General features: G+C 53.4%; 50 protein-coding genes, 1 tRNA gene and 1 other RNA gene (1 of these 52 running past the window's edge). 49 read left to right on the top strand and 3 right to left on the bottom strand.

The features are described from left to right. From EDC14_RS20785 to EDC14_RS20690, 20 genes are all read left to right on the top strand, one after another. Nucleotides 1-459, top strand: the 3' portion of a protein-coding gene (locus tag EDC14_RS20785; RefSeq protein ID WP_132016245.1) for an FtsK/SpoIIIE family DNA translocase. It extends 1,806 nt beyond the left edge of the window; 459 of the gene's 2,265 nt are visible here — the last part of the coding sequence; its start codon lies beyond the left edge, outside the window; the stop codon is at nt 457-459. Between the two features lie 66 nt (nt 460-525). After that, complete coding sequence (locus EDC14_RS20780; protein WP_132016244.1) at nt 526-1,347, top strand: helix-turn-helix domain-containing protein; 822 nt, start codon at nt 526-528, stop codon at nt 1,345-1,347. A 201-nt stretch (nt 1,348-1,548) separates the two neighbouring features. Continuing rightward, nucleotides 1,549-3,420 (top strand): DNA primase, encoded by a 1,872-nt coding sequence (dnaG, locus tag EDC14_RS20775; RefSeq protein WP_341540181.1) that lies wholly within the window; start codon nt 1,549-1,551, stop codon nt 3,418-3,420. A gap of 69 nt (nt 3,421-3,489) precedes the next feature. Beyond that, nucleotides 3,490-4,593 (top strand): RNA polymerase sigma factor RpoD, encoded by a 1,104-nt coding sequence (gene rpoD / locus EDC14_RS20770; RefSeq protein WP_207930766.1) that lies wholly within the window; start codon nt 3,490-3,492, stop codon nt 4,591-4,593. A 56-nt stretch (nt 4,594-4,649) separates the two neighbouring features. Further along, nucleotides 4,650-4,724, top strand: a tRNA-Ile gene (locus EDC14_RS20765). Between the two features lie 304 nt (nt 4,725-5,028). Next, complete coding sequence (locus EDC14_RS20760) at nt 5,029-6,141, top strand: Nif3-like dinuclear metal center hexameric protein (RefSeq protein ID WP_132016241.1); 1,113 nt, start codon at nt 5,029-5,031, stop codon at nt 6,139-6,141. An 80-nt stretch (nt 6,142-6,221) separates the two neighbouring features. Beyond that, nucleotides 6,222-6,935: a zinc ribbon domain-containing protein gene (locus EDC14_RS20755; protein WP_132016240.1), complete on the top strand. Its 714-nt coding sequence runs from the start codon at nt 6,222-6,224 to the stop codon at nt 6,933-6,935. 130 nt (nt 6,936-7,065) lie between these two features. Continuing rightward, nucleotides 7,066-7,420, top strand: an RNA gene (gene rnpB / locus EDC14_RS20750) — RNase P RNA component class A. Nucleotides 7,421-7,667: 247 nt separating this feature from the next. Beyond that, nucleotides 7,668-8,618 carry a D-2-hydroxyacid dehydrogenase gene (locus EDC14_RS20745; protein WP_207930765.1) on the top strand — a complete coding sequence of 317 codons (951 nt, stop codon included), beginning with the start codon at nt 7,668-7,670 and terminating at the stop codon, nt 8,616-8,618. Between the two features lie 130 nt (nt 8,619-8,748). Beyond that, complete coding sequence (locus EDC14_RS20740; RefSeq protein ID WP_132016238.1) at nt 8,749-10,173, top strand: M48 family metallopeptidase; 1,425 nt, start codon at nt 8,749-8,751, stop codon at nt 10,171-10,173. A 187-nt stretch (nt 10,174-10,360) separates the two neighbouring features. Continuing rightward, on the top strand, nt 10,361-11,101 hold the full coding sequence (locus EDC14_RS20735; protein WP_165908188.1) for a M48 family metallopeptidase: 741 nt from the start codon (nt 10,361-10,363) through the stop codon (nt 11,099-11,101). An 89-nt stretch (nt 11,102-11,190) separates the two neighbouring features. Continuing rightward, on the top strand, nt 11,191-11,994 hold the full coding sequence (locus EDC14_RS20730) for a TrmH family RNA methyltransferase (RefSeq protein WP_132016236.1): 804 nt from the start codon (nt 11,191-11,193) through the stop codon (nt 11,992-11,994). A gap of 79 nt (nt 11,995-12,073) precedes the next feature. Beyond that, nucleotides 12,074-12,175, top strand: coding sequence for a YqzL family protein (locus EDC14_RS20725; protein WP_132016235.1), 102 nt, complete (start codon nt 12,074-12,076; stop codon nt 12,173-12,175). 305 nt (nt 12,176-12,480) lie between these two features. Beyond that, on the top strand, nt 12,481-13,500 hold the full coding sequence (gene pheS, locus EDC14_RS20720) for a phenylalanine--tRNA ligase subunit alpha (RefSeq protein WP_132016234.1): 1,020 nt from the start codon (nt 12,481-12,483) through the stop codon (nt 13,498-13,500). Between the two features lie 82 nt (nt 13,501-13,582). Continuing rightward, nucleotides 13,583-15,985, top strand: coding sequence for a phenylalanine--tRNA ligase subunit beta (pheT, locus tag EDC14_RS20715; protein ID WP_132016233.1), 2,403 nt, complete (start codon nt 13,583-13,585; stop codon nt 15,983-15,985). Nucleotides 15,986-16,090: 105 nt separating this feature from the next. Continuing rightward, nucleotides 16,091-16,969 carry a hypothetical protein gene (locus EDC14_RS20710; protein WP_132016232.1) on the top strand — a complete coding sequence of 293 codons (879 nt, stop codon included), beginning with the start codon at nt 16,091-16,093 and terminating at the stop codon, nt 16,967-16,969. Nucleotides 16,970-16,998: 29 nt separating this feature from the next. Further along, complete coding sequence (locus EDC14_RS20705; RefSeq protein WP_132016231.1) at nt 16,999-17,346, top strand: cell division protein ZapA; 348 nt, start codon at nt 16,999-17,001, stop codon at nt 17,344-17,346. A 72-nt stretch (nt 17,347-17,418) separates the two neighbouring features. Next, nucleotides 17,419-18,231: a CvpA family protein gene (locus EDC14_RS20700; RefSeq protein ID WP_132016230.1), complete on the top strand. Its 813-nt coding sequence runs from the start codon at nt 17,419-17,421 to the stop codon at nt 18,229-18,231. A 56-nt stretch (nt 18,232-18,287) separates the two neighbouring features. Further along, entirely contained in the window at nt 18,288-18,845 is a 558-nt protein-coding gene (locus EDC14_RS20695; RefSeq protein WP_132016229.1) for a DUF421 domain-containing protein, read from the top strand. Further along, the gene (locus EDC14_RS20690) at nt 18,846-19,769 is read left to right on the top strand and encodes an alkaline phosphatase family protein (protein ID WP_132016228.1); all 924 of its coding nucleotides are present in this window, start codon (nt 18,846-18,848) and stop codon (nt 19,767-19,769) included. 163 nt (nt 19,770-19,932) lie between these two features. Here EDC14_RS20690 and EDC14_RS20685 read toward each other — a convergent pair whose 3' ends face one another. Further along, complete coding sequence (locus EDC14_RS20685) at nt 19,933-20,277, bottom strand: hypothetical protein (RefSeq protein WP_132016227.1); 345 nt, start codon at nt 20,275-20,277, stop codon at nt 19,933-19,935. A gap of 156 nt (nt 20,278-20,433) precedes the next feature. Here EDC14_RS20685 and EDC14_RS20680 point away from each other — a divergent pair, with 156 nt between their 5' ends. The 3 genes from EDC14_RS20680 (at nt 20,434) to pnp (ending at nt 25,742) form a co-directional block, all read left to right on the top strand. Then, complete coding sequence (locus EDC14_RS20680) at nt 20,434-22,962, top strand: U32 family peptidase (RefSeq protein WP_165908187.1); 2,529 nt, start codon at nt 20,434-20,436, stop codon at nt 22,960-22,962. A gap of 185 nt (nt 22,963-23,147) precedes the next feature. Beyond that, a complete protein-coding gene (gene rpsO / locus EDC14_RS20675; RefSeq protein ID WP_132016225.1) occupies nt 23,148-23,414 on the top strand; it encodes a 30S ribosomal protein S15 in 267 nt (88 codons plus the stop codon). A gap of 195 nt (nt 23,415-23,609) precedes the next feature. After that, nucleotides 23,610-25,742, top strand: a complete 2,133-nt coding sequence (gene pnp / locus EDC14_RS20670; RefSeq protein ID WP_132016224.1) for a polyribonucleotide nucleotidyltransferase — start codon at nt 23,610-23,612, stop codon at nt 25,740-25,742. Between the two features lie 102 nt (nt 25,743-25,844). On the opposite strand, the gene EDC14_RS20665 is transcribed toward pnp, so the two are convergent. Beyond that, on the bottom strand, nt 25,845-26,735 hold the full coding sequence (locus tag EDC14_RS20665) for an FUSC family protein (protein WP_132016223.1): 891 nt from the start codon (nt 26,733-26,735) through the stop codon (nt 25,845-25,847). A 421-nt stretch (nt 26,736-27,156) separates the two neighbouring features. Between EDC14_RS20665 and EDC14_RS20660 the strand changes: the two genes are divergently transcribed. The 24 genes from EDC14_RS20660 to EDC14_RS20545 all read left to right on the top strand — a co-directional run bounded on the left by EDC14_RS20660 (nt 27,157) and on the right by EDC14_RS20545 (nt 53,803). Next, nucleotides 27,157-28,656, top strand: a complete 1,500-nt coding sequence (locus EDC14_RS20660; RefSeq protein WP_132016222.1) for a rhamnulokinase — start codon at nt 27,157-27,159, stop codon at nt 28,654-28,656. Between the two features lie 32 nt (nt 28,657-28,688). Beyond that, entirely contained in the window at nt 28,689-29,561 is an 873-nt protein-coding gene (locus tag EDC14_RS20655) for a MurR/RpiR family transcriptional regulator (RefSeq protein ID WP_165908186.1), read from the top strand. A gap of 285 nt (nt 29,562-29,846) precedes the next feature. Then, nucleotides 29,847-30,626, top strand: coding sequence for a class II aldolase/adducin family protein (locus tag EDC14_RS20650; protein WP_132016220.1), 780 nt, complete (start codon nt 29,847-29,849; stop codon nt 30,624-30,626). 83 nt (nt 30,627-30,709) lie between these two features. Then, entirely contained in the window at nt 30,710-30,967 is a 258-nt protein-coding gene (locus EDC14_RS20645; protein ID WP_132016219.1) for a BMC domain-containing protein, read from the top strand. Between the two features lie 15 nt (nt 30,968-30,982). Beyond that, a complete protein-coding gene (locus EDC14_RS20640; protein ID WP_132016218.1) occupies nt 30,983-31,294 on the top strand; it encodes a BMC domain-containing protein in 312 nt (103 codons plus the stop codon). Between the two features lie 2 nt (nt 31,295-31,296). Continuing rightward, nucleotides 31,297-31,572, top strand: a complete 276-nt coding sequence (locus EDC14_RS20635) for a BMC domain-containing protein (protein WP_132016217.1) — start codon at nt 31,297-31,299, stop codon at nt 31,570-31,572. A 115-nt stretch (nt 31,573-31,687) separates the two neighbouring features. Further along, complete coding sequence (pduL, locus tag EDC14_RS20630) at nt 31,688-32,335, top strand: phosphate propanoyltransferase (RefSeq protein WP_132016253.1); 648 nt, start codon at nt 31,688-31,690, stop codon at nt 32,333-32,335. Between the two features lie 4 nt (nt 32,336-32,339). After that, nucleotides 32,340-32,606: a EutN/CcmL family microcompartment protein gene (locus tag EDC14_RS20625; protein ID WP_132016216.1), complete on the top strand. Its 267-nt coding sequence runs from the start codon at nt 32,340-32,342 to the stop codon at nt 32,604-32,606. A 6-nt stretch (nt 32,607-32,612) separates the two neighbouring features. Next, the gene (locus tag EDC14_RS20620; protein WP_165908185.1) at nt 32,613-34,007 is read left to right on the top strand and encodes an aldehyde dehydrogenase; all 1,395 of its coding nucleotides are present in this window, start codon (nt 32,613-32,615) and stop codon (nt 34,005-34,007) included. Nucleotides 34,008-34,010: 3 nt separating this feature from the next. After that, a complete protein-coding gene (locus EDC14_RS20615) occupies nt 34,011-35,327 on the top strand; it encodes a 4Fe-4S dicluster domain-containing protein (protein ID WP_132016214.1) in 1,317 nt (438 codons plus the stop codon). A gap of 9 nt (nt 35,328-35,336) precedes the next feature. Beyond that, nucleotides 35,337-35,894, top strand: coding sequence for a BMC domain-containing protein (locus tag EDC14_RS20610; protein ID WP_132016213.1), 558 nt, complete (start codon nt 35,337-35,339; stop codon nt 35,892-35,894). 135 nt (nt 35,895-36,029) lie between these two features. Beyond that, entirely contained in the window at nt 36,030-37,211 is a 1,182-nt protein-coding gene (locus EDC14_RS20605) for an acetate/propionate family kinase (protein ID WP_132016212.1), read from the top strand. A gap of 27 nt (nt 37,212-37,238) precedes the next feature. After that, entirely contained in the window at nt 37,239-38,525 is a 1,287-nt protein-coding gene (locus tag EDC14_RS20600) for a nickel-dependent lactate racemase family protein (protein WP_132016211.1), read from the top strand. A 610-nt stretch (nt 38,526-39,135) separates the two neighbouring features. Next, nucleotides 39,136-40,659: a sugar ABC transporter ATP-binding protein gene (locus EDC14_RS20595; RefSeq protein ID WP_132016210.1), complete on the top strand. Its 1,524-nt coding sequence runs from the start codon at nt 39,136-39,138 to the stop codon at nt 40,657-40,659. Between the two features lie 18 nt (nt 40,660-40,677). Then, nucleotides 40,678-41,691 (top strand): ABC transporter permease, encoded by a 1,014-nt coding sequence (locus tag EDC14_RS20590; protein WP_132016209.1) that lies wholly within the window; start codon nt 40,678-40,680, stop codon nt 41,689-41,691. 3 nt (nt 41,692-41,694) lie between these two features. Then, nucleotides 41,695-42,726 (top strand): ABC transporter permease, encoded by a 1,032-nt coding sequence (locus EDC14_RS20585; protein ID WP_132016208.1) that lies wholly within the window; start codon nt 41,695-41,697, stop codon nt 42,724-42,726. 71 nt (nt 42,727-42,797) lie between these two features. Further along, nucleotides 42,798-43,784: a rhamnose ABC transporter substrate-binding protein gene (gene rhaS, locus EDC14_RS20580; protein ID WP_424337424.1), complete on the top strand. Its 987-nt coding sequence runs from the start codon at nt 42,798-42,800 to the stop codon at nt 43,782-43,784. Nucleotides 43,785-44,256: 472 nt separating this feature from the next. Further along, entirely contained in the window at nt 44,257-45,270 is a 1,014-nt protein-coding gene (locus EDC14_RS20575; protein ID WP_132016206.1) for a LacI family DNA-binding transcriptional regulator, read from the top strand. A 57-nt stretch (nt 45,271-45,327) separates the two neighbouring features. Next, nucleotides 45,328-46,824: a sugar ABC transporter ATP-binding protein gene (locus tag EDC14_RS20570; RefSeq protein ID WP_132016205.1), complete on the top strand. Its 1,497-nt coding sequence runs from the start codon at nt 45,328-45,330 to the stop codon at nt 46,822-46,824. A gap of 73 nt (nt 46,825-46,897) precedes the next feature. After that, a complete protein-coding gene (locus EDC14_RS20565; RefSeq protein WP_132016204.1) occupies nt 46,898-47,890 on the top strand; it encodes an ABC transporter permease in 993 nt (330 codons plus the stop codon). 70 nt (nt 47,891-47,960) lie between these two features. Continuing rightward, nucleotides 47,961-48,917: an ABC transporter substrate-binding protein gene (locus EDC14_RS20560; RefSeq protein ID WP_132016203.1), complete on the top strand. Its 957-nt coding sequence runs from the start codon at nt 47,961-47,963 to the stop codon at nt 48,915-48,917. Nucleotides 48,918-49,120: 203 nt separating this feature from the next. Further along, nucleotides 49,121-50,875 carry a sensor histidine kinase gene (locus EDC14_RS20555; protein ID WP_207930764.1) on the top strand — a complete coding sequence of 585 codons (1,755 nt, stop codon included), beginning with the start codon at nt 49,121-49,123 and terminating at the stop codon, nt 50,873-50,875. 12 nt (nt 50,876-50,887) lie between these two features. Continuing rightward, the gene (locus EDC14_RS20550; RefSeq protein WP_132016201.1) at nt 50,888-52,492 is read left to right on the top strand and encodes a response regulator; all 1,605 of its coding nucleotides are present in this window, start codon (nt 50,888-50,890) and stop codon (nt 52,490-52,492) included. A 3-nt stretch (nt 52,493-52,495) separates the two neighbouring features. Then, the gene (locus EDC14_RS20545) at nt 52,496-53,803 is read left to right on the top strand and encodes an ABC transporter substrate-binding protein (RefSeq protein WP_132016200.1); all 1,308 of its coding nucleotides are present in this window, start codon (nt 52,496-52,498) and stop codon (nt 53,801-53,803) included. A gap of 117 nt (nt 53,804-53,920) precedes the next feature. On the opposite strand, the gene EDC14_RS20540 is transcribed toward EDC14_RS20545, so the two are convergent. Beyond that, complete coding sequence (locus tag EDC14_RS20540) at nt 53,921-55,012, bottom strand: glycoside hydrolase family 172 protein (protein WP_132016199.1); 1,092 nt, start codon at nt 55,010-55,012, stop codon at nt 53,921-53,923. A gap of 255 nt (nt 55,013-55,267) precedes the next feature. On the opposite strand from EDC14_RS20540, the gene EDC14_RS20535 reads away from it, so the two are divergent. Together EDC14_RS20535 and EDC14_RS20530 are read left to right on the top strand one after the other, a co-directional pair. Continuing rightward, the gene (locus tag EDC14_RS20535) at nt 55,268-56,524 is read left to right on the top strand and encodes an ABC transporter substrate-binding protein (protein WP_165908183.1); all 1,257 of its coding nucleotides are present in this window, start codon (nt 55,268-55,270) and stop codon (nt 56,522-56,524) included. A 106-nt stretch (nt 56,525-56,630) separates the two neighbouring features. After that, nucleotides 56,631-57,587, top strand: coding sequence for a carbohydrate ABC transporter permease (locus EDC14_RS20530; RefSeq protein WP_132016197.1), 957 nt, complete (start codon nt 56,631-56,633; stop codon nt 57,585-57,587). Nucleotides 57,588-57,671: the final 84 nt, after the last annotated feature.

Genomic DNA, 57,671 nt, shown 5'->3' with positions numbered 1-57,671 from the left:
ATCGATTCGCGGACCATCTTGGACACGGTGGGGGCGGAACGACTGTTAGGTCGGGGTGATATGTTATTTGCTCCGGTGGGGGCGATGAAACCCAATCGGATTCAAGGTGCCCTGGTCGTTGAGAAAGAGATTGAGCTCATCATCAAACACTGGAAAGAACAGGGCGAACCCAACTATCAGGAACAATACGTCAATGTGCCCGAATCTCAAGACGAGGTCATGAAGGATGAAGAGGACGATCTGTTTTGGGAAGCAGTTCGGGTCGTAATTGAGCATGGTCAAGCTTCGGCATCTGTTCTCCAGCGCAAGCTGCGGGTGGGATATACCCGGGCCGCCCGGTTAGTCGACATGATGGAAGCCAAGGGGATGATTGGCCCGTACGAAGGGAGCAAACCCAGGGAAGTCATGATTACCGGCAGGCAATTGGAAGAACTTCGCAAACGGGCATCCGGACCCTAACAAAAATTTTACAGCAGGAACCTGGAGAGTTAGCTCGAACCATATAGAATATTGGAGGTGGCTAAATTGAAAGAACTTGGAGATTACCTCCGACAGGCCAGGGAGAAAAAGAATATTTCCTTGCGGGATATTCAGGAATCGACCAAGATTCGATTGCGTTACCTGGAAGGGATCGAACAAGGCGATCTGGAGATGATCCCCGGTGAAGTGTACCGTAAAGGATTTTTGGCCAATTATGCCAATGCGGTTGGGCTCGATGCCGAAGCGGTTTTACGAAAATATAACGAATTAAAGAATCCCGGCTCGGAACGGGCCGCAACTCCCCAGACGATCTCTGAAAAGCCTGTAGTAAAACCGGTGGAGACGGTTGCCAAGACCCAGCCGAAACCGGTTGGATTGAAAGGGGTTTACTGGGGAGTAGGAATCGCTTTGGTCGGAGTCGCAGCTTTCATTCTTTTGATGCCGCTATTCCGGAGTAAACCGCCCGTCAAAATCGCGTCGTCGGTTCCTCAAAAAGCGGCGTCTGCTCCAAAGCAAGCTCCGGTCCAAGTTACACCGACGCCGACTCCGGGTGAGTCTCCCGCGCCGTCCGTTGCGGACCCTGCTACGACGGTGGATGCTCCCATTCGAATTGAGGCTGAATTTACCGATAAAGTTTGGGTCGGCATCGATGCTGATGGAACGCAGCCGCTCACGAAAAATGGGAAGACTTTCACTTCCGCCGATCCGAAACAGACTTGGACCGCCCAAAACACGATGGTCATCAAACTAGGAAATCCCGCAGGCGTACGCTTGACATTCAACGGCCAGGACGTAGGCCCAATCGGTAAATACGGAATCCCGATCACGATTACCTTCACTCCCGCCGGTATAAAAGAAGCGCCTTGAGGCGTTTTCTTTTTTTCTGATGAAATTGCAAATTCCAGTTCACGCCGGTAGACCGGTGAACGTGGCAAGAACGGGTTCGGGCTATTGAACTATGTATAAAAGAATTCCGATACTGATATTATTTACTGTTGATCCATAATGTCTGATTGAAAAAAGCAGGAACTGTTTACCCGGACGAAGAAAATATGTATATCATGGAATTTGACAGGTGATAACTTGGACCGTTTACGACAGCAGGAGCTGATTCAAGAGATTAAAGAGAAAAATGATATCGTCTCGGTCATCTCCGAGTATGTCAGTTTGAGAAAAGCCGGTCGTTCGTGGGTTGGCTTATGCCCGTTCCATTCCGAGAAAACCGGTTCGTTCAACGTAAACCCCGAGAAACAGTTCTTTTATTGTTTCGGCTGCAGTGCCGGTGGCGACGTTTTCAGCTTCATTATGAAACGTGAGAATCTGGAATTTATGGAAGCGGCACGCAAGTTGGCGGAACGGGCGGGAATCGCCTGGCCCGAGTCCAACGACCACCAGGCGGACCAAAATAAGAATGAGTTATTAAAAATAAATCAACTGGCAGCATCTTACTTTCATTATTGTTTATCCAGGACGGAACAGGGGAAACGGGGCAGGGAGTATTTGGAGAGGCGCGGTATTGACCCGGAGATTTGGCGGAAGTTTTCACTAGGCTATGCCCCCCCGGGCTGGCACCACCTCACGGAGACGCTGCGCAAAAAAAACGTACCGCTGGAGAAGGCCTCGACATTGGGTTTGGTCAGCTTCGGTGAAAACGGTTATTACGACCGTTTTCGGGACCGAATCATTTTCCCTATCTGTGATCCCCAGGGCAACGTCGTCGGTTTCGGCGGCCGCGTACTGGATCAGGGCGAACCGAAATACTTGAATTCGCCGGAGACCGCTCTCTTTCATAAAGGGCGTTTCCTGTATGGACTACAACTTGCCAAGGAAACGATCCGCCGCCAAAACCAGGCGATTATCATGGAAGGGTATATGGATGTCGTTCAGGCGCATCAGGGTGGTTTTCAACAGGCCATCGCTTCATTGGGAACCGCGCTTACCCAGGATCAGGTCAAATTGATCAAACGTTACGGTTCTGAGGTGATCTTGGCATATGATGCCGACACCGCGGGACAAAACGCCACGTTGCGCGGAATGGGATTGCTGCGGGAAGCGGGGTTGACAGTCAAAATACTACGGTTGCCTGCCGGCGAGGATCCGGATTCCTTTCTGAAGAAAGCCGGCGAAAAGGCCTTTCGGGAACAATTGGCTCAGGCCCCCGGGTTAATCGAATTTAAGATTGAGCAAGCGTTGCGAAAATACGATCTTAATTCTTCCGAAGGGAAGCTTGGAGCAGTTCAAGCGGTCCTGCCGGAATTGGGCGAGATCGAAAGTTCCGTGGCGCGGGAGTTTTATATCCGTCAGTTGGCCCGGGAAATCGGAGTTTCCGAAAATGCGGTATTCGCGGAGGTTGACGACTGGCTTGCAAAAAACAGGAAAAAATCTCCGGTACTGGATAATAAATTGATTCCTAGTTATACTAAAATGACAACTGAAAAAAATGGCCTAAGTGTTGGCATAATAAGGAATGCCGAATTATCCCCTATCCAAGCGGCTATTTTTGAGGCGGAAAAGGAACTTTTGCAAATCGCTTTGCAGGAATATGATAAATTTGCGCGAATTAAAGAAGAATTGAAAGCGGAAGATTTCCAATTTGCGGTTTGGCGGGACTTTTTCGGAGCGCTGCAAGATACTGAGCCGGCGCCGGAGAATCATCAAATATTGGATGAACTTACCGGTCCCATACGCGAATTGGCTTCGACGCTGCTGGCGGAACAACAATTTAAATCAGGCACCGGTGATTTGGCAGGAATATTGAATCGCTTGGATATGTTGCGCCTTAAAGCAAGGATTCAAAAGTTGACCGAACAGATCGCCACGGGAAAAGATGATTCGGGGCTTCAGTTATCCGAAGCCGATCTAAAGGCAAAACTGTTGGAGTTCACCGAATTAAACCGGAAACTGAAGAAGGAATATCCAAGTTTCTCTGCAGAATTATAATTAAGAGCAAATATTCGTATACCTCGAAAAATCGAGCGTCTACCCCCCGGGAAGGATGGTAAAAACACGTTGGGTAAAGAAAAAACCTTGCCAAATATCGAAGGCATAAAAGAGTTGATTGCAAAAGGCAAGCGAAAAGGGGCCCTCTCGTATCATGAAATCATGGATGCCTTGGAGCAGGTAGAGCTGAATTCGGATCAGATCGACGAAATTTATGAAGCCTTGGCTACCCACGGCATTGAGATCATACCCGACACCAGTGAAGAGCCGATCGAAGATCCGGACGGTTTCCAACCGGATAGCGAGGAAGAGGTCGAGATCGACTTAACGATTCCGGAAGGAATCGCGCTCGATGATCCGGTGCGGATGTATCTGAAAGAGATTGGCCGTGTTCCTTTACTCAACGCCAACGAAGAGATCGAGTTAGCCCGCAAAGTGGAATCGGGCGACGAAAACGCCAAACGGCGATTGGCTGAGGCCAATCTGCGCTTGGTGGTCAGCATTGCCAAACGTTATGTCGGTCGGGGGATGCTCTTTTTAGACTTGATTCAGGAAGGCAATCTCGGTTTAATCAAAGCCGTCGAGAAATTTGACTATCGAAAAGGCTATAAATTCAGCACCTACGCCACATGGTGGATCCGCCAGGCGATCACCCGGGCCATCGCCGATCAGGCCCGTACCATCCGGATTCCCGTGCACATGGTGGAGACGATCAATAAATTGATCCGGGTCTCCCGGCAGTTGTTGCAAGCGCTCGGCCGCGAGCCCAGCGCGGAGGAGATCGCCGAAGAGATGGAGATGAGCCCGGAACGGGTCCGTGAGATTATCAAGATCGCCCAGGAACCGGTCTCCCTGGAAACACCCATTGGCGAAGAGGAAGACAGCCATCTCGGCGACTTCATCGAGGATCAGGATGCTCCCGCTCCGGCGGAGGCTGCTTCCTTTCGCCTGCTGAAAGAACAGCTGGAAGATGTCTTAAATACGCTGACGCCCCGGGAAGAAAAAGTACTGCGGCTGCGGTTCGGTCTGGATGACGGACGGGCCAGGACCTTAGAGGAAGTCGGCCAGATCTTCAATGTCACCCGGGAACGGATTCGTCAGATTGAGGCCAAGGCTTTGCGCAAATTGCGTCACCCCAGCCGTAGCAAAAAGCTGAAAGATTTCTTGGATTGAAATCAGATCTTGATGTTTCTGCCGATTCGGTGTATAATATTTTTTGCTACATTTGCGGGCCCATAGCTCAGCGGCAGAGCAGTCGGCTCATAACCGATCGGTCCTTGGTTCGAACCCAAGTGGGCCCACCATATTTATCACGAAACAAAGTGGGGAGACCCACTTTTTCTGTTTTCTGAAGCCAATCTTAAGCCGTAGAAAAGCTCGTTTAAAAGCGTTGTGATACGAAGGTCGGGGTGTTCACAAAAGCTCGGAAAAGCAAGTGATAAAGTCATTTTTAATCCTTATGAAAGAGTGATTTCCGAATTTGAGGACTTTATCACATGGCTTTTAAAAGGACTCATCCGCCGAATTTGTTGCTCCTCAAATAGGAGGAAATCAACCCCGGGACCCGAATATTATGGATCAACGAGTTGCGGAAAAGGAGGTTGTTCGATGCTTACGGTGAAGCAGATCCTGGAAGCCGTGAACCGGGTCGCGCCTTGGGATTTGGCCGAATCTTGGGATCAGGTGGGCTTGCAGGTGGGCCGGACTCAGCAACCGGCGCGCCGGATCCTCGTGGCGCTGGATTTGCGGCCGGAGGTCATCGAAGAGGGCATCTCCTTACAGGTGGATGGCTTTATTACTCATCATCCGCTGATCTTTAAACCCCTGGCCCGTCTCGACCTGGACACGCCGCTCGGCGCAAGCCTGGAACGTTTGTTGAAGGCAAATCTCTTTTTTATTGCGGTTCATACCAATGCCGATAAAGCGGAAGATGGCTTAAACCAGTATCTGGCGGAACGGTTGGGTCTAGAATCCCTCGTCCCGCTGGTGGGCGCCGGTTCCGATAGTACTTGCAAAGTCACGGTTTTCGTCCCCGCCGAGCACGCGCGGGCAATCCGCCGGGCCATGGCGGAGGCCGGGGCCGGCCGGATGGGCGATTATCAGGAGTGCGCCTTCCAGGTGCAGGGCAGCGGGTCGTTCAGGCCCGGGGCTTCGGCGCATCCCTGGATCGGCCAGCCGGAGCAGCAGACCGATGTCCCGGAGATCCGCCTGGAGATGGTCGCGGCCCGGGCGGATCTGCCCCGGATTTTGGCGGCGATTCGCAGCCACCATCCCTATGAGGAACCGGCCATTGATGTCGTCCCTCTAGTGACGCAGCCGAAGGCCGGCTTGGGACGGATCGGCCGGCTGCCGGAACCGTTGACGCTGGGAGATTTCAGCCGGAAAGTCCAGGAACAGCTGCAACCTACCGGAATGAGAATATGCGGCGATCCTGAACGAAAAATTCGACGGGTAGCCCTCTGCACCGGCAGCGGCGGCAGTTTACTCAAGATGGCGCTGCAGAGCCGGGCCGATCTCTATTTGAGCGGAGATTTGGGTTATCACGACTTTCTTACCGCGCAGGAACACGGGTTGGCATTATTGGACGCCGGCCACTGGGCAACCGAACGGATCTTCGGCGATTGGTTGCTGGGTCATTTCAGCAAGCTCTGGAGTGAAGCGGACGGTCCCCAATTACTCCTCAGCCGCGCGATCCGGGAAGAACCTTATCACACGCTCTGAATGCGCGAAAATCATGTTTGATCTGGAGTTTGAAGTGGGAAGACCGTACCGCTAAATTATGAGCAGCGATAGGAGTTAAAATGGTTAATTTACCCCATTTATACCGGCTGCAAGAGATCGAGGGCCGGTTGCTGGCCCTTCAGAAACTGCGGCTGCGCATTGCCGAGGATCCGGAATTGAAGGAACGCCAGAAGGCTTGGCAGAACAGCGACCAATTGCTGAAGGAGTCCGAGGCCGAAAGACAGCGACTACAGACCAACCAGCGCCGCCTGGAACTGGAACTCAAGACTTGCCAGGAGCATCTGGCGGCCGAAGAACGGAAGCTGTATGGAGGCGGCGTATCCAGCGCCCGGGAACTGGAGCAGCTGCAGCAAAAAGCGGCCGAGTATGCCAAGAAACGGGCGGCCTTGGAGGATGACCTCCTGCAACTGATGGAAGGGGAAGAACAACTCTCCGCCAAATTGAGTCAATTGACAGCGATCCGCGATGAAACCGTAGGCGTTTTGGAGCAGCTCAAGCAGGAACATGCCCGACAGCTCCTGGAAGTGACCATCGAGGAGCAGGACCTGACCGAAGAGGCTGAACAGGTCGCGGCGAAGCTGCCCAAGGATTGGCTGGAGCGGTACCGCCGGATCGCCAAATCCCATCACGGAATCGGCATGGCCAAGGTGAAAAGCAACAGCTGCGGCGCCTGCCATATCAGCCTCTCCGAATCGATGCTCCAAAACGTGAAGCGGGCGGAGGATACCTTGCTTTTCTGCGAAAGTTGCGGCCGGATTTTGTATTATGCTTAAATTCGGTTCGCGGTTCCCGTCGCGCCCCAGCAGGACGGGAACCGGACCACTGGGAATAATCTCCCTTTGACAGAAACGTTTTGATATGGTAAACTAAGTTTCGCTCATCCGTCAGGAGCGAGTCGATGGATAACTGTCTCGGGTGACCGCGGGTCGTATGATCTGAGGAAAGTCCGAGCTCCATAGGGCAGGATGCTGGATAACGTCCAGGGGGGGCGACCCCACGGAAAGTGCCGCAGAAAAGAAGACGCCGAATGGCCGCAAGGTTTCATGGCAATGCTGAAAAGGTGCGGTAAGAGCGCACCAGCAGTCGAGGAATCGGCTGGCTTGGAAAACCCCATCCGGAGCAAGACCAAATAGGGGAGAGCTAAAGTGGCCCGCTTTTCTCCCGGGTTGGTCGCTAGAGGTGCCGGGCAACCGGCATCGTAGATAAATGGTTGCCGCCCGCAAGGGTACAGAACTCGGCTTATAGAGACAGTTATTACTGATTAACCCGCTTGGTCCATTGGGGCCGGTGGGTTTTTTCATGCTCATTTTGGGTGATTCCCCCAAGCAGCGGTTTCGGTAGTTGATAGGGTAAGAAGAAAAAGTCGAAAATCATCTCGAAATCGTAAAAATCACTTTGTTGGGAATAGGATTTCATCAAATTATCAGAGGATCCCGGCAGGGAAAAACCCAGAGAATATGGAAAATGGGACGGAAACAAATGATCAAACGGTTGGTGAAACGATGATGAGACGATTGGTGCTTTGCTGCTTTAAACCCGGCTCCATCAGTTACTACGCCTGTGTACCGCCGGAGGTTCCGCAACGCCTGGCGGACGGCGGTTTTGACTTCCGGTATGTGGAGACTCCGGAACAATTTTTAGACGATTTACCGCAGGCGGAGATCGCGATCGCGGCAGTCTTCCGGAAAGAGTGGCTGACCCAAGCTCCCCGGTTAAAATGGGTGGCTTCCTATGCTGCGGGCCGGGAACGCATTCCCGAACGGGAACTGCGGGAGGCCGGGATCCAGGTGACTTTCGGCCGGTTTCACGGCCGGATTATGGCCGAGACGGTACTGGGAATGATGCTCTTCACCGCCCGGGGGCTGGGAACGGCCTACCGGTTGCAGAAGACGGTGCAATGGTGTGATACGGTGCTGCACGGACGGGTTTGGACGCTGCGCGACCAGACCTGCCTGATCATGGGGCTGGGCCATATCGGCCAACATGTGGCCCGGCTTACCAAGGCTTTGGGAATGTATAACATCGGGATCAAACGGGTGGCGGGCGGGACCTACCCCGATGTCGACCGGGTGGTTGCTCTGGAAGATTTCCGGACCGTGTTGCCCCAAGCCGATCATCTGGTGTTGATCCTGCCGCATGTCGCGGCGACCGATCGCTTGATCGGCCGGGCCGAGCTGGAATTGATGAAGCCCGGCGCCGCTCTTTATAATGTGGGCCGCGGCAACTGCCTGGACGAGACTGCTCTTTATCAAGCCTTGCGGGAGCAAAAGATCGCCTGGGCCGCGCTGGATGTATTCGAGGCGGAACCCTTGCCAATGGAGAGCCCCCTCCGGGAACTGGACAACATATTGATCCTCCCGCATTCCTCGGCATTTGCGTCCGAGTATTATGGACTGTTTTTCCGGGAGTTTCTAGAGGATTGGGAGGCATACCGGAAAAACGCGCCTGAAGAGTGACGGACCGGGGCCGTACCCTCGCGTAAAAATGAAAAATTCAAAAATTGCTTCTTGAAAAAAGGAAAATAGGGTGGAACCTCGAATTTCAATTTGAATTATTGGAATTTTTTACATATGGAGGGCGCGATCCATGAATCGGAATTCATTTCGTTACTGGGTGTGGTTGATCGGGTTATTCATCCTGTTTGCCGTTCCAACTTGGGGCGCGAGCCAACCGAGCATGGCTCTTTTAGCCATCAACAACTACAGCGGGGTTGATAAAGTCAGCGGCGGCAAACTGGTCCGGCTCGTGGATGAAGAGTTCGCCAAGGCCGTTAAGAAACAGGCGGAAATTCGTTTCATCGATGAGGAAGCCACGGCCAATCTTTTAAAAAACAAGGGACTCGACAGTTATTATGAAGCCGCCAACCTTTGTACCAACCGGGATTACAGCCGGATGACCACGCGGATCGGCGTCGATCAACTGGCGATTTTGGAGATTAACGGGTATAGCGAGATCCGGCGGGAAAAGTCCAAAAAAGCTTTTCAGCTTTTGCTGGGATTGCGGCTGATCGCGAAGGACGGTTCGGAGACCTATTATAGCGGCGAGGGTTTCAGCGAGGGGAAGCCGGAGGCCGCCTTCACCAACTCGATGACTCAATTGCTCAGCAATTGTTTTGGGGTGGGGAGCACCGATTTCAATGCCGGCAATATCCGTTCTTTCGACGCGCCGGTTCTTGGAAACCGGGCCAGTAAGGTATATCACTTGCTCGACACCCATCACGGGCCTCAGGAGTCGGTGAGGGAAAATTTCAATAGCCGGACCGAGGCCGAACAGCGCGGTTACCGCCCCTGCCCCATCTGTTTCCCGGATTATAAGAGTTTCGACTATGCGGACCGGGCGTTGGAAGAATCGCTGGGCGCCGAAGGGTGCGGGACCATCGAATATTATTACCGGGTGGAACAGAATCCGCAGCTCATCGCTTGGCTGGAACGGGTGGCGGCGCCGTTATTCAAGGTCAGTTACCGCAAGAATGTGGATTTCAAGTTTCGGATCTTGGATACCAAGGAAGTCAATGCGTTTTGCTCGCCCAATGGTTATATATATGTGACCAAAGGGTTGATCGACATCGTCGAGTCCGATAGCGAGATGGCCATGGTGATTGCCCATGAGATGGGCCATCTTGAAAAGAAGCATGCCGTCATTCGCTACCGGCAGGCCATTACAGCCGCATTCCTCGCTTCCATCTTTATCGCGGTCAATAATAACAACAATAATAACCAGGCCGCCAATGTGCTGGCGGTGGTCATGGCCGAACTGGTCTTGCGCGGTTACTCCCGGGATCAGGAGAATGAAGCGGATGAGGTAGCTGTGGCCCACCTGAAACAGGCGGGATTGGATTACCGAGTCTATCATACGCTGATGGGACGATTCATCGACATGCGCCAAGCCAAAATTACGGCCATTAACAAGATCTTCGCCACTCATCCCGCTCCGGAAAAACGGATTGAGAATCTCGATCAGTTTTTACAGTCTTATGACAAGCTCCAAGCTCAGCTGGACACGGGTTTTTAAAAGGATCGGGAAAGCGAACGGAGCCTCTGTATGGGCTCTGTTCGCTTATGGACTCGGCTCTGACCGAAACAACCGTCCCCGGATTACATAATCTGGATGGTTTGGCCACAAGGAACTCGGGCGGCGATGGAGAATTATACGGGGGTAGAAGCTCTGAAGCTCCACTGAAATGGAGGAAGAACAACCGATGCTTCGGAAACGATGGCCGCTCTTTATGGCGCTCCTGCTCCTGGTACTGATGGTTTCCGGATCCACCATCCGGGCCGAATCCGTCTTCGACAATATTTCGCTCGGCCTGGAAAAAGAGATTGGGTATCTTAATTATGAAACCATTCTGGCGACCAAAGAACCGGTTCAGTTACCATCCGTCGAGAATCGCCGATTGCAGGCCGTCTTTCACAGATTGACCGAGACTTCCCGCCGCAAGGGCGAGATCCAGTACCACCTGACGGTGGTGGAAGATCCGGCGGTGAATGCTTTTGCGCTGCCCGGAGGATATGTCTTTGTCAACACCGGCTTGCTGGAGGTCGTTCAAAGCGACGATGAGTTAGCGGGGGTGCTGGGTCACGAACTGGCTCATGTGGAATGCCGGCATAGCATCAAGGCGATCACCCGTTCCGTGGGGATGACGGCAGTCGCTACGGCGGCCCTGGGGTCCGGCGAGGGTTCAAGCCGCGAAACTCTTTCTAGAATGGCCAATCTTTCCATCCTCCTCCTGCAGCTTGGCTACAGTCGCGATGCCGAGTATGAGGCGGACAAGTTGGGAGTTCAGATGATGCGGGAAGCCGGATACAGCAAAAATAAGTTTCTCAATTTTTGGCGGCGGGACGAGGCTGCCAATGATTCCGGACGAACGGCGCGGTTTTATGAATTCTTCTCCACCCATCCGCTCACTTCGGAACGGATCAAGCGGATCGAGAGCATGTAATGGATCCGGCACATCTATCCGATACTAACATTTGATCCGAATATTATGACGCAGGAATAACCCTGCGTCTTTACTATGGAGGAATCCTTTTGATTACCAGCAACTCGAATTCCACGATAAAATTGGTAAAGAGTTTACACCATAAAAAGGGCCGGGATGAGCATAAGCTATTTCTGGCCGAAGGAATCCATCTGGTCCAGGAAGCTTTACAGGCCGGATGGAAAGTCCAGTTTTATTTATGGACAGCCAAGTTAGGGGAGAGCGTCGAAGGCAGAGAGCTGCTCGAACGGTTACAAACTGTCGCGCCTGGATATGAGGTGAACGAAGCGGTATTCAAGGGGGCGGCTGAAACCGAAAGCCCAACCGGAATTATCGCCGTGCTTCCCTTACCAGCACCGGTGGAATTCGATTTGTCCGATGTAAGCCTGGGACTGATTGTGGACGGGGTTCAAGATCCGGGAAACATCGGGACGATCATTCGGACTGCTTGGGCCAGCGGCATCCGTAAATTGATTTTTACTCCAAAAACCGCCGATCCCTATCAAGGCAAAGTCGTTCGCTCCAGCATGGGTGGAATCTTTAACGTCAGGATCTTCCGCAATGAGCCTCCGGGCAGTATCATTGCCGCGGCGGGACAGAAACGGATTCAGGTGGTAGCCGGCGATGTGCGGGCGGACCGGACCTATTTTGAGGCGGATTTGACAGTGCCGACGCTCATTCTGATCGGTAGTGAAGGGAGGGGAATAGCGCCGGATTGGGAAAATTTTTCCATCCAAAATGTTCTGATCCCCCAGCCTGGAAAGGCGGAATCATTGAATGTAGCTGTGTCGGCGGGAATTTTAATCTACGAAGCGCTCCGACAGCGGTTGAATATGGATACTTGTAAAAGTTAGAGGGCTTTGATATAATGAAGTTGGTTTTGCGGTGACCGTTTTTCACGACAACACTCGGTGAAGAAGGGATGATGTTGAAGTGAAGTTATCGGCTGAATTTTTTTGGAGGGTCTTTGAGACGACCGGTTCCATCACCGCCTACTTAATTTACCGTGAGATTGTGCGGACGACATTAAGTTAATTAGGTCAAATAAAATAACATAAAGCGATGACAGAGGAAAGTACCGCGTCATTATCCGGTTACAGGGAGAAGGGGCACGACTGAGACCCTTTCCCGGGCTGATGTCGGGAAGTTCCCTCTTAAGCTGCGGACTGAACGAGGAGTAGGTAGGTCGCGACGGAGCTCCACCGTTAGCGGGAGAGGGTATAGTCATTCTGTACCTGCGGAGTTATTTTTTGGGTGGTACCACGAAAATCAACCTTTCGTCCCGAGTGGGATGAAAGGTTTTTTTGTTTTTGGATATTTCAATTACTGGGGGTACAAACATGAAAGAGCAGCTGGAAAAGTTACGCCAGGAAGCTTTGGCGGAGCTCGCGCAAGCGGTCCAGAGTACGGCGTTGAATGAAATTCGCGTCAAATACTTAGGCAAAAAAGGATCGCTTACTGCCATTTTGCGGGGGATGGGAGCCTTGTCCCCCGAAGAGCGGCCGGTCATTGGGGAACTGGCCAACGAAGTCCGCCAGCAGATTGAAGCGGCCATCGCCGAGCGCGGTGACAATTTGGCAAAACAAGAACAACAAACCCGATTGGCGGCTGAGGAAATCGATATACTGCTGCCCGGACGTCGGCCAAGCTTGGGACATCCGCACCCCATTCAACTGGTGATGGATGAGATTGCCGAGATCTTCATCGGCCTGGGTTTCTCGATTGCCGAGGGGCCCGAGGTCGAAAAAGACTATTATAACTTTGAGGCTTTAAACCTGCCCAAAGACCATCCTGCCCGGGATATGCATGACTCCCTGTACATCACGCCGGAAGTACTGTTACGGACCCATACGTCTCCGGTCCAGATTCGAACGATGGAACAGCAATATCCCAACCCGTTCCGGGTGATCGCTCCCGGACGGGTCTACCGTCGCGACGCATTGGACGCCACCCATTCGCCGATGTTCACCCAGATTGAAGGGATGGTCGTGGATGAAGGCATTACCTTCGGCGATCTAAAAGGGACTCTGGAAGTCTTTGCGCAACGGATGTTTGGAAGCGACCGTAAGGTTCGTTTTCGTCCCAGTTATTTCCCGTTCACCGAACCCAGCGCCGAGGTCGACGTTTCCTGTGGTTGCGGCGGCAAGGGTTGCCGGGTATGCAAAGGGACCGGCTGGTTGGAGATCATGGGAGCGGGCTCGGTTCATCCACTGGTCCTCAAAATGTCCCAATATGATCCGGAACGATTCACCGGGTTTGCCTTCGGCATGGGAGCTGAACGGATCGCGATGTTAAAATACGATATTCGTGATATCCGCGTCTTTTATGAGAACGATCTGCGCTTTTTAGCACAATTCTAAAATTGGGTTTTCGTTGATTCAGGGTTCTCAAAAAAGCAAACGGACTTGGGACTTCATAACAGAGGATGGAGGAAGACAAGTTATGCGTGTTTCATTAGAATGGCTGCGGGAATATGTATCCTTCCAGTTGAATGCGGCTGAATTGGCCGAGAAATTAACGATGTCCGGGATTGCGGTGGAGGCTATTGAAGACCAGGCTGAACAGTACCGCGATATGATTGTGGCCCAAGTGGTTCAATTATCAAAGCACGAGCAAGCCGATAATCTATTGATCGTAAAGGTTGCGACCGATCAGGGCCAACAGCAAGTGATTACCGCCGCGAAAAACTTGAAAACCGGGGATTTGGTGCCATTGGCCTTGCCGGGCGCCACCTTGCCGGATGGGAAAGAGATCACTGAAGTCAACTTTAAGGGAGTGCTCTCCCAGGGGATGCTCTGCTCCGGCGCTGAGTTGGGATTGGAGAAAGAATCGTCGGGAATCTGGGTTTTTGAGAGCGGATTTGTCCCCGGCACTCCGGTAGCGGAGGCATTGGGCGCAACCGACCAGATTCTGGTATTGGAGTTGACCGCCAACCGCTCGGACTGCTTGGGAATGATCGGCGTGGCCCGGGAAGTTGCGGCGGTTCTGGGGGGTGAAATGGTCCCCAGCTCTACGACGGTGAAAGAAGAAGGCACGCCGGTAGAGGGCAGGCTTTCCATCGAGATCCGCGATCCCGACCTTTGTCCGCGGTATATCGGGCGGATCGTGACCGGAGTCAAGATCGAACCTTCGCCGCAGTGGATGCAGCGCCGGTTGCAGGCCGCCGGAGTGCGCCCGATCAATAACGTGGTGGACATCACCAATTATATTATGTTGGAATACAACCAACCCTTGCATGCTTTTGATTACGATCGCATCGCCGAACACGCCATCATTGTTCGGCGAGCGCTGGATGGTGAAAAACTGCTGACACTGGATGATGTGGAGCGGCAGCTTGAGGCCGGAGAATTGTTGATCGCCGATCCCCGGGGACCGCTCTGCGTGGCTGGAGTCATGGGCGGCGCAAGCAGTGAAGTCCGGAGTGATACGGTGAATATTTTGTTTGAGGCGGCGTATTTCGCACCGCGCAGCATTCGGAAGACCGCAAGCAAGTTGGGGATGAAGACCGAATCTTCCTTCCGTTTTGAACGGGGAATCGATCCCAATGGCACCTTAACCGCGATGAATCGGGCCATGCACCTCATTGAATTGCTGGGAGCCGGGACCGTGGCCAAAGGATATATCGATCAATATCCGCAATCCATCGAACCTGTGACCATCCATACCTCGGCCAAGGCGATCAACCAGTGGCTCGGCACTGCGTTGAGTCCGGCAGAGATCCGCAATTATCTGGAGCGGGTCCGTTTTTCGGTGCTAGAACCTCAAGCCGGGCAATTTGAAGTCACGGTGCCGACTTATCGGCCGGATGTGTCATTCACTGCGGATTTGGCGGAAGAAGTAGCCCGACTTTACGGTTACGATCTTATTCCGGCCACAATTCCGGAGAGTCGCCAACCGGGGGGCCTTACCCCTTTGCAACGGTTTGAGGTCGAATGCCGTTCCTGTTTGCAGGGAATCGGGTTATCGGAGATTAAAACATATAGTTTATATGCGAAAAACGTTTCCGAGCGTTTACAACTTCCGGGGAACGATCCCTTGTCTCGGACCGTGGATCTATTGGTGCCCTTGAGCGAAGAGCAAGCGGCGATGCGAACCAACCTCATTCATAGCATGCTGGAATGCATGGCATTCAACGCCAAACGCCGCCAGTCCAATTTGGCCTTCTTTGAACTTGCCCGAATCTATCGGCCGAAATCCGGAGAAATCTTGCCGGAGGAACCGCTCCATCTCAGCGTTGGTCTGATGGGTCAGTTGCGGGAGAATGGCTGGAACCAGTCCCGGGCGGAAGTCGATTTTTACGATTTGAAAGGGATCTTGGAAGCGTTGTTCGCCAGGTTGCATTTACCCCAGATTACACTGGAGCGTTCGGCCCAACCTTTTCTGCATCCCGGTCAGGCGGCGGAGATTCTCGTGAAAGGAACGTCCGTCGGCTGGTTCGGTCAAGTTCATCCGGATGTTGCCGCCGAATACGGTCTCACCAAAAAAGCCTTTGTCATGGAGCTGGATCTATCTTTATTGGCTCCGTTGCGGGAGAGCGAGATTGTTTTCGAAGCGCTACCAAAGTTCCCGGCTTTGGAACGGGACCTGGCATTGGTTCTCCCGAAAGCTGTTCCTGCCGCGGAAGTGGCCGCGAAGATCGAAACGATCACCAAACATCTGGTGGAACGGGTCGAACTTTTCGATGTCTATCAAGGAGAGCAAGTTCCGGAAGGAATGCGGAGTTTGGCCTTTAAATTAGTATATCGCTCCAAGGAACGGACGCTGACGGATGTGGAGGTCAATCAACTCCAAACCGAGCTGCTGACGGCGTTGAATCAGGCATACGGAGCCATGGTGCGGGCTTAGCCAGTTTTACAATGCGGCACTAATCCGTAAGATTGAAAGATGTTCTAAACCCTCCTCGCCCGAACATACATTGTATCAACAATGGGCCAGGGGGGTGTTTTTTTTATGGGCAGAATTTGGGAACGAATTGAAAACCAGGTCATTTATGGGGCTGCTTTTTATATTGGAATTGCGATTATCTGGATCTTGGTCTCCATCGGATTGTGTAAAGTGGAACAGATTCAGCAAGCATCGGAGTTAAAAGCATTCCTGGAAAGCAAAGTTTTGCTGGTGGCGTTGGTCTTCCTCGGGAGGTATTTATTCTTTCCGCACTATCGGCCGTCCCGAGGACGGGGATGGATAATTTTTAGCGGCTTTTTTCTGATGTTCGGCGCTCAAGCCGCTAAGTTTATGTTGGTGAATGGAAAAGTTGCGTGGACCTTTTACCTTTATGTCATCGCAGACTCATTCATCTGGGGTTATTTTTTGAGTTCGCTCGCAGAGACTTTTTATTTGACTTGGCATCATTGGCAGAATCATCCCCGGGTGGCTCCCACGATGTTTGCAAACCTATGGCAACGTTTCTGGAGCGAAACGCTTCAAACCGGTTTTCTCTTGACTGTTCTTTTGGGCTTGGTCTATTATTATTTGGTCAGTTTCTTCGTAGTCGATTCGCTCCTTTACAGTTATCTCTTGCTCGTTCCTTTACTCGGAATAGCAACCGGCTTGTTTTGGATCGTTTACGAAAAAGCCCGAGGGTGGGTCGATCAAGACCTTTTCCAGTTAGATCAAGAGATAGCGACCTATCTCAGCTGGCAGGAATGGCAAGCCGACCTCGATTTTCCGGAAAGGATACCTTGGATTCAGTATCTTTTTCAGATCAGGAATTATCTTTCGGATGCCAAACGGCCGGTGATCTCAGTCACGACTCTCTTTTGCTATCTATTGTTTAGCGGATTCATCCTCTGTCTGCCGTACCTTTTTGGAATCGTTGTTGAAGTTTGACTCCTTCAAATGAAGGAGTTTTTTAATGGATGGCCAATTATCTGAACTGGATGGGCATCGTTCTCATTCATTTCACGCAGCAAATTTTTCTCCGGGGTGTGGCAATGCTCGAACGGAAGAATGATGAGTCAGAAAATAAACAGTATATCGTCAGGTTAATGGGCGAAGAATACTTGATTCGCGGCAATGATAACCGCGAATACGTCGATACAATCGCTTCGTATCTTGATGATATTTTTAAGAGTATCGCCAGTAATAATCCGAAATTGAACAAATCCCAAATTGCTGTGTTGGCTGCCTTGAAAGTGGCGGATGAAATCCATAAATTGCGTCAAGAATATCAGTATCTCGATCGCTTGCTGGCGGAGGCTGAGTAAGACTTTTTTTAGGAATGCCTTAGAGCACCGGCGTATCGTCTATGTGATGGCGCTGGGGAAGGAGGTCATCTCGTGACCTGGGTCGACTGGTTGATTGGCGGAGTTTTTGCTTTTTTTATATTTCAAGGTTATCGAAAGGGATTTGTCCAGCAACTATTCGATCTATTAGGCGGCGTACTGGCCTTGGTTCTGGCTTTTTATTTCTATGCCACGATTGGGAATTATCTTGAAAGCATCCTGCATTTTTCGGCAGCACTCTGCCAGATTATCGGTTTTATTCTGCTAGTGGTCGCGATCGGCGGTGCGGTGAGCTTTATCGGCAAACACTGGCGGGCAGTCCAGAAAAATGAGCCCATAACGTTGATCGATAGTGGCGTCGGCGCCCTTTTCGGCGGTTTTAAGGCGGCGGTCATTTTGATTATTGTCCTTTTATGCTTGATGGCCTTGCCTTGGGACCTGCTTCACAGTCCGGTCGAAACATCCAGTTTTGCCAATGATCTTTTGCGGCTGGCTCCATTGTTCTATGTGGTTCAGGACAACTCTTTACCTCAGGACATGCCCAGGTTGGTTGTATCGCCCGAAGGCTTGCAATTGCGGAAATTAAACGGTCGAGAGCTAGCGGGTGCCATTTGTATCGCCTGCGGCCACAAAGTAGAATATCGCGGCTTGGTTCGGGCCGGATTATCTTCTTACCCCCAAACATACTGCCCCAACTGTCACCGAGTCAGCGACGGCTGTCTTACGTTCGAAGGCTATCATATGATTAACGGGACCTGCCCATACGAACGCTTCGGCAGCCTGGGAGTTGTTGACTGCAAAGTCTGGCCCAATCCCGAACCGACGACCGTCAAGGGAAAATGCCCTGTTTGTGGGCGGACCCAGTAGTAGAAAGCGAGAATCGGCTTTTGCCAACCGGTCCATACTAACGCCGAGGCGATGGGATGGACTGGTTGTTTTTACTTCGTTTTTTGCTTAAGCCGGTGGCAATCTATATTATTGCGCTCGCGGTGGTCCGTTGGATGGGCAAACGTGCCCTTGGGACCCTGAGCCTGTTCGATCTGGTCATTATGGCCGGAATCGGGGATGTCATTGTGGTGGTCGGCCTGGAACAGCGCGTTCCTTTCGAACGGGGCGTACTCATCCTGGCGATGTTGGGGGGATTGGAATGGCTCTTCTCGATGCTTTCCTTCCGTTCCCGATTTTTTGCCGGATTGTTGGAAGGAAAACCGACCGTGCTGGTGAAAAACGGTGAGTTACTCGAAGCGAATCTGGCCAAAGAACATATTTCCAAGGCCGATCTCTATCAGGAATTGCGTAAAGAGGGAGTGGCCCGCCTTTCCCAGGTCTCGCAGGCCGTCTTGGAGGCATGCGGGAAATTTAGCGTTATTCTGAAGGAAGAAGACGATCCAGTCCCTGTTCAACAGCTTTTAGTCGAAGTCGGCGCGCTCCGGCGCGAGTTGCAAGAATTGAAAGTCATGATCACTTCCAAGGAGAGCTAAATGCCGCTGTTATTAGTGTTTATTGATGGGTTTGGCCTCGGAGCGGCGACTGACTCGAACCCGTTCGTCACGGCGGAGATGCCTTTTATCCGGAGCCTGTTTTCCGGAAACCCATTGGTCAAGGAAACGGTGGGAGAAGGAATCCAGACCGCAGATTGGTTGCTCCTGCCGACCGATACCACCATGGGTGTGGCGGGGATTCCCCAAAGCGCCACGGGGCAGACTGCTTTTTTATCCGGAATTAACGCCGCGCGAATTACCGGCCGGCACATTCACGGCTTCCCCACCCGGGCATTGCGAGAGATTCTGGAGCAACATAGTCTCTTTAAGGTGATGAACGATAACGGTCGCAGGGCGGTATTTGCCAATACCTTTACCGAAGAATATTTTGATACCGTAAAAAAAGGAAAGTGGCGGCATTCGGCAACTACCACTGCGGCGTTGGCCGGCGGCTGCCGGTTGTTGATGATACCGGAGCTGTTGCGCGGCGCGGCGGTGTATCAGGATATCACCAATGAAATGTTACGAGAGAAAGGTTATGCGGTGCCGCTTTACGAGCCGGAAGAAGCCGCCCGCCACTTGCTGGGCTTGGCGCAACAGCAGGATTTTACATTATTCGAATACTTTCAGACCGATCGTTGCGGACATGCGCAGGACCGGGATTGGGCACACCTGATCTTGAACCGTTTGGACCGGTTCCTTGGGACAATCATCGCGGGCAGGGATGAAACTTTATCCGTATTAGTCGTGAGTGATCACGGTAATATCGAGGATCTCTCGGTCAAGAGCCATACCTTCAACCCCGTTCCCACTTTCGTTTTCGCCGAAAATTGGCTGCCGTTTCGATCGATTCTCACCCTGACGGATATTTATGATTCAGTCTTGGAAACGATGGGAATTTCGATTATCAATGAGGCTTTTTAAAAGCGTTGTGATAAACCCTGTCCGAAGGCCAGGGTGAACACAAAAGCTTAGAAAAGCAAGTGATAAAGTCGTTTGATATCTTTTTGGAAGGCATTTTCCGGTTCGTAAGACTTTATCACAAGGCTTTTAAAATAAATACGATTATCAAGTTCGCTCCGCTCACTCACGAAGGGATTGAAGGATAAGTCATGGCGTCGTTTTGCGGATAAGTGGCCGGGTTGAGGCGCTGAAAAGAGATGATTTTGTGAACACGGATCGCTTTGGGTGACTGAAAGAGCTCATTCAGTCGTCGGGCAAGCTCGTTTTGTGGATAAGAGAGCTTGCTCAGTCGTTCAGCGAGCTCTTTTTGTGGATGAGTGAGCTTGTTTTGTGAATCAGCAAGCTGGTTTTGTGAATAAGAGAGCTCGCTCAGTCGCTCGGCAAGCTCTTTTTGTGGATAAGCAAGCTTGTTTTGTGAATGGGAGAGCTTGCTCAGTCGTTCAGCAAGCTCTTTTTGTGAATCAGTCATCTATTTTTGTGGATAAACGGATCCGTTTAACGGGGTTAATGGTTTTGGCTGTGGATAAGTCGGGAAAGTACGGCGAAAAAACGGGTAAAGCCAGAGGGTGAGCGGAGCTAAGTTGATACTCAGTAAAATAAAATGTTACATGGGATGGACTTTCCGATGAAATTATATCACGATAATGTTGGCATGGAATTATTAGCCCCGGCCGGGGATTGGGATGCTTTGTTGGCGGGTTTGTCAGCCGGGGCGGATGCGGTTTACTTAGGGGGCAAAACTTTTAGCGCCCGTCAGTTTGCCGGCAATTTCGATCTGCCGGCCTTGGAAAAAGCCGCGGAACTGCTTCATTTGCACTCCAAAAAACTATATGTTACGGTGAACACGCTGATCGCCAACGCTGAGATGGAGACGGCGCTTCGTTTTGTGCATGATCTCTATCATATCGGAGTGGATGCCTTAATTGTGCAGGACCTAGGCCTAATTCACCTCGTTCGGAGCCACATTCCGCAGCTGGAGTTGCATGCCAGCACCCAAATGACCGTTCACAACCGGGAAGGCGCTCAGTTTCTGCAGGAATTGGGAGTACGGCGGGTGGTTCTGGCACGGGAATTGGCCGAACCTGAGGTCGCGGCCATTGCTGAAACCGGCGTGGAGGTCGAGGTATTTGTCCATGGCGCATTATGCATTTGCTACTCGGGACAATGCTTGATGAGCAGCATGATTGGCGGCCGGAGCGGAAATCGGGGCCGCTGTGCCCAGCCATGCCGCATGGAGTACCGTCTGGTGGCGGATGGCGAGGTAGTCCCCGTGAAGGGCCAATATTTGTTATCTCCCCAAGATATTGCATTGGTGACGCTCCTCCCCGAATTACAACGCTCCGGTGTGCGTTCCTTGAAGATCGAAGGCCGGATGAAGCGGCCTGAATATGTTTATGCCGTGGTCAAGGCTTACCGGAAAGCGCTGGACCGGTACTATCAGGATCCCGCGAGATTCGCCGTTGGAGACGTCGATCTTCAGGAGCTGGCCGAGGTCTTTAATCGCGGTTTGACCACCGGTTATTTCGGCGGAAACCGGAATCAGGCTTTGATGAGTTTTACCCGCCCGAATAACCGCGGTATTCAATTGGGCCGCATTCAGAAGGTTAATCCGGCGCAGGATAGGGTCACGCTCAAATTGGAAGCAGCCTTAAACCGCGACGATATTGTCGAGGTCTGGGTGAGTCAGGGCGGGAGAGTTTCCGCTACGATTAAGGAGCTGCAAAGCGCCGGTGGCCAAGTCCTGACGGAGGCTCCTGCGGGGACGGTAGTCAGTTTGGAGATTCCGGGCCGAATCACCCCTGGCGACCGCGTCTTTAAAGTTTATTCCGCCCGAGTGGATGCCCAAACCCGGCAAGTCCTCGATCGCGAAAACGAGTCATTCCAGATTCCTTGCACCGTCCTGGTGTCCGGCCAAAACGGGATGCCCTTGCAAGTCGTGTATCAAGACGAGGCGGGGAATCAGGGCATTGCGTCCTCGGAAATTCCGCTGCAACCCGCGCGCAACCGTCCGTTGACGGAAGAAGTGCTCCGGGAGCAGCTTGGGAGATTGGGGAATACCAATTTTCGCCTCGCCGGACTCCGGTCGGAACTGGCTCCCAATCTGATGCTGCCTTTGAGTGAACTGAATCAAGTGCGTCGCCAGGCGACGGAACAATTGGTCGCGGCCCGGCTGGCGCCGTTTCGCCGTGAACCGCTGCTTTTAAAAACCCCGCTGTTGCCGGAGTCAAAACCGGAACGGCAGCGACGGAATGCCGCCCACCCCGTTTTGAGCGTTTGGGTGGCCGATCTTGAAGGCGTACGGCAAGCGATTGCCGGCGGAGGGGATCAGATTTATATCGGCGGTGATGAGCTGACCGATTTTCACTGGTCTGCCGAAACGCTCCGGAGCGCGGTGGCGCTGGGAAGGGAAAACCGCATTCCCGTGGTGATCGGCTTGCCCCGGATTCTACGGGAGGGGCAACGGACCTTATGGCGCCAGCAGTGGGAGATGGCCCTCGCCGCCGAACCCGATGGCCTGATGGTTTCCGACCTCGGCGGGCTTCAGTTGACCTTGGGGGAGAGCACCGCTGCAGTTTATATCAATTATCCGCTGAATCTGTTTAATCGGTGGGCTGTGGAAAGCCTGGTCAATCCGCGCATTCGTCAAGTCTGCCTCTCCCCGGAGCTTTCTTTGGAGCAGTTAAAGCAATTCTATTATGCCAACCGCTGGCCGCGTCCGGAATTAATCGTCCAAGGGCCTCTGGAACTGATGGTATCCGAGTATTGCCCCATCGGTTCCACCATGGCCGGGGGAAAAGCTTGCGGGCGTCTTTGCCGTTCCCGTCAATACGCTTTGCGCGACCGCATGAATTTGGATTTCCCAATCCGCACCGATCAGTTTTGCCGGATGCATTTATTGAATAGCAAGGATCTCTGTTTGCTCGGCGATTTGCAGCAGCTTATCCAGCTTCCGGCTCCGGTCTTCCGTTTGGAAATGAAGTCTTTTCCCGGAAAGGACGTAGGAAGCTTCGTGGCGGGCTACCGGAGCGTATTGGATTGCTTGAGCCAGGATCTTGGCGATCCTTCCAAAATCGCCGAGCCGCTGATCGAGGATTTCAAGAAACTGACCGGCCGGGGCATTACCAAAGGGCATTATTTTCGGGGGGTTGAATAGATATATTTAGTTTACACCCTTCCGAATTTATGGTAAAATAATTGTGGTTTGCGGCCGAAACATTTATCGTTTCTGCGCTTCCCTGTCGGATTTTCTTCCGGCGGAAAACCCTTGACTGGGAGTTCCGAAGCTCCGACGTAACCCTCGGTCAATGGCGTTTTGATTTTTGATGAGGAGGTGACATCATGCTGAACAACGAACAGAAACAAGAGATCATCAATAAGTATCGTCTGCACGAAGGTGACACCGGTTCGCCGGAAGTTCAAATTGCGATTCTTACCGAACGAATCAACTATCTGACTGAACATCTGAAGGTTCATAAGAAAGATCACCATTCGCGCCGCGGTTTGCTTAAAATGGTCGGTCAGCGTCGCGGACTGTTGAATTATCTGTCGGATAAGGATATTGAACGCTATCGCGCCATCATTGAACGACTGGGTCTCCGAAAATAAATGTTTGGAAAAGCGGGTTACCCGCTTTTCTTTCTATTTACAGGGTATACTATGGAATAAGCAATTTCATTGTACCGTATTGTACCCTGGGCGCGCCGCAATTTGGTTTTGGCGCGTCGCGGATTCCCGCACCGAAAGTTAGAACGAACGAACGAATCCATCCCGTAAGGGGTTTCGTAGGAGGGATTGAAAAGAATGCAAACATGGGAAATGAATTTGGCGGGCAGGACCTTATCGATTGAGTACGGCCGCGTCGCCAAACAGGCGAGCGCCGCTGTATTGGCCCGTTATGGCGACACGGTGGTTCTCGTGACCGCGGCCATGGCCGCCAAGCCTCGCGAGGGAATCGATTTCTTCCCGCTCTTGGTGGATTATGAAGAAAGGTTATACGCCGTTGGCAAGATTCCCGGAGGGTTTATCAAACGGGAAGGTCGTCCGCCGGAGAGCGCGGTTCTGGCCGCCCGGATGATTGACCGGCCGATCCGGCCGCTCTTCCCCGAGGGTTTCCGCAATGATGTCCAGGTGGTGGCGACCGTCTTATCGGTGGAGCCCGATAACGAACCGTCGCTGTTAGCCATGATCGGCGCCTCGGCCGCGCTACATATCTCGGATATTCCGTTCGCCGGACCGATCGGCGGCGTCAAAGTGGGCCGGGTCGACGGCAAATTGGTCATCAATCCGACGGTCGCGCAAATGGAGAAGACCGACATGCAGATCACGGTGGCCGGAACCAAGGAAGCCGTGATGATGGTGGAGGCCGGCACCAACGAGATCACCGAGGATGACGCCCTGGAGGCGATTCTGTACGGGCATTCGGTCATCCAAGAGATTACCGAATTCATCGAGAAGATCCGCGCCGAAGTCGGCAAACCCAAGATCGAAGTGAACATTCACGAGCCCAGCCCGGAGTTGAACGCTCAGGTGCGTGAGTTTGCCACCGCCAAAATGGTGGCAGCCATTAAAACCGACGAGAAACTGGAACGGGAAGCTCTAATCGAGGAAGTCAAGGAAGCCACCCGGGCTCATTTCAGCGAAACGCTGGATACCGAGTACGCCGCGGCGGTCAAGGATATCGAAGAGATCCTGGAGAGCATCGTTAAAGAAGAAGTCCGTAAGATGATTGTCATCGACAAGATCCGTCCCGACGGCCGGGGTTTGGCGGAGATTCGTCCCATCACTTGCGAAGTCGGGATCCTGCCCCGCACCCACGGATCCGGCCTGTTTACCCGCGGCCAGACTCAAGTTTTGACTGTCTGCACCTTGGGCCGGGTCAGCGAGGAACAGATCCTGGACGGTCTGGGCGAAGAGGAATCCAAGCGTTATATTCATCACTACAATTTCCCGCCTTACAGCGTCGGAGAAGTACGGCCCTCGCGCAGTCCCGGACGGCGTGAGATCGGCCACGGCGCTTTAGCGGAACGGGCCCTGTTGCCGGTGATTCCCAGCGAAGATTCTTTCCCGTATACCATCCGTCTGGTTTCGGAGGTTCTCGAGTCGAACGGTTCGTCCTCCCAGGCTAGCGTCTGCGGTAGCACCCTGGCGCTGATGGACGCCGGCGTCCCCATCCGCAAGCCGGTGGCCGGCGTGGCCATGGGACTGCTCAAGTACGGCGATGACTTTACCATTCTGACCGATATCCAAGGCATGGAAGATCACTTCGGTGATATGGACTTCAAAGTCGCCGGAACCAAAGACGGGATCACCGCCATCCAGATGGACATCAAGATCAAGGGTATCGGCCGCGAAATTCTGAAGCAAGCGTTGGCCCAGGCCCGCGAAGGCCGTCTGTTTATTCTCGGCAAGATGCTGGCAGCCATCAGCGAACCGCGTCAAGATCTTTCACCGTATGCGCCGCGCATCATCACTTTTGACATCGATCCGGACCGGATCCGCGACGTCATCGGACCGGGCGGCAAGATGATCCGCAAGATTATCGAAGAAACCGGCACCGAGATCGACATCGAGGATGACGGCCGCGTCTTTATCGCCGCGGTGGACGCAACCGCCGGCTCCAAAGCCCAAGAGATGATCAAACGTCTCACCAGCGATGTGGAGATCGGCGCCACCTATCTCGGCAAGGTCACCCGGTTGATGAACTTCGGCGCTTTTGTGGAGGTATTGCCGGGCAAGGAAGGTTTGGTGCACATTTCGCAATTGGCCAAGGAACGCGTGGCCAAGGTAGAAGACGTGGTCAATGTCGGCGATGAGATCATGGTCAAAGTGATCGAAATCGACAAGCAGGGCCGGGTCAATCTCTCGCGGAAAGCGTTGCTGATGGGCGACGAGGCCCAAGCGCCGCAACCGACGCCACAAAAAGTAAATTCTTAACCTCGGAATGCTACGGGGTGAAGTTTCCGTTTTATTGAATAAAACGAAGGAGGGCTGTTGACAACGTCGACAGTCTTTTTATTTTGGCTTCTTTGGGGGATTTCACCGAAGTCCCGGGGCGGACTCAATCCTGCGGGAGATCTGCCCGTAGCGGGCCAAAAGTTGCCGGACGTGATAATTGTAGACAATCTCCGCCTCGCCGGATCCGGCTGGCCCTTCCGGAAGAGCGGGGCTTTCGAAGAGGGCCCGGACCCGGCCGCGATTGTCATCATCCAGGCCCAGGGGCAAGGGCAGTTCCTGGATGGCCTGCAGATCATTGAGTAGATTATAAAAGAGGTCGATGGTCTCTTTGAGGCGTCCCCAATCCTCGGCATTTCGCTTCAGGTAACGCAGATCCTCGTGAAAAGCCAGCAACTGCCGTTTATAAGCCGAGATTTCCTTGCGATAAACGGAGAGATTGCTCATCTCTCCGGCGATGAACAGTTTTTGCAGCAGCTCTTTGGTTTTGTGGAGCAGTTCGTGGCCGCCTTGGATGGTCTTGGTCCAATGATTGGGCGGCATGAAGAAGTGATTGACGAGAATCGCCACGGTCACGCCGATAAAAGTGTCGAGCAACCGGTTCAAGCTGTAAAAAACGGGGCTTCTGCCTTCCAAGTTCAGCATGATGGCCAGGAAGACGATCCCCGCGATCGCAACGGCTTTATTCCAGCGGAGGGAATGGCAGATGTAGATGACGATCACGATGCCGATGCCGCAAAGGAGAGCATTGCCCGGCTGAATTAGGGCGCAGAGCATTCCGATGGCCGCTCCGACACAGGTTCCGAGCATCCGGTTCTTCCCGGCGTGCAACGAGGCGGTGATCGAACTCTCCATCGAGATGATCGCGGCGATGGCGGCATAAAAGGGATACTCCAGCCGGAGCAGTCTGGAAATGAGAATACAAATGCCCACCGCCAACGCAGTTTTAATATTCCGCGGTCCAATCCGCTTCATCTTCATTTCCTCCCGGTTGCCCCCCAGACATTTTCGCAATGACTCGCAGGTATAGTATGTATTATAAGATCTTAAACTTCTCGCTATCAAGCAATTCGACCAATCCTCAAAATAAATTTACAAAACTTATGATTTTTTCAGTATGGCTGAAGTTCGAATTGGCTTGCCGAAATCATCATGAAACCCGAACCATTATAATCAACCATGACCTCCGGAGCGATCCTGGCACATTAGGACGAACTGAGTGAATAGAGCTTTTGAAATTTGTCTTCACAATTTCAATTTATTGAAGGAAAAATTCTACACGAGGGGAATTATTATACGAACTGCTGTTTAAGGTCGGTCCCGCTCGAAGCCCTAGGAGCACTTTTTTGAAGGGGCCTGCCTGGGATTGAAAACGGATCAATGGGGGTACAATGCAATGGAAGAAACGCTTAATTTATTGGCGGTCGATCTGGGGGCTGAAAGCGGCCGGACGATCCTCGGCCGTCTTGAGGGAGAAAATTTGACCCTGGAGGAAGTGAACCGCTTCCTGAATGAACCGGTCTATCTGGGCAGGCATCTATATTGGGATCTCCCCGGACTGTTGCGGGAGATCAAAAAAGGGATGCGGTCAGCCTATCAGCGAGCCGGGAGTCTGAACGGAATCGGGGTGGATACTTGGGGGGTGGACTTCGGTTTGCTCAGCGCCTCCGGGGAGTTGCTGGGCAATCCGGTGCATTACCGCGACAGTCGTACCGACGGGATCATGCCCCGCTTCTTCGGCAAGGTCCCGCAGGCGGAAGTTTATCGCCAAACCGGAATTCAGATGATGCCGATCAATACCTCGTGCCAACTGCTGGCCTTGAGCGAAGGACATCCGGAACTGTTGGAGTGCGCCGCCAGCCTGCTGTTCATTCCGGGACTGCTTACTTACTTCTTGAGCGGTGTGAAGGCCAATGACACCACCATCGCTTCCACCTCGCAACTGTATAATCCGGTGGTACAGGATTGGGCTTTTGACCTCATCAAGGGACTCTCTTTGCCGCGGTCGCTCTTCGCGCCGCTGGTTCAACCCGGAACCGTGCTGGGCGAGTTGACGCCGGATACTGCGGCGGAGTTGGGAATGTCGGCCAAGGTGATCGCCATCGGCGGCCATGACACCGCCTCGGCGGTGGCGGCGATTCCCGCGACCGAGGATCCCTTCGTCTATATCAGCTGCGGCACCTGGTCGCTGATCGGGACCGAACTGCGTGAGCCGCTCATCAATGCGCGGGCGCAAGCCCTAAACTTCACCAACGAGGTCGGCGTGGACCACCGCATCCGCTTCCTGAAGAACGTCATCGGCCTGTGGTTGTTGCAACGCTGCCGTCAATCCTGGTCCAAGCAGGGACAGGACTATGATTACGCGCAACTGACGCAGCTAGCGGCCGCGGCTGAGCCGTGGCGGACCCTCATCGATCCGGACGCGCCGGAGTTTTTGAACCCCCGGGATATGGTGGAAGCGATCCGCCAGTTTGTAGAGAAAACCGGGCAACCCGTTCCCGACTCGCCCGGCGCCATGGTCCGTTGCATTCTGGAGTCGTTGGCGCTGAAATACTGGTGGGTCGTCGGGCGGCTGGAGGAGCTTACCGGCGCCCGCTATCACGGCATTCACATGGTCGGCGGCGGCACCAAAAACGAACTGCTTTGCCAGTTGACCGCCGATATTACCGGGCAACCGGTGCTGACCGGTCCCATCGAGGCGACCGCCATCGGCAATCTGCTGACCCAGGCATTGGCATTGGGAAAGATCGCCGACCTGGAGGCATTGCGCCGTATCGTGCGGGTTTCCTTCCCGCCCCGGGTGTATCAGCCCGCCGCTCCCGATCCGAACTCCAATGCAGCCAAACAGCGTTTTTTGCAATTGCTTGAACGGGAGAATTCGGCTACAATGAATTAGACAACTTTTGCCTTGAAGATATGGAGGAACCGATGACCGAATCAGAGCAAGCCAAAGCTACGATACCGGCGACTTTATTAAAACTGCAGGGGGTTTACCCCGCGTTGCGGGCGGCGGAGAAGCGGGCCGCCGACTATATCACCAAACACCCCGATGAAGTGGTTTACTTATCCGTCACTGAGGTCGCCGAGCGGAGCAACACCAGTGAGGCGACGGTGGTCCGCATGTGCCAGCAGGCCGGCTACCGGGGCTTTCAAGAGATTAAGATCGCGATCGCCCAGGATCTGGTGGCGCCGCTGAAGAACATCCATGAGGATGTCAGCGAAAATGATAATTCCCAAACCGTGATCCAGAAGGTCTTCGCAGCCAATATCCAAGCTTTGGAGAATACCAGCGCCATTTTGGACGTAGCGCAGTTGGAACGGGCCACGCAGGCGATTTTGGCCGCGAATACGATTGCCGTCATCGGAGTGGGCACGTCGGGGCCGATCGCCCTGGATTGCCAATATAAACTGATGCGGATCGGCCTGCGCTGTCAAGCCTATGTCGACCCCCACATTCAATTGATGTTGGTCTCGCAGTTGAACCGGGACGATGTGGTCATCGGGATCTCCCATTCCGGTAGCTCCAAGGAGGTCGTCGAAGCGCTGACGGGCGCCCGGAAGCTGGGCATCACCACCATTTGCATTACCGGCTACGCCAAATCGCCGATTACCAAGGTTTCCGACATTAGCTTGCACACTTCATCCCAGGAAACGCTCTATCGCTCGGAGGCGATGGCCTCCCGGGCGGCCCAACTGACTATTACCGACGTGTTGCAGGTCAATGTGGCTCTGCGCATGAAAGAAAAAGCGTTGGCCCAGATCCACCAGACGGAGCAATTGATGAATGGGAGAAAGTTCTGAACGGCATTCCATCGAGGAATGGTTTTGCCGGCACAAACAGCTTTTTATCGTAATCGTATGGATTGGGAAAAGCAAGTTTTATTTATCCGACTGAGTCGGATATTTTTTTGCCCAGCTTGAAGACTATTTCCAAGATAAAATATTTTTGTAGGAAATTTTCACAATAAATTTCTTACTATGGAAGGAATTTTCCGAGACAGGCCGAATAATGTTTAATATTAAGTAAAAACGTTTTTGAAAATTCATGTACATCAGCTCAGAACAAAGCTGCGAGGGGGAATTTCTGTGACACCAGAGAGTCAGCTGCGTAAGGACATTGTAGAAGTGGGCCGCCGGATCTGGTTGCGGGGTTATGTGGCCGCCAATGATGGCAACATCTCCGTCCGCATCGGACCGGATGAGTTTTTGTGTACGCCGACGGGCGTGAGTAAGGGCTTTATGACGCCCGAGATGATTATCAAAGTCAACGGACGGGGCGAGCGGATTAGCGGCACTCTTAATCCGTCCACCGAGATCAAGATGCATCTCGGCGTTTACCGGGATCGGCCGGATGTCAACGCCGTGGTGCACGCCCATCCTCCGGTCAGCACCGCCTTTGCCGTGGCGGGTCTGCCGCTTTCCAAATGCACCTTGCCCGAGGTCATCATCTCGCTGGGCAATATTCCGCTCACCGAATACGGCACACCGTCCACCGAAGAGATCCCCGTCGCCATCGCCAAATACTTGAAGAATCATGACGCGTTTTTGCTAGAGAATCATGGCGCTCTGACCCTGGGGACGGATGTCTATAATGCTTATCACAAAATGGAGACCATGGAGCATTTCGCGACGATCAGCCTGGCAGCCCGGCAACTGGGTGGAGAAAAAGAGTTGCCGGCGCACCAGGTCAGCCGGTTGCTGGAGATCCGCAACAAAATGGGGATCAAGGGAGCCCATCCCGGCTGCCAGGAATGCGGCGCTTGCGGGGTTACCCAACCAACAGCAGCCAATGAGAGGTTGGATGACGCTCAACTCACTTTATTGATTACGGAGGTTGTAAAGCAAGTGTTGCAGGAGGCCCGATAAGGGGCGTCATCCGGCTTTTGAGGTTAGGGAGCAAGCCGTAGTTTCCGGTGTCCGGGTTCAGTGGAACAGAAAGGGATGAGGTCATGGAAGAAGCATTGGGTCTGATCGAGGTCAGAGGCTGGGCTGCGGCCATTGTGGCCGTCGATGCCGCCGCCAAAGCGGCCGGCGTTCGGTTGGTGGGAACGGAAGCCACCAAGGGCGGCGGTCAAATTGTGGTCAAACTCGCCGGAGACGTAGCGGCGATTCGGGTGGGTATCGATGCGGCCACGGTTGCGGTTCAGGCCGTGAGCAAGGTAGCGGCGGCTCATGTAATCCCCAGGCCGGGCAGTGGGCTCAAATAAAAGGAGGCGTTTCATTTGGCGGGTGAGGCATTGGGTTTGATTGAAACCAAAGGATTTATCGCTGCAATCGAAGCCGCGGATGTCATGTTAAAGACGGCTCAAGTCAGCTTGAACGGGACCGAAAAGGTCGGTTCCGGCTTAATCTGCGTGATGGTCACGGGCGATGTGGGAGCGGTCAAGGCGGCGGTCGAAGCCGGCAGTGCGGCGGCATCCCGTTTGGGCGAACTGGTGGCGGCGCATGTGATCCCCAGACCGCATCCGGAAGTCGCCAAAATGACTCCGGATACCACAGCGGAAGCAGCCAAAAAAGCCAAAGGAGTTGACTAAAAGTGGGAGAAGCGTTGGGATTGATTGAGACGAAAGGTTTTGTCGCGGCCATTGAAGCGGCCGATGTGATGGTAAAAACGGCCAGTGTCACGTTGGTCGGTACCGAGCGGATCGGTTCCGGCTTGATCACGGTCATGGTCCGGGGCGAGGTCGGCGCGGTCAAAGCGGCGGTTGAAGCCGGCGCCAATTCTGCGAGCCGTCTCGGCGATCTGGTGGCGTCACATATTATTCCGCGGCCGCACAGCGATCTGCAGCAGATCCTGCCGGGTTTGAAATAAAGCCGGCCGGAAAGGGAAAAACGTCTGAACGCAGACGCCATTCTATCGGTTGGGTTATTCCCTGCGGGAGACGCTTGGTCCTTTCCCGCGATAAAAGCGTAAGGTGGTGTCCAAAATCGACGAGCATGAACTGATCGCCAAAGTTACCGAGCGGGTCATCGCAGCCTTGAAGCAGCGCCAGCCCTTCGATGGCCTGATTCCCGTCGGCATCTCGGTGCGCCATGTCCATATTACCCCCGCTGACCTAGAGCAGCTTTACGGGCCGGGAGCCCAATTGACCAAGCTCCGCGATCTGCGCCAGCCTGGTGAATTTGCCGCCAACCAGACGGTAACCTTGATCGGGCCGCGGATGCGTCCCATCGAGAATGTCCGGATTCTAGGACCCGCCCGTTCTCATACCCAGGTGGAGATCTCCAGGACCGACGCCATTGTTCTGGGGTTGAATCCGCCGGTGCGGCCCTCCGGCAAGATCGCCGGCACTCCCGGAATTACTCTGGTAGGGCCGGCCGGGGTGGTGACACTGAAAGAAGGCGTAATCTGCGCCAACCGCCATATTCATTTGAATGAGGCGGACGCGGCCCGCTTCGGGGTGAAACCGGATCAAGAGGTGGAGGTCGAGGTGGAAGGGGACAAAGCCTTGATCTTCGAGCACGTGCAGATCCGGGTGGGCCCCAAATTCGTCTTGGAAATGCATCTGGACACCGATGACGCCAACGCGGCCGGGATTAACTGCGGCGCCAAAGCGTGGCTGAGAAAGAGGTGATCCCGTGCTGACCGGAAAAGTTGTCGGAAATATCGTTTCTACCCAAAAGCATAGCCAGTTGGTCGGTTACAAATTATTGCTGGTCGATGTGTCGCCGGAAATGAAAAACGGCAAAGGCGGTTTATTGGTGGCCGTCGATACCCAGGGCGCCGGGGCGGGGGAAACGGTTTTGATCGCCACCGGAAGTTCCGCCCGTCTGGCGCTGCAGGACAACGGGGCGCCGGTTGACGCCGTGATTGTCGGGATTGTGGACCGGATAGAGAAGGGGTAGATCAAATTGGTATTGGATGAACAGCGGATTGCCGCGATTGTAGCGGAAGTCATCAAAGGGATCAAAACCGCTGAGCCGGCGGGAACCGACAGTGGTTCGGGCGGGATCTTCCAGACGGTGGATGCCGCTATTCAAGCGGCCGCCGCGGCCCAACGCAAATTGGCGGCCATGGGCAGAACGCAACGGGAAGTCTTGATCAGCGCGATCCGTACGGCCGGAATCGCCCAGGCCGAGTTTCTGGCCCGCAAGGCGCAGGAGGCAACCGGATTCGGCCGGGTGGAGGATAAGATCCAAAAGAACATCAACGCCGCGCGGCTTTCGCCGGGAACCGAGGATCTCGTCTCCGGCGTGCAGGCCGATGACAGCGGTCAACTGATTACGGAATACGCACCGTTCGGATTGATCGTTTCGATCACTCCGGCGACCCATCCCACGGCGATGATCATCAATCAGGCGATCATCTTCGTGGCCGGAGGCAATGCCGCCTTTATCGCCCCGCACCCCCGGGCACAGGCCGCATCGTTAAGCGCCCTGAAAATCATCAATGAAGCGGTCATCAAAGCGGGTGGACCGCCCAATGTGCTGACCGCGGTGGCGGAAGGCACCATGGAGACGGTCGCGGCCGCCATGAAACATCCATTGACCCAATTGGTGACGGCGGCGGGAGGACCGGGCGTCGAGAAGGCGGCTTTGGAGGCCGGGAAAAAGGCGATTGTCGCCGGGCCGGGCAATCCGCCGGTGATCATCGATGAGACTGCCGATATCGCCCGCGCCGCGAAACAGGTTATCGACGGCGCCAGCTTCGATAATAACATTTTGTGTATCGCCGAAAAAGTGATTTTCATCGTCAACAGTGTCGCCGATGCCTTCCTGGCCGCCGCCGTCCATGAAGGAGGGCAGCTCATCGAGAGCAATCAGGCGGCCGCCGTCACCCGGCTGGTCGTGAAGGAAGGCCGCATTAACACCGAATTTGTCGGTAAGAACGCTGATTCTATCTTAAAAGCCGCCGGGATTGAACCAGCGGCCGGAGTGCGGGAGGTATTGTTTGAAGCGGCCGCCGATCATCCTTTGGTCGGTTTGGAACAGTTGATGCCGGTGATTCCGGTGGTCCGCGTTCCCGACTTTCAGGCGGCGGTGGCGGCAGCGGTCCAAGCCGAACACGGTTTTCGGCATACCGCGATGATTCATAGCGGCCTGGCGGAGCGGATTCACTATTTCGGCCGGATGATCGACACCACGATTTTGGTCAGCAATGCGCCATCCTTCGCCTCGTTGGGCATCGGCGGCCCCGGCGTGTTCGGCCATACCATCGCCAGCTCGAAAACGGGCGAGGGAGTTTGTACGCCGAAATCCTTCTGCCGCAAACGGATCCATCTGAACGCGGCGGGGAGGTTCATTTAGACCATGGATTTGGTCGAAACGGTCCGGAATAGCGGAGTCGTCGGAGCCGGCGGGGCGGGGTTTCTCACTCACGTTAAATTGCAAGCGAAGCCGGACACGATCCTGATCAATGGCGCCGAGTGCGAACCTTTATTACGGGTCGATCAGGAACTTGCCGCCGCTCACGCCGAACGGCTCGCGCAAGGTTTAGCCGCCGCGTTGGAAGCCACCGGAGCGAAGCAAGGAATTTTCGCTCTGAAAAATAAGTATCATCAAGCGGAAACCGCGCTGAATCAGGCGGTCAAAGCTTATCCCAATATGCGCCTTTGCCTGCTGGATGATCGCTATCCGGCCGGCGATGAACAGGTCCTGGTTTATGAAACCACCGGCCGGGTCGTGCCGCCGGGAGGAATCCCGCCCGCGGTAGGAGTCACGGTCCTGAATGTGGAGACGCTTTATAACGTGGCGCTGGCTAGCCAGGGGCAACCGGTCATCATCAAATATGTCACGGTTACGGGAGCGGTTGCCAAACCCGCAACCGTGGCCGTGCCGCTCGGCACCAATTTTGCGGATCTGCTCGAATTGGCCGGCGGGCCGACCACCAGCCGTTACGGTTTGATTGACGGAGGGCCTTTGATGGGCAAGTTGGCCGGCATAGGTGACGTGGTCACCAAGACGACCAAAGGGATCATCGTTTTACCGGAAGGCCATTCCTGTTTGACGACCCGGCAGGTTCCCTTGCGGGCCCAGATTCGCCGGGCGGCTGCCGTCTGCTGCAATTGCCGGATGTGTACCGATCTTTGTCCCCGCTATTTGCTGGGGCATCCGTTGGAACCGCACCGTTCCCTCAATGCCGCGGCTTATGGCCTGGTGGATTCCGCCGCCCATTACACCCAGGCTTATCTCTGTTCCGAATGCGGCGTTTGCGACACTTTTGCCTGTCCGATGGGGCTTTCGCCCCGGCAATTGCACCAGGAGATGAAGCGCCAGTTGGCGGCCGCGGGAGTTGCCAATCCGTTCCGGGATCGTCCGGCTGCGCCCCGCCGCGAGCGGGAGTGGCGGCGGATCCCCTCCGCGCGCTTGCTGGCCCGGCTTAATCTATCCGCCTATAATGTTCCGGCGCCGTTACGGGAAGAAGAATTCCAGCCGGCGATGGTTACCATCCCCTTAAAGCAGGGGGCGGGCGTCGCGGCACAACCCACGGTGCAAGCCGGGGCCTACGTAAACCGGGGGCAAGTCATCGCCGAACCTCCGCCGGGGAAACTGGGCAGTATTCATCACGCCAGTATCGACGGCCAAGTGGTGCAGATCGATCAAGCGATTACGATTAAAGCGGTTTGAGGTCTACAGATGAATAATCAAGGTCAGGCCATTGGTTTATTGGAGTGGAAGAGCATCGTCCTGGGAGTCAAGGCCACCGACGCCTTGCTTAAAACGGCCGCGGTTGAACTGTTGCAGGCCGGCTCCGTCTGCCCGGGCAAATATATCGCCTTATTTGGGGGCGAAGTCGGGGCGGTTCAAAGCGCCTTGGAAGTTGCAGTCCGGGAGAGTAAGGGCGATATTGTCGATCAGTTTTTATTGGCCCGGGTCGATCCGGCGCTCTTTCCCGCTTTGGCCGGCGCAACAGATATCCAACCCGGGGGTTCGCTTGGAATTATCGAAACTTTTTCGGTCGCGGCCGCCGTCCAGGCCGCGGACACAGCCGTCAAAGCCGCGGCGGTTCAACTGCTGGAGATCCGCTTGGCGCGCGGGATGGGCGGCAAATCAGTGGTATTCTTCTCCGGCGAAGTCAGCGCGGTCCGCCTGGCGGGGGAAGCCGCAGTCAAGCAAGTGATGGAATCGGGGATGTTATTGGCGTGGGATGTTATACCCTCTCCTCATCCCGATCTATGGGCTAAATTGCTTTAAAGAAGCCATGGGATGAAGTCTTTCAAATTCTCTTGCTAAAGAATTAAACGATTTTATCTCTTGCTTTTCTGAGCTTTTGGGCACAATTCTGACCTTCGGGCAGGGTTTATCACAACGCTGTTAGGTGGTGTGGCAATGAAGATATTGGTGGTGAACTGCGGCGGCTCATCCATCAAATGCAAATTGATGGAGATGCCGGAGGAAAAGGTCCTGGCCAAGGGAGCGGTGGAACGGATCGGCAAAGCGGATGCGGTCGTTACCTTGAAATCCGATACGGCGGAGCGGCGCGAAACTGCCGCGATCCCCGATCATGCGGCCGGACTTGAAGTTCTGATGCAGCAGATCATCGCGGCGTTCGGCGAGGGAGCCGTCGAGTCCATCGGCCACCGGGCGGTGCACGGCGGCCGCGAGGTTACCGGGGCGGTGGTGGTGGATGCCCATGTCAAGGAGATCATCGCTTCCTATTGCGACCTGGCGCCACTGCACAATCCGCCCAACTTAAAAGGGATCGAGGCCTGTGAACGCTTATTCCCGGGGATTACTCAAGTGGCGGTATTCGATACCGCGCTCCATACCAATCTGCCGGAATGCGCTTATATATACGCCTTGCCGCATGAGTTATGTTCCAAATACCGGATCCGGCGGTACGGATTTCACGGGATCGCCTTTCAGTATATGGCGGAACGCGCGGCGGTATTGTTTGAAACCCCGGTGGAAAAATTGCGTCTGGTGCAATTGATGCTGGGTAGCGGTACCACCGCCAATGCCTTGCGTTACGGAAAATCGATCGATGTCAGCACCGGCCTGACTCCGACCGAAGGATTGGTTCAGTCTACCCGTTGCGGGGATCTGGACCCGCTGGTGGTAACGTACCTGATGCGCCGCGAGGGCATGGCTCCGGAACGCATGGAAAAGCTGCTGTGCAATGAGTCCGGATGGCTGGGTATCTCCGGGATCAGTAACGATCTGCGCGAAGTGGAGCTGGCCATTACCACCGGAGATTCGCGGGCCCACGCTGCATACGAGACTTTTGTTTACCGCACCAAGAAATATATTGGAGCGTACGCCGCGGCCATGGGAGGAATCGACGCTCTCACCATTGCGGGAGGAGTCGGGGAAGGGTCGGCGCAAGTCAGGGCGGCTATCCTGTCCGGCCTGGAATTTCTGGGCATTGAGCTGGACGCGGCCAGGAATCAGGACCCCCAGCCGGAAAAGATTATTTCCAGTAGAGATTCGCGAGTGAAGGTCGCGGTAGTCGCGGCCGATGAGGAACTGGTCATTGCCCGGGATACTTGGGCCATCGCTTCGCAACGGTAGTTTTTTGGTTCGATAGGGGGAGGCGCCATGCGAGTCAATCTGAAATATGGCCGGGCGGGTCTGACGGTCGATCTGCCGGAGACTCCCGGATTCCTGGGGGTTCTGACGCCGGCGGAGGCTCCGCCGCTGGAGGATTCCCAAGCGGAACTGCAAAAAAGGTTGGCAGCTCCCATCGCGGCGGCGTCTTTGGCGCAACTGGCGCGGGGAAAGAAAAACGTCTGCATCGTGGTGAGTGATATCACCCGGCCGGTCCCCAACCGGATTTTGTTGCCGCCAATCCTCGATATCCTTGAGGAAAACGGAATCGCCCGGGAGAATATTACGATCCTGGTGGCTACCGGCATTCACCGGCCCAACGAAGGAACTGAGCTGGAACAACTGATCGGGAAAGAGATTGCCGGGCGCTACCGCGTGGTGAATCATTTTTCAAAACGGATCGAAACCATGGCATATGTCGGAACCATCGGCGATCGGGTCCCGGTTTACGTGAACCGGCTTTATTATGAAGCGGACTTAAAAATTCTCACCGGTTTCATTGAACCGCATATGTGGGCGGGATACTCGGGCGGGCGCAAATCGATCCTTCCCGGAATTTCTTCCATCGAGACGCTCCAATATATGCATGGACCGGAGATGATCGCCCATCCGTTGACGACTTACGGCGTGCTGGAGGGGAATCCCTTCCACGAGGCCGGCCTGGCGATCATGGCGAGAGCCGGAGCGGATTTTATCGTCAATGTGACTTTAAATCCGGCCAAAGCGATCACCGGCGTCTTTGCCGGCGATCCGGTCCAGGCTCACTTGCAGGGTTGCGCCTTTTTGGCCCAACATTGTGTACATGAATTAGCGGAACCGTTGGATTTTATCCTCACCACCAACGCCGGAGCGCCGCTGGACTGCAATCTCTACCAAAGCGTCAAGGGGATGACCGCGGCTGCGAAAGCGTTAAAACCCGGCGGAGTGGTTGTCATTGCCACTGCCTGTTCCGAAGGCGTCGGCAGCCCCGAATATCGCGAGCTTCTTGAACTCGTGGATACGCCGGCCCATTTCTTGGAACGCTTGTCGCGGCGGGAGTTTTTTATTCCCGACCAATGGTGCGCCCAGGAAACCTACCAAGTCATGCTGCGAAATCCGATCTGGGTGTATTCCGGGGGAATTGCCCGTGAGCAGCTGGAGAAGTATCATTTTAAGGCGCTCTCTTCGTTGGAATCTGCCCTTGATCAATTATTCGCTCGATTCGGACCGGACGCCCGATGGGCGGTCGTTCCGGATGGCCCCATGATAATCCTTCAAACCCAAGCGATGTCCAATTAATTTGTGCCCAACTTAAACTTCTGCAACGTAAAAATCAGTTGTGAAAGTTGAGTTCCAGTATGCTGATTGCGACGTCATCCACTCACCTAGAACTTCTTCCGATTTGAGATCTCGTCAATGAATGAACCAAGGCAATGCTTCGTTTGGTTGGATCGAACAGCGAGATGAAACCTCTCACAAGCTATCTGTAATTTTACCAGTGAATCAACAGCTTCCGTAACTGAATATGCCTGCGCAACAGCAGAATAAGCGTGCCTATCTACTGTGCGGAATGACTCCGGAACGGTGCGAACATGCACGGCAACTGAGCAAGTATGCACCGCAACGGAGTGAGCTTCCACGGCAAGTGAGCAACTACGCACAGTAATCGGGTGAGCATGCACAGTAACTGTGCGAACTGATCTGGCAATGAAGCGAACATGTACCATAACGGAGCGAACGTGTTCAGCAACCGAATGATCATCCGTTGCAACCGGGTGAGCATCTTGAATGACTCGGGACGGAGCGTCGGGAACCCAAGGATCGTCTGCAGCCACGGAAAAGATATCTTCCGGAAGAATATGGGCCGTTGAGATAGGCTGAGCGGCGGCGACGGAATGGAGGAGAGCAATTGGCAGAATATTTATTGGAAATGAAAGGGATTACCAAAACGTTTCCTGGCGTAAAAGCCCTCGATAACGTGCATTTCCAGCTGAAACCGCAGGAGATCCACGCGCTGATGGGAGAGAACGGGGCCGGCAAATCGACCTTCATTAAGATTATCACCGGGGTCCATCCGCCCGCTCAAGGCGAGATTTACCTCAACGGCGCGCGAGTGGAGATTCGTAACCCGCATGATGCGCAAAACCTGGGGATTGCCGCCATTTATCAGCATGTGACCTGTTATCCCGATCTGACGGTTACGGAAAATATCTTCATGAGCCACGAAAAGGTGCAACGGGGGACCGGCCGGATCTTGTGGCGCCCGATGCATCAGGAGGCCAAAAGGCTCCTGACTGAGCTGGGAGTGGAGATCGATCCCAAAACCCAGATGGGCGCCCTGAGCGTGGCCCAGCAGCAAACCGTGGAGATCGCCAAAGCGCTTTCCACCAACGCGAAGATCATCATCATGGACGAACCGACTTCGGCCCTGACCAAACGGGAGAGCGAGGAATTATACAGGATTACCAAGCAACTCCGGGATAACGGCGCCGCGGTGATCTTTATCTCCCACCGCCTGGAGGATATGTACCGGTTGGCCGGCAGGGTCACGGTACTAAGAGACGGACGGTATATCGGAACTTGGGATGTCAAAGAGATCTCCAGTGAAAAACTGATCGTCGCCATGGTAGGCCGGGAAATTACCCAGATGTTTCCGGAGCGAAAAAAAACCGTCGGCGCGGAGGCGCTGCGGGTCGAGAAACTTGGAAAAACCGGGGTCTTCGCCGATGTTTCATTCGCGCTTCATCAGGGAGAAATTTTAGGATTGACGGGACTGGTGGGAGCGGGCCGGAGCGAGGTCTGTCAAGCGATTTTCGGCATTACCCCTTATGATCGGGGTGAGATCTTCGTGGCCGGGAAAAAGGTGGACATCACTCACCCCTTGGCTGCAATGGAGCTGGGCATCGGCTACCTGCCCGAAGACCGCCAGAAACAGGGGCTCCTGCTCCCTTGGGGCGTAGCGCGGAACATCACGCTGCCAGCTTTAAAGAAGCTGGCAACGCGAGGCTGGTTAAATGAATCCAAAGAGGCGGATGTCGCGCGCACCTTTGCGGAGAAACTTCAAGTTAAGGCCAAAAGCGTTTTTGATCCGGTCGGTTCACTCTCGGGCGGGAATCAGCAAAAAGTACTGGTGGCAAAGTTGCTGACCACGGAGGTCAAGATCATCATCCTGGATGAACCCACCAAAGGCATTGATGTCGGGGCGAAGTCGGCCATCTATGAAATCATGCGGGATCTGGCGCACCAAGGCTACGGAATCATCATGATCTCCTCCGAAATGCCGGAGGTGCTCGGTATGAGCGACCGGATCATCGTGATGCGGGAAGGAAGGGTGACCAAGATCCTGGACGGCCAGGATGCGACTCAGGAGATCATCCTCGAGGCCGCGATGGTAAACCGCAGCGACGAAAAAACCGCTCAAACCGCAGGATAACAGTGGGAGGAGAGACGCATGGCTGTAACGGAAAAGGCTTTCAATAAAACACTGCTGAGTGTCAGGATCGCCAAGTTTCGGGAACTCGGCTTGCTGGGATTCATCATGATTCTGGCGGTTTTGGTCCAGACGCGCAATGCCAGCTTTCTGACAGCGGAAAATATTAACGATCTGGTTATCAATACGGCCATCTTGAGTATTCTGGCGGTCGGCATGATGTTGGTCATCGTGACCCGGGGGATCGATCTTTCCATCGGGGCCACGTTGGCCCTCTCGGGCATGCTGTCCGCCATGACGGTCGGCGCCAATCCGGGGCTCTCCCCGCTTTGGGTCATTCTACTTGGGACACTGGTCGGGATGGTTTGTGGACTCGTCTTGGGCTTGCTGGTCGCAAAAGCACAGATCCTGCCCATTATCGCTTCCCTGGGGATGATGAACGTGTTTCGCGGCCTGACTTTTATGGTGAGCGGCGGGAAATGGGTCAGCGCCTATCAGATGCCCGACAGTTTCAAAGGCATCGCCACCGGTTCGATTCTCGGCATCAATACCCTGATTTTTATCGCGATTCTAATTTACCTGATATCGTTCTATTTCATCAACCATACCCGTACCGGCCGCCAGATTTACGCGGTGGGGAGCAATCCCGATTCGGCCCGGATCAGCGGCATCAACACCTCCCGGATTCTATTATTGGTGTATACCATCATGGGGACTCTGGCCGGGCTGGCCGGGGTATTGTGGGTTTCCCGGTTCGCTTCGGCGCAGAATGATACCGGGATGGGGTATGAAATGAATGTCATTGCCGCCTGTGTTTTAGGAGGGGTAAGCATCGCCGGCGGGTCAGGAAAGATCTCCGGGATTATTCTGGGGTCGCTGCTGCTGGGAATTCTGAACAACGCCCTGCCGCTGATCAATGTTTCTCCCTTCTGGCAACAGGCGATCCAGGGCCTGATTATCCTGATTGCCGTCTTAACGAACGTCCTGGTGAAAAGGGGAGTTGACCGGAATAATCTCTTGAGGAGGAAGATATAGGCCATGGAACCCAAGACCATAATATCCCGGAAAGAATTCAATCTGAAGCAGTTTTTCTTCCAGTGGGAATGGATGCTCGTCCTGATCTTCATCCTCGTGAATACCATCAATGCCTGTCTGTCCCCTTATTATCTGGATGGACGCGGGTTGCTCAGCGCTACCATGACTTTTTTGGATAAGGCTTTTATTGTCTTTCCGATGGCTTTCATTCTGATTCTGGGAGATATCGATATCTCGGTCGCCTCCACCGTCGCTTTGTCCTCGGTGATCATGGCGGTCGGATACAACGCGGGAGTGCCGATGGAGCTGGCCATGGTCATCGGTTTGGCCGTAGGGACCCTGTGCGGCTTCCTAAACGGCCTGATTATCGTCAAGTTTAAGGAGTTATCCGCGGTGATCGTGACGCTTGCCACCATGATCACGTATCGGGGAATCGCCTATATCATCCTGCAAGATCAGGCGGCTGGCAAATTTCCGGAATGGTACACCTATTTAGGATGGGGTTACATCGGAGGAGTACCCTTTATCCTGGTGGCGTTTATCGTGTTCGCTATCGCATTCGGGTTGTTGCTCCATAAGACGACTTTCGGCAGGCGCGTTTATGCCATGGGAACTAATATTACCGCCTGCCGGTTTTCCGGGGTCCGGGTGGATCAGATAAAACTAATCATCTTTACCCTGGCCGGTTTGATGGCGGGGGTGACCGCCTTGTTCCTGACATCCCGGATGGGCAGTACCCGGCCGAACATCGCGCTCGGTTATGAGTTGGACGTCATCGCCATGGCGGTCTTGGGCGGAGTGAGCACCGCCGGCGGAAAAGGCAGAATCATCGGCGCCGTTTTGGCCATATTCCTGATCGGTTATCTCCGGTACGGACTCGGCTTGGTTAATATCCCCGCCCAGGTGCTGTTGATCATCATCGGCCTGTTGCTGGTATTGGCGGTGATGATCCCCAATCTGAAACTGAACTTGCGCGGCAAACAACCGCAGATGCAGCAATGGGAGGAACGGAGGAAAATCGACAAAACGATATAAAACGGTCCCAGGACTGTTTTATATAAAAACAAAAGGGAGGTTGAAGAAAAGTGAAAAAGGCAGTAAGGACTATCATTTCCCTGGCGTTGGCGCTGGTATTGTTCGGTAGCCTTAGCCTGGCCGCATCCCCCAAACGGTTTGCCATCGTATTTAAGAATACCGGCAATCCTTACGGCGAGAAGATGATGGAAGGATTCAAGAATGCCATTGGGGAGTTGGGAGGAACGGCGATCCTGAAAGCCCCCGATCAACCGACGGTGGAAGCGCAGATTCAGATGGTGGAGGAGCTGATTGCCCAACGGGTGGATTCTATCGCCGTCTCCGCCAATGACCAGGATGCCCTCCAGCCCGTTCTGACCAAAGCCGCCAGGGAAGGAATTAAAGTCCTTTCGCTGGACTCCGCCGTAAATCCTCAAAGCCGGCTGGTCCATGTCAACCAGGCGGATTCGGAGCGCATCGGCCGGATCCTGATTCAAGCCGTCGCCAAAATGATCGGCGGTAAAGGCCAGATCGCCGTTTTAAGCGCAACGTCACAAGCTACCAACCAGAATACCTGGATTCAGTGGATGAAGGAAGAACTGAAAAATCCGAAATACCGTCAGATCAAACTGGTTAAAGTGGCCTACGGCGATGATCTGCGGGATAAGAGCGTTTCCGAAACGGAAGCGTTGCTCAAATCCTATCCGAACTTGAAGGGGATCATCGCCCCGACGACCGTGGGCATTGCCGCGGCCGGCAAGGTTCTCACCGACAAAGGTTTGAAGGGCAAAGTCCATCTGACCGGTTTGGGGCTACCCAGCGAGATGGCGGACTACATCGAGAGCGGCGTCTGCGAATGGATGTACCTGTGGAATCCCATCGATGTCGGTTATCTGGCCGGATATGCGGCGGACGCGCTGGTAAAAGGCTCGATTACCGGCAAGGCCGGCGAGTCATTTAAAGCCGGCCGGCTTGGCACCAAAAAGATCATTAAGGTGGGAGACGGAACTGAAATCATGTTGGGCGATCCCTTTAAGTTTGACAAACAAAACATCGCCGACTGGAAGAAAGTCTACTAAACTAAAGTAAGTTCCCGGGAAACTCTAGAAGATTCTTAATCCATAAGTATCCTTCGCAACACAATAATGTGAGAAACCTTGAAAAAGGCTATTACATATTGTGTTGCGAAGTTTCTTTAAAGATTATCAAGTTCGCATCGATTTGCACTCACGGAAGGCCACGACTTAAGAGGCGAGAATAAACGGTCAATTGCCTGGACGTGGCTGGCGGGTCAAAAAAGAATGCCCCGCTGAATAACAGCGACTAAGCACTCCCTAAAATCCTGGGAGATTCCTTTCTATGTTGTAATCTCAAGATGATGTAACCAAATGGCAAAAAAAATTTAAATAAAAATTAAATTTATGAAGGAAAAGCTGTCTTAAAGTTGAATATTTTCTATGAAATGGGTTTCATAAAATTGACCGATTAACCATTTTATTCTATGTTGGTTTATGGAAATTTCTTTGAAAGAGGTTTCATAAGCAGAGGGAAATGGCAACGATTTATGATGTTGCAAGAAAAGCGGGGGTTTCGACCACCACTGTCTCCAGGGTGCTTAATAACCATCCGTATGTTCGTGAGGAAACCCGGATTAAGGTTCAATCCCTGCTGAAAGAGTTACATTTTATTCCAAACAGCAACGCCAGCAGCTTGGTGCGAAAAACCACCAATACCATTGCAGTGATTCTCCCCGATGTTACGAATCATTTTTTCACTACCCTGTTACGTGGCGCCGAAGATCAAGCGAATGAAGATGGATTTGCTGTTATCTTCGGAAATACTGATGAAGATATTCAGAAAGAACAGACCTATATTCAAATGTTTCTTGAACGCAGGATTGACGGTTTGATTATCGCTCCGGTCTCTCCCAAGGTTATTAACCTAAAAACAGTTATTAAAAGGGAGATACCTTTAGTACTGGTGGACCGCGAGGTTGAAGCATTAATAACTGATTTCGTGGGAACAGACAACCAGCGTAATGCGCAAAGCTTAGTCGAGTATTTAATTGGCTTAGGCCATAAAACTATTGCGATAATCTCCGGTTCTCAAGAGAATTCAGCTCACCGCCAAAGAATCGATGGATATCGAGCGGCTTTACTGAACGCCGGCATCCCCATTGATGAACGATTAATTCTTTACGGAGACAAACCGAACATCGAAACCGGGACCAGACTGGTCCGTAATTTATTACAACAGGCTCCCCGGCCAACCACGATTTTTGCCGTGAACAACTTTTTAGCGATTGGGGGGGTTGTTGCATTGCGGGAAGCGAACTTCAATGTTCCCGAGGACATCGGAATTGTCTGTTTTGATGATAACGATTCCGCATCGGTATTAAACCCTTTCTTTACTTCAATTAACCAGCCCGCTTACATGATGGGGCAGATGGCGGTGGACATATTAGTGCACCGGATGAAACATAAAAATTCTTCCCCCACCCGGGTACTTTTGGAGTCTAATTTTTTGATCCGTGGTTCCGTGAAACCAGCCCGTAGCATTGATTGAACCTGAATTCGTGACGATCGATTCATAATAACAGATAACGGCGGGGTGATCACAAGTATGGATGAAATTCTGGTTCGGATGGAAGGAATCGAAAAAACCTTTCCCGGAGTTCATGCGCTCAGCCAGTGCCAGTTTGAGCTCCGCTCCGGCGAGATTCATGCGCTGGTCGGCGAGAACGGCGCCGGAAAATCGACGCTGATGAAGGTACTCACCGGTGTATACCGGAAAGATGCCGGACGCATCTTCTATCAGGGAAAGGAAGTGGAGATCGTTAATCCCAAGACGGCCCAGGAATTGGGGATCAGCATTATTTATCAGGAGTTTAATCTGATGCCCCATCTGACGGTGGCCCAGAATATCTTCATTGGCCGCGAACCGCGCCAAAGGGCCCATTTCATCCTGAATGAACCAGAGATGAACCGCCAGACTCAGGAACTATTGGATGCGTTACATCTGGATCTGGATCCGCGGATCCGGGTGGCTGACCTGACCGTCGCCAAACAGCAGATGGTCGAGATCGCCAAAGCGTTATCCTACCAATCCAAGGTGCTGATCATGGATGAACCGACCGCGACCTTGACCGAGGCCGAGATCAAGGAACTTTTTCGGATCATTCGCCAACTCCGCGATAAAGGAGTGGGCGTCATCTACATCTCCCACCGGATGGAGGAGTTAAAGCAGATCTCCGACCGGGTCACCGTGATGCGGGACGGACGCTATATCGATACCGTGGTGACGGCCGATGTCACCATCGACCGGATCATCGGCATGATGGTCGGCCGGGAAATCTACGAGACATTTCATCAAAATACCGTTGACGCCGGTTCGGAAATCGTGCTGGAAGTCAAAAACCTGAACCGGGGCCGGCTAATCCGGGATGTCAGCTTTCAACTGAAAAAAGGCGAGGTCCTCGGTTTCGCCGGACTGATGGGCGCCGGCCGCACCGAGGTGGCGCGGGCCATCTTCGGAGCGGACCCCATCGATTCCGGGGAGATCTATGTGAAGGGTCGCCGGATCGGCATAAAGAACCCCAAGGATGCGGTTCGCTGCGGCATCGGCTACCTCTCCGAGGACCGGAAACGGTACGGATTGATCCTCGGGATGGAGCTGGAAACCAATATTGTGCTCGCCGCCTTTGAGCGCTTTTTGGGTTTCATGGGCTGGGTCAATGTGGCGCGGACCCGCAGCCAGGCCCAGGCGATCGTGGAGGAGCTGCAGATCAAGACTCCCGGTCTGCAACAGAGAGTGAAGCATCTCTCGGGCGGGAACCAGCAAAAGGTGGTCGTCGGCAAATGGTTGGTGCGGGACTGCGACATCCTGATCTTCGATGAACCCACCCGCGGGATCGATGTCGGCGCCAAGAGCGAGATTTATAAGTTGTTGAACAGGTTGGCGGAGAGCGGCAAGGCCATCATCATGATTTCCTCGGAGTTGCCCGAGATCTTGCGGATGAGCCACCGCATCGTGGTGATGTGCGAAGGCCGGATCACCGGCGAACTGAGCGCAGCCGAGGCCACGCAGGAACGGATCATGCAGTATGCGACCAGCCGTTAAATGGCGGGCGTTTTTCCCTGACAGGGTTTATCACAACGCTTTTACCAATACCGAATGGGAGGGTTTTGAGAAGATGAGGAATGTACCGATAGTGACGGAGCCGAAAGGCGTTCCGCAACGATCCCTGTTCCGCTCCAGCGCGACCCAGAAGATTCTGGCTTTTGCCAGCCTGATTGTGATGTTTATCTTTTTTTCGCTCGCCTCGCCCAATTTCGCCAACGTCAACAATATCATCGGCATCCTGCTCTCTACCGCGGTCAATGGGGTACTGGCCGTGGGGACGACCTTTGTCATCATTACCGGCGGGATCGATCTCTCGGTGGGCACGGTGATGACTTTTGGAGCGGTGATGACCGGCGTCTTCATCACCTTCTTGAAACTGCCCATTTATATCGGCGTGCTCGGCGGCCTGGCCGCCGGAGCCCTATGCGGCTTCATCAGCGGCTCCTTGACCGCCCGGATGAAGATTCCGCCGTTCATCGCGACCCTGGGCATGATGATGATCACCAAGGGGCTTTCACTGGTGATCTCCGGCACCAAGCCGATCTACTTCACGGACACGCTTCCTTTCATGAATATCGCCATGGGCACGGTTTTAGGGATCCCGAGCGCAGTATGGATCTTCTTCGGGGTGGCCATCATCGCCAATTTGGTTCTGACCAAGACCGCCCTCGGCCGCTATACCTTCGCGCTCGGCAGTAACGAAGAGGCGGCCCGCCTGTCGGGGATCAATGTCGATGCCTGGAAGATCGGCATCTACACCCTGGGCGGAGCATTCAGCGGCCTGGCGGGGATCATCATGGCCTCCCGGCTGGCCTCGGCCCAACCCGCCCTCGGCCAGGGCTACGAAATGGAAGCCATCGCCGCCGCGGTCATCGGCGGCACTTCACTCAGCGGCGGGGAAGGCACCATTTTGGGAACAGTCATCGGCGCATTCGTGATGAGCGTGCTGACCAATGGCTTGCGGATCCTTTCGATTCCCCAGGAATGGCAGACGGTGGTGGTCGGGTCGGTGGTGATCCTGGCGGTCTATATGGATATCATCCGGCGGAAAAAAGCCCATTAGCCGCTGGGTTATGGGGACGGTATTCCGCCCCGGAACCGGGGCTGATACAATAAAAAAGGGAGGAATAGACATGAAGAAGGTCCGAATCGGTTTTACCCTGGTCTGCCTGTTATTGGTGGTCTCACTGCTCAGCGGTCTTTCCCTTGCGGCCAACCCCAGAATCTATATCCCGGTCATCTCCAAAGGATTCCAGCATCAATTCTGGCAAGCGGTCAAGCTGGGCGCTGAAAAGGCGGCCAAGGAATTTGACGTCGACATCACCTTCGAAGGCCCGGAGAGCGAAGCGATGGTCGACAAGCAGATCGATATGCTCCAGACCGCGCTCAGCAAAAACCCCAAAGCCATCTGCCTGGCCGCTCTCGACAGCAAAGCGGTGATACCCCTGTTGATGCAGGCCAAAGCTTCGAACATCCCGGTCATCGGCTTTGACTCCGGAGTCGACAGCGACATCCCGGTGGCGACCGCCGCCACGGACAACGTAGCCGCCGCCGCTCTGGCCGCCGATAAAATGGCGCAACTCATCGGCGGTAAGGGCGAGGTCGCGGTCATCGTCCATGACCAAACCAGCCGGACCGGAATTGACCGTCGCGATGGTTTCGTGAACCGCATCAAATCCAAGTACCGCAATATCAAGATCGTGGATATCCAATACGGCGCGGGCGATCATCTCAAATCCACCGACCTTGCCAAGGCGATCATGCAGGCTCATCCCAATCTGAAAGGCTTCTTCGGCGCCAATGAGGGTTCGGCTATCGGCGTTTTGAACGCAGTCACCGAACTGAAAAAGACCGGCAAGATCGTGGTCGTCGGTTATGACTCCGGGAAGCCCCAGATCGACGCGGTCCATTCCGGCAAGATGGCCGGCGCGATCACCCAGAACCCGATCGGCATCGGCTATGAAGCGGTAAAAGCCGCAGTCATGGCCATCAAAGGCCAAAAGGTGAAAAAGGTCATCGATACCGGGTTCTTCTGGTATGACCGGACCAACATCGATTCGGCCCAGATCAAGCCATTGCTGTATGACTGATTCGTGATATAACGATCCGGAATAATAAGCAATACCGGATCGGATAGCAAAAACTAAACAATATTATCAAATGAGCACTCGTTGACCATTCAACGAGTGCTTTCCTGTTACAGAGTAAACGATATCTGTTTAATAAAGGATAACTAGCCATTTTATAGAAATATCCAATGAAACCAGCAATGAGTTCCAATGAGCGAGGGAAAATGTTAAAAGGCTTACGACTGACGGGCTTCAGCAGAAGGATGGCGGTTAGTTTCTCGATTCTCATCTTTATCGTGATTGTTTTCCAGCAGATCGCCACCGATTATGTGATTCGTTTCACGGTCCAGGATATCAATAAAAATTATATTCAAGTCATTTTGAAACAGAAAAACGAAAAATTGACCAAGTTCGTCGCTGATCTCGATCTCTTTTCGAAGACGATCATCTCCAACCGGGAAATCCAGGCATTATTGGTTAAGGGCAGAAACGCCGACGCTTTTATCAGTAGGTTTTCCCCGGAATTAAGCTATGCCATCTCCAATGAGATTGAAGGTTTCTTTATCGTTTCAAAGTCCGGGGCGATCTATCAAGAAGCGGAGATTGAATTGGTCGAGTATGTTCATTCACATATTGCCGCAATCGAACGGAGATTGGAGCATAGCCGGGGCGAGATGCTTTTTTCCCGCAGTGAATTCGTCCGCTATGCCGCCAAGAACCGGGGCGATCATTTTTTCCTGGTGGCCCGCAAGATCAGAGATCTGGACACGTTTCAGGATATCGGCTTCATCATTATGGTAGTCCGTGAAACCAAACTGTGGGATAATTTCACGATGGAAGGGGATATCGGCGCCGCCTATATCGCGGATCGCCAGGGCAATATTATTGCGGGAAGGCCGGAAAGATGGGTCGGCGCCAATGTTTACGGCGAATACGGCAAAATTCTTCAAAAAGGCATTTTAAATGCCGTCGCCGGCTCGGCATTGCGCAAAGGATTTGTGATCAACTTTATCACCAATGATGTGACGCAATGGAAGCTGTTGAGCATTGTCTCAATCAACGATTTAAATAAGAACTATGCCAACATTCAAAGGTTAATCCTGATCATTGGCATCGTCGCCATCATCGTGGCCATCTACATCTCGGTCATTATTTCCCAAAAGATCACCGGCCCAGTAAGGGAATTGGTGCGTTCGATGAGAAAGGTGATGGCCGGCAATTTGAATGTAAACGCCGCTGCCACTTCGGCCGCCGACCCGGTGGATGAAATGAAGGAGTTGAATGAGGTTTTCAATGAAATGACCAAGGAACTGCGGTATTTGATCGAAGAGGTCTATCAGGAAAACTTACGCGAGAAGGAAGCTGAATTAAGAGCGTTAAAGGCTCAGATCAATCCGCATTTTCTTTATAATACCCTGGATACGATTTATTGGATGTTAGTCTTGAAAGGCGATGAAGAAACCAGCGTCCTTATCACCAAATTGGGTGAAATATTGCGCTATAGCATTAAGAAAGGCAATAGCAACGTAACCGTGCAGGAAGAACTGCAACAGATCGAAAATTATCTATTCATTCAAAAGGCCCGTTTTGAAGATGCTCTGACTTATGAATTGCAAGTTGATCCGAACATTTTCGGCTGTGAGATCTTAAGCTTCTTAATTCAACCCTTCGTCGAAAACGCGGTGAATCACGGAATCACCAACGGCAGGGGTTACGGTAAAGTCCTGATCAAGGGTTATCGCCAGGGGGAAAACCTGATTTTTGAGATCAGCGATGACGGCAAGGGAATGACCGAGGCGCAGTTGGCAACGATCACGGCGCAAAAGAACCATGGGGATCCGGTCCAGCGGGGGATCGGGATTGCCAATGTTCACCACCGCATCAAGTATTATTATGGCAGCCCGTATGGGGTAAAGATCGAAAGTGAAATCGATAAGGGTACCAAGGTGACCATCATGCTTCCGACGACTGAGGCTTGAGGAGGTTCCGAGATGACCTTAAAAATACTTTTAGCTGACGATGAGCCCAAAGTGTTGCGCGGTATGGAAATGGTGATCCAGCGGGCCGGCGAGGATTGGGAGATAACCGGTCGCGCCAGGGATGGGGCGGGGGCGTTGCAACTGATCGCCCAGGACCGCCCCGATGTCGTCATTACCGATATTAAGATGCCGGTGATGGATGGCTTGGAGTTGATCGAACGAGCGAAACTGGTCGCCCCGGAACTCCAGTTTATCATTTTGAGCGGTTATCCGGATTTTCAATATGCTCAACAGGCACTAAAGTTGGGAACTGTGGACTATATCCTAAAACCTCCCGCTTATCAAGATCTACTGAATAGCCTCAAAACAGTCGCAGCCGGCAAACTTGGCCGGGAGGCCCAAAAACGGGAGGAAGCGGAACTCGACGCTCTCAAAAGAGCAGCCGCGCAATCCCGGCGCGAAAGGATCTTTCAGGAACTGGTATACAATCCGGAGCCCCGTATTTTAGACGATTTGACGCCGGACTCCCGGGAAGGCGGGCTCTTCTTTGCGCCATTCATCCTCTGTTTCATTCAGCTGGATAATGTGACCTTAGCCGGTCTCCCTGCGGAAGAATTTGAAACCAATCTGCAAAAACTGACTTTATTCCGGGAAGCGGTGAGAAAGGCGATGGATGCCCGGAACGGCTGCGTCCTGGATCTTCATAACGGCGGGTATTGCTGCCTGCTGCCGGCGACGGACCACGATCCGGCAGCGCTCCAAAGTCAAGTGGGAGCGCTTCATGCCGAATTAAGCGCTCAACTGGCGGAGAGCCTTACCATTGGCATGAGCGAGCCGCATGAACAGCCGGACCAATTCCGCGCCGCCTATAAGGAATGCCTGGTGATTATGCGGAATAAGTTCTTTTTCCCGAAGAACAGCCTCATCCGTTTCGGGGAAATGAATCCCATGGCCGGCCCGGACAGTTATCCGCTGGAGCTGGAAGCGGAATTTTTGGAAGCCATGCATTTGGGGGATGGCGACCGTTCCAGCCTTATTTTGCAGCAGATGATTCAGAAGTTCCGGCAGATCGCCGACCGGGACTCGACCAAGTTCAAAAACCTGGTCGCCGAATTTATCGTCACCGTTTCCGGAAATCTGGCGGAGAACGGTGCGGCCGCACTCCCGCGGGAGACCGCCAACAGCGAAATGATCGGCAAAATAACCGCCAGCGATAATATCGACGACCTTCAAGCGCTGCTCTCCGAATACACCAAGTCCATCGCCGCTCATTTTTGCGCCGCCAACAAACCGGGCTGCCGGAGAATTATCAATCATATCATTACTTACATTAAGAACCATTATTTCAACGATATTTCGCTACGGCAGATCGCCGCTGACTTTTTTATGAACGAATCCTACTTAAGTGACCTTTTTAAAAGGGAAACCGGAGTATCCTTTACCAATTTCTTGACCGAGTTCCGGGTGGAACAGGCCAAAGCGCTATTGCGGCAGTTGGATCTGAAAACCTATGAGATTGCGGAGATGGTGGGTTATAAAGATGTAAAGTATTTCAATAAAGTGTTTAAAAAACATACCGGAATGACTCCCAACGAATACCGGGAAAGGATGGTCTGAAAGATGAAACCAGCCATTCGAAAAGCCATGCTTATCGTTCTGCCGCTGCTGCTGGTCCTCGGCAACTTGGCGGGCTGTGGATCGAGCGGCGGCGTTTCATCACGGACCGATGCCGGCGCAAAAACCGTCAAACGGCTGGTGATGTGGAAGTTCAAATCCAATAAGGAAGATTATATTTTATACGATTGGCTCAAACTTTGGAATGACCAACATCCGGGGGTTCAGGTAAGCCTGGAGTTGATCCCTTTCACCGATTACTTGACGAACAAGTTGCCGACGGCTTTCGCCACCAATAGCGCCCCCGATGTCTATTTGATCTCGGCGGGCAGCTTTTTAAAGTACGCCAAGGCCGGTTGTGCCTTGCCGCTGGATCGCTATTTATCCCGAGAATTGCGCGCCGATTTCTATAAACCGAGTTTGGAGACGGTAAGCTACCATGGCCAAATCATGGGGATTCCCATTGAGCGGGAGCCGGTGGCATTATTTTATAATCAAAGGGTCTTTCATCAGAAAAAGTTATCGCCCCCGCGCACCTGGGCCGAGCTGTTGCGTTGCGCCAGAATTTTAAACTCGGGCAATATGGCCGGAATCTACCTCCCGGTACAGCCCAGCGACTATCAGAACTTCATTTTTTATACGTTTTTAATGCAATTATGCGATGGCGTGTTCACTGAGAAAACTCACGTCGCTTCTTTTCAAACCATGGGTATCAAAGCATTGGAACTCTGGCGGAATTTAGCGCCATATAGCTATCGCCTAGAAACAGCGGTTCAACTGGCTCCCGATATTTATCCATTGGCCAGCGGGAAAGCAGCGATGCAGATCTGCGGCTATTGGGCTGTCCGAATGCTCGAAAAATATTATCCGCAATTCGAATACGGCGTGGTACCGGTACCGGTTCTTCCCGGAAGCCGGGTCAGAAGCGTTTACGGCGGCTGGTTCCAGGTCATCAACCCCAACAGCAAGTTTAAGGATGAAGCGGTGGCTTTCAGCCTGTGGATGTGGGGCGCCGATCCGGCGCGGCCCATCGAATGGTGCACCGAAGCCAGCTCAAAGTTTCCGGCGCGGCTCAGTGTGCTGAAGCGGGCCGAGAAGCTGTTCGGCAACGACAAGGGCCGCATCTTCAGCCGGCAGATCCTGCCGTTTGCCGTCCCCGAACCGCGCTATCCTTCGGAAATATCGAATGTCGTCAGTAAAGCGATTCAGAACGCCCTCTTCACCGGGAAGCCGCTTTCAAGCATCGCCGCCAAAGCCGATGAAGCGATCAATCATTATTTCCGGTCTAATCGGGGCGATCTTTTTCAACCCTAATAATATATTAATGTATTGTATATTAATGTATTGCGGTTGCATTACCTAAAATTGGTTTCCGCACTTGAATCAAGCATCAAAAAACCGGCGCTTTTAAAAGCCCCGGTTTTTTTACGATTATTTCCATTCCCATTGGAACTCCTCTTCATCAATGGGCAACCGCAGTTTCACGGGCAAAAGCGGTTTAAACTTCAGGTGGGGTTCGCTCTGATACCAATAGGCCGTGCTTGACCAGTCGTCGGAGCGGTGGTTGTTGTGGCCGTGTTCGATGGTGACCCGGATGGACTTTTCGAACATGATCGGATCCTGGATGTGGTAACGGTAGTAGCTGATCCGGCCCTTCCAGTTGTCTTTTCCGCCCAAAATCAAGCCGTGATATGGGGCGGAATACTCCTGCGTCGGGCACCAGGCCATATTGACGTAATCCTCGGTTCCGGTGCCGTGCAGGGTGGGCGGCCATTTTTCGCCGTCGATAAAGATCATGTCGTCTCCTTCACCCGGCCAATCCCATTTGGCGGTGTCCCGCAAATTGTGGATATTAATATTGCAGCCCACGTAATGCCCGCGACCTTCCGCTTCCAAGATGACGTAATTTTCGTCCCCGGTCGTGTTCTTGCCCTCAAACAGCCATTCCCGATTGGTTATGCCGCCCTGTTTCCGGCCTTTGGTGGGGCATTCCCGGTGCCAGACCGCGTGAAACCGCAGCAGGTTATCAGGCAAGGAGTTATACGCTTCGTAATCCACATAAAAATAGAAAATGGTCTGTTTATCGCATTCATTGAGTACTTCGATCCTGGCCCGGGTGGCATAAGGCATCGGGAACCAGCAGTTAAAACTCTTGCCGTTCTCCGGACTCATCTGCAACGGCAACGAGACAAAGTTCCGGCATTGGGCGTGCCCCATCCCGAAAAAGTCGCCGATCGGCGCCTCGACGCTGGGATTTTCCTCTGCGTCCCAGTACATCCGGAGCACGACCTTCCGTAAATAGTTCTTCTCCTCCACAAAGTTCTCCCCGGCAAGGGTACACCAGATGTGGTTGATGCATCCTGCTCCGGCGATATCGGCAATGGTGCGGGTTTCGCCCGGTGCGAGATAGATCCGGTCATCATTGCCGCCAGTCCGGTCAAAGCTGGAAAGGCGGTTTCTTTTGGCGTTTCTGGCATAGGCGATTGTGCTTAAGGAAGCGGCCGGGTAGAGCAGATCGTTCATTGGCAAACCCTCCAATTTTTCTTTCTTACCTCATCATACCATGATTCTAAAAAATGTTGAGGGCCTCAAGTCTTGGTTTTGGGGTAGGATTTTTGGATAAAGTTACGGTGAAATCTTTCAACCGTTTCATCGGTGATGGGATTTTGCAAAAACCAAAAATCCTACCCCTTAACCAAGACTTGTTCCGTTATCCGGTTTTGGCGGAGGTTCTATAATAAAGCCACGGACTCAAATCATTTAAGGGAGGTAGTTGTCATGAGAAAAAGAGTTTGGCGTTTGCTCGGTCTGCTGGCTGTTTTAACCTTACTTGCCGGAGTTTGCACAGCCGGAGCCCAAGAAAAGACCAGGATTAAATTCTGGACTTTTCATTCCAATTACGAGAAAGAATTCATGATCTCCCTGGGCCAGGAGTACATGAAGGTCAACCCCAATGTCGAGATCGTCTACGAAAATATTCCCGAATCGGAGTATATGGGGGCCAAGTTGACGACCGCCTTCGCCGCGAATAGCGGACCGGATGTGTTTGTGATCAGCCCCGGCGATTTCTTGAAATACGCCAACTCCGGACTGGCGCTGGATTTGACACCTTACTTCACGGACAAGATCCGCGCCGATTTCTTGAAGAGTTCCCTGGATGCGGTAACCGTCAAAGGCAAGATTTACGCCATCCCGTTTGAAGTGGAACTGTTGGGCTTGTATTACAACAAAGACATGCTGGCCAAGGCCAATGTCGCCCCGCCCAAGACCTGGCAGGAATTGATCGGCGCCACCAAAAAGCTGAAGACCGACCAAGTCGCCGGACTGGTGATCGAACCGCAAAGAGGCTATTACCAGAACTTCACCTGGTATCCGTTCCTGTGGCAAGGCGGCGGGACCGTGATCAATGTTCAAACCAAGAAATCCGCGTTTAAAGGCCGGGCGGTGGAGAATGCCCTCAAATTGTGGGCGGACTTGATCAAAGCCGGAGCCCCCAGCAAACTGGCCAAGGGCACGTGGGAGCCATTTATCGGCGATGGCTCGGCGGCCATGCAGATCTGCGGCACCTGGATCATTGCCCGTTTGGAAAAGGATTTCGCCGATAAAAATATCGGGTTGGTTCCGTTACCCACTCCGCCCGGCGGCAAAGCGGCTACCGATGCCGGCGGCTGGAAGTTCATGGTCAACGGCAAAAGCAAGAATGCCGACGCCGCCGCCAAGTTCGCCATGTGGGCCCTGGCCGAAAACGTCAATCTGCCGCTGAAATGGTGCACCGAGGTTAAGTTCGCCTACTCGCCCCGCAAATCGGTGGTTCAGGCCGGCGCGGCGATCTATGGCAAAGGGTTGCGCAAAGTATTCACCGATCAGATCTATGAAACCGCCATCGGCGAACCGCGTTACCCGGCCGAGATCGTCGGTTTTGTGGGCGATGCGCTGCAAGAGGTGATGTTCAAGAATGTCGCTCCGAGGCAGGCGGCTCAAAAAGCGGACCAGAAGATCAAGCAATTCTTGAAAGATTTTAAGGGCTCAATGTGATTTTCTGCTAGTTTACATTATGGGACATTCGAATCACCCTCCATCGCTCCACCCGCCTTGAGGCGGACAGGTAAGATGGAGGGTGATTCGAAAATGGGAGATTGAAATGAAACTGGAATCATTTACAAAGAAAGTGAGTCATGAGTTCCCGCAGAACCATATCCAAAGCCGATTTTTGACCCGTCCGAAGGTGCAGGAGAACCTCTTCGCCTATCTGATGCTGGCTCCCGACCTGATAGGCCTGGCGGTATTCATCTTTTTGCCGATCGTGATCGCTTTTTATGTAAGCCTCCACGATTGGAACGCCCTGGAGCCCATGCAATTCGTGGGTCTCAAAAACTATTGGACGCTCAGCGGCGATCTGGACTGGTGGGTGAGCCTGCGCACCACCGCTTTATATTCTTTAATGTTTGTGCCGTTGGTCTACGGGATCTCGCTCTTGCTGGCGGTTTTCATCCATTCGATCCCCGGCAAGTTTCAGGAGTTCATCCGGACCGTCAATTTCATGCCGTTCTCCGTCTCGACGGTGGTGGCCGGCATCATCTGGATGTTTATGTTCGAGGAACAGCGGGGAATGGTGAACGGCGCGATCAAGTTGCTGGGCTTGCCGGCCCAGACCTTTCTGGGCGACCCCGACCAGGCCCTGATCTGTATCGCGCTGGTTTCGGCGTGGATGGTCATCGGCTATTATACGGTATTGTTTCTGGCCGCTTTGAAGGACATTCCGGTCAGCTATTACGAAGCGGCGCGGCTCGACGGGGCCAATGTCCTGACCATTTTCAAGAATATCACCTTGCCATTGTTGAAGGAAACCAGCACTTTCGTGTTGATTGTGACCACCATTGCTTCGTTCCAGGTGTTCGACCAGATCAAGATCATGACCAACGGGGGGCCGGCCGACGCCACCAATGTTTCGGTTTTCTATATTTACCGCCAATGCTTCGAATATATGAAGCTGGGCTATGCCTCGGCTTTGGCCTTTGTTTTGTTCATGATCATCTTCGCTTTAAGCCTGGCGCAACTGAAACTGATGCGCAGCGGCAATACCGATAGTAAGATATAATGGAAGTGCCAGCATCCGATTCGCAAAACGTAGGTTAAACTAAGCGAGAGCTTAGAACAGAGCTACAATACGAAGGAGGCTGAC

This window comes from Hydrogenispora ethanolica (assembly GCF_004340685.1).
GTDB classification, from domain to species: domain Bacteria; phylum Bacillota; class UBA4882; order UBA8346; family UBA8346; genus Hydrogenispora; species Hydrogenispora ethanolica.
The sequence above is the reverse complement of the archived record's forward strand: the minus strand, read 5'-3'. Positions and strand labels throughout refer to the sequence as shown.

Excerpts from the sequence above, each read along its gene's own strand:
- EDC14_RS20530 (WP_132016197.1), top strand. The coding sequence starts at position 56,631 with ATGAAACTGGAATCATTTACAAAGAAAGTGAGTCATGAGTTCCCGCAG.
- EDC14_RS20540 (WP_132016199.1), bottom strand. The coding sequence starts at position 55,012 with ATGAACGATCTGCTCTACCCGGCCGCTTCCTTAAGCACAATCGCCTAT.
- EDC14_RS20660 (WP_132016222.1), top strand. The coding sequence starts at position 27,157 with ATGGAAGAAACGCTTAATTTATTGGCGGTCGATCTGGGGGCTGAAAGC.
- EDC14_RS20565 (WP_132016204.1), top strand. The coding sequence starts at position 46,898 with ATGAGGAATGTACCGATAGTGACGGAGCCGAAAGGCGTTCCGCAACGA.
- EDC14_RS20710 (WP_132016232.1), top strand. The coding sequence starts at position 16,091 with ATGGGCAGAATTTGGGAACGAATTGAAAACCAGGTCATTTATGGGGCT.
- EDC14_RS20755 (WP_132016240.1), top strand. The coding sequence starts at position 6,222 with ATGGTTAATTTACCCCATTTATACCGGCTGCAAGAGATCGAGGGCCGG.
- EDC14_RS20585 (WP_132016208.1), top strand. The coding sequence starts at position 41,695 with ATGGAACCCAAGACCATAATATCCCGGAAAGAATTCAATCTGAAGCAG.
- EDC14_RS20690 (WP_132016228.1), top strand. The coding sequence starts at position 18,846 with ATGCCGCTGTTATTAGTGTTTATTGATGGGTTTGGCCTCGGAGCGGCG.
- EDC14_RS20545 (WP_132016200.1), top strand. The coding sequence starts at position 52,496 with ATGAAACCAGCCATTCGAAAAGCCATGCTTATCGTTCTGCCGCTGCTG.
- pheS (WP_132016234.1), top strand. The coding sequence starts at position 12,481 with ATGAAAGAGCAGCTGGAAAAGTTACGCCAGGAAGCTTTGGCGGAGCTC.
- EDC14_RS20740 (WP_132016238.1), top strand. The coding sequence starts at position 8,749 with ATGAATCGGAATTCATTTCGTTACTGGGTGTGGTTGATCGGGTTATTC.
- EDC14_RS20615 (WP_132016214.1), top strand. The coding sequence starts at position 34,011 with ATGGATTTGGTCGAAACGGTCCGGAATAGCGGAGTCGTCGGAGCCGGC.
- EDC14_RS20610 (WP_132016213.1), top strand. The coding sequence starts at position 35,337 with ATGAATAATCAAGGTCAGGCCATTGGTTTATTGGAGTGGAAGAGCATC.
- EDC14_RS20665 (WP_132016223.1), bottom strand. The coding sequence starts at position 26,735 with ATGAAGCGGATTGGACCGCGGAATATTAAAACTGCGTTGGCGGTGGGC.
- EDC14_RS20550 (WP_132016201.1), top strand. The coding sequence starts at position 50,888 with ATGACCTTAAAAATACTTTTAGCTGACGATGAGCCCAAAGTGTTGCGC.
- EDC14_RS20535 (WP_165908183.1), top strand. The coding sequence starts at position 55,268 with ATGAGAAAAAGAGTTTGGCGTTTGCTCGGTCTGCTGGCTGTTTTAACC.
- EDC14_RS20605 (WP_132016212.1), top strand. The coding sequence starts at position 36,030 with ATGAAGATATTGGTGGTGAACTGCGGCGGCTCATCCATCAAATGCAAA.
- EDC14_RS20560 (WP_132016203.1), top strand. The coding sequence starts at position 47,961 with ATGAAGAAGGTCCGAATCGGTTTTACCCTGGTCTGCCTGTTATTGGTG.
- EDC14_RS20570 (WP_132016205.1), top strand. The coding sequence starts at position 45,328 with ATGGATGAAATTCTGGTTCGGATGGAAGGAATCGAAAAAACCTTTCCC.
- EDC14_RS20735 (WP_165908188.1), top strand. The coding sequence starts at position 10,361 with ATGCTTCGGAAACGATGGCCGCTCTTTATGGCGCTCCTGCTCCTGGTA.
- pheT (WP_132016233.1), top strand. The coding sequence starts at position 13,583 with ATGCGTGTTTCATTAGAATGGCTGCGGGAATATGTATCCTTCCAGTTG.
- EDC14_RS20600 (WP_132016211.1), top strand. The coding sequence starts at position 37,239 with ATGCGAGTCAATCTGAAATATGGCCGGGCGGGTCTGACGGTCGATCTG.
- EDC14_RS20745 (WP_207930765.1), top strand. The coding sequence starts at position 7,668 with ATGAGACGATTGGTGCTTTGCTGCTTTAAACCCGGCTCCATCAGTTAC.
- EDC14_RS20645 (WP_132016219.1), top strand. The coding sequence starts at position 30,710 with ATGGAAGAAGCATTGGGTCTGATCGAGGTCAGAGGCTGGGCTGCGGCC.
- EDC14_RS20705 (WP_132016231.1), top strand. The coding sequence starts at position 16,999 with ATGGCCAATTATCTGAACTGGATGGGCATCGTTCTCATTCATTTCACG.
- EDC14_RS20685 (WP_132016227.1), bottom strand. The coding sequence starts at position 20,277 with ATGACTGATTCACAAAAAGAGCTTGCTGAACGACTGAGCAAGCTCTCC.
- EDC14_RS20575 (WP_132016206.1), top strand. The coding sequence starts at position 44,257 with ATGGCAACGATTTATGATGTTGCAAGAAAAGCGGGGGTTTCGACCACC.
- EDC14_RS20555 (WP_207930764.1), top strand. The coding sequence starts at position 49,121 with ATGTTAAAAGGCTTACGACTGACGGGCTTCAGCAGAAGGATGGCGGTT.
- EDC14_RS20695 (WP_132016229.1), top strand. The coding sequence starts at position 18,288 with ATGGACTGGTTGTTTTTACTTCGTTTTTTGCTTAAGCCGGTGGCAATC.
- EDC14_RS20680 (WP_165908187.1), top strand. The coding sequence starts at position 20,434 with ATGAAATTATATCACGATAATGTTGGCATGGAATTATTAGCCCCGGCC.
- EDC14_RS20590 (WP_132016209.1), top strand. The coding sequence starts at position 40,678 with ATGGCTGTAACGGAAAAGGCTTTCAATAAAACACTGCTGAGTGTCAGG.
- rpsO (WP_132016225.1), top strand. The coding sequence starts at position 23,148 with ATGCTGAACAACGAACAGAAACAAGAGATCATCAATAAGTATCGTCTG.
- EDC14_RS20760 (WP_132016241.1), top strand. The coding sequence starts at position 5,029 with ATGCTTACGGTGAAGCAGATCCTGGAAGCCGTGAACCGGGTCGCGCCT.
- pnp (WP_132016224.1), top strand. The coding sequence starts at position 23,610 with ATGCAAACATGGGAAATGAATTTGGCGGGCAGGACCTTATCGATTGAG.
- EDC14_RS20655 (WP_165908186.1), top strand. The coding sequence starts at position 28,689 with ATGACCGAATCAGAGCAAGCCAAAGCTACGATACCGGCGACTTTATTA.